The 57,671-nt window shown below is 38.6% G+C and carries 46 protein-coding genes and 2 pseudogenes (1 of these 48 cut by a window edge); 28 read left to right on the top strand and 20 right to left on the bottom strand.

Annotated features, from left to right (window positions below; translation table 11 throughout):
- A pseudogene (locus F935_RS18800) lies at positions 1–862 on the top strand (DNA polymerase III subunit gamma/tau); the annotation flags it as partial.
- A 324-nt stretch (positions 863–1,186) separates the two neighbouring features.
- Positions 1,187–3,415, top strand: coding sequence for a phosphocholine-specific phospholipase C (locus F935_RS04540; protein WP_016137824.1), 2,229 nt, complete (start codon positions 1,187–1,189; stop codon positions 3,413–3,415).
- 49 nt (positions 3,416–3,464) lie between these two features.
- Here the strand turns inward: F935_RS04540 and F935_RS04545 are convergent, their stop codons facing one another.
- Both F935_RS04545 and F935_RS04550 read right to left on the bottom strand, forming a co-directional pair.
- Positions 3,465–3,899, bottom strand: a complete 435-nt coding sequence (locus tag F935_RS04545; protein ID WP_016137825.1) for an acyl-CoA thioesterase — start codon at positions 3,897–3,899, stop codon at positions 3,465–3,467.
- A complete protein-coding gene (locus F935_RS04550; RefSeq protein ID WP_016137826.1) occupies positions 3,899–5,056 on the bottom strand; it encodes an iron-containing alcohol dehydrogenase in 1,158 nt (385 codons plus the stop codon). The genes F935_RS04545 and F935_RS04550 overlap by 1 nt, the downstream gene beginning before the upstream one ends.
- Before the next feature lie 349 nt (positions 5,057–5,405).
- On the opposite strand from F935_RS04550, the gene F935_RS04555 reads away from it, so the two are divergent.
- Positions 5,406–5,717: a YcgJ family protein gene (locus F935_RS04555; RefSeq protein WP_035366048.1), complete on the top strand. Its 312-nt coding sequence runs from the start codon at positions 5,406–5,408 to the stop codon at positions 5,715–5,717.
- 63 nt (positions 5,718–5,780) lie between these two features.
- Here the strand turns inward: F935_RS04555 and F935_RS04560 are convergent, their stop codons facing one another.
- Positions 5,781–6,251 carry a winged helix-turn-helix transcriptional regulator gene (locus tag F935_RS04560; RefSeq protein WP_016137828.1) on the bottom strand — a complete coding sequence of 157 codons (471 nt, stop codon included), beginning with the start codon at positions 6,249–6,251 and terminating at the stop codon, positions 5,781–5,783.
- Positions 6,252–6,313: 62 nt separating this feature from the next.
- Here F935_RS04560 and F935_RS04565 point away from each other — a divergent pair, with 62 nt between their 5' ends.
- The 5 genes from F935_RS04565 to F935_RS04585 all read left to right on the top strand — a co-directional run bounded on the left by F935_RS04565 (position 6,314) and on the right by F935_RS04585 (position 10,623).
- Positions 6,314–6,541: a tautomerase family protein gene (locus F935_RS04565; protein ID WP_016137829.1), complete on the top strand. Its 228-nt coding sequence runs from the start codon at positions 6,314–6,316 to the stop codon at positions 6,539–6,541.
- Positions 6,542–6,911: 370 nt separating this feature from the next.
- Positions 6,912–7,415, top strand: a complete 504-nt coding sequence (locus F935_RS04570; RefSeq protein ID WP_035366051.1) for a low molecular weight protein-tyrosine-phosphatase — start codon at positions 6,912–6,914, stop codon at positions 7,413–7,415.
- 19 nt (positions 7,416–7,434) lie between these two features.
- Positions 7,435–8,469 carry a UDP-N-acetylmuramate dehydrogenase gene (murB, locus tag F935_RS04575; protein WP_016137832.1) on the top strand — a complete coding sequence of 345 codons (1,035 nt, stop codon included), beginning with the start codon at positions 7,435–7,437 and terminating at the stop codon, positions 8,467–8,469.
- Positions 8,470–8,473: 4 nt separating this feature from the next.
- On the top strand, positions 8,474–9,595 hold the full coding sequence (locus F935_RS04580) for a YdcF family protein (protein WP_016137833.1): 1,122 nt from the start codon (positions 8,474–8,476) through the stop codon (positions 9,593–9,595).
- Positions 9,595–10,623, top strand: a complete 1,029-nt coding sequence (locus F935_RS04585; RefSeq protein WP_004791742.1) for an alpha/beta hydrolase — start codon at positions 9,595–9,597, stop codon at positions 10,621–10,623. The genes F935_RS04580 and F935_RS04585 overlap by 1 nt, the downstream gene beginning before the upstream one ends.
- A gap of 55 nt (positions 10,624–10,678) precedes the next feature.
- Here the strand turns inward: F935_RS04585 and F935_RS04590 are convergent, their stop codons facing one another.
- The 3 genes and pseudogenes from F935_RS04590 to F935_RS04600 form a co-directional block, all read right to left on the bottom strand.
- Complete coding sequence (locus F935_RS04590; RefSeq protein WP_016137834.1) at positions 10,679–11,173, bottom strand: hypothetical protein; 495 nt, start codon at positions 11,171–11,173, stop codon at positions 10,679–10,681.
- Positions 11,174–11,235: 62 nt separating this feature from the next.
- Positions 11,236–12,291: pseudogene (locus F935_RS04595) on the bottom strand (linear amide C-N hydrolase).
- Between the two features lie 209 nt (positions 12,292–12,500).
- Positions 12,501–14,174, bottom strand: coding sequence for an FMN-binding glutamate synthase family protein (locus F935_RS04600; RefSeq protein ID WP_004791750.1), 1,674 nt, complete (start codon positions 14,172–14,174; stop codon positions 12,501–12,503).
- 482 nt (positions 14,175–14,656) lie between these two features.
- On the opposite strand from F935_RS04600, the gene F935_RS04605 reads away from it, so the two are divergent.
- The 7 genes from F935_RS04605 (at position 14,657) to F935_RS04635 (ending at position 22,696) form a co-directional block, all read left to right on the top strand.
- Positions 14,657–15,088 (top strand): hypothetical protein, encoded by a 432-nt coding sequence (locus F935_RS04605; RefSeq protein ID WP_016137836.1) that lies wholly within the window; start codon positions 14,657–14,659, stop codon positions 15,086–15,088.
- Positions 15,089–15,621: 533 nt separating this feature from the next.
- Positions 15,622–16,149, top strand: a complete 528-nt coding sequence (locus F935_RS04610) for a Csu type fimbrial protein (protein ID WP_016137837.1) — start codon at positions 15,622–15,624, stop codon at positions 16,147–16,149.
- Between the two features lie 83 nt (positions 16,150–16,232).
- Positions 16,233–16,940, top strand: a complete 708-nt coding sequence (locus F935_RS04615) for a fimbrial biogenesis chaperone (RefSeq protein WP_016137838.1) — start codon at positions 16,233–16,235, stop codon at positions 16,938–16,940.
- A gap of 40 nt (positions 16,941–16,980) precedes the next feature.
- Complete coding sequence (locus F935_RS04620; protein WP_155237762.1) at positions 16,981–19,389, top strand: fimbria/pilus outer membrane usher protein; 2,409 nt, start codon at positions 16,981–16,983, stop codon at positions 19,387–19,389.
- Complete coding sequence (locus tag F935_RS04625; RefSeq protein ID WP_016137840.1) at positions 19,380–20,408, top strand: Csu type fimbrial protein; 1,029 nt, start codon at positions 19,380–19,382, stop codon at positions 20,406–20,408. Before F935_RS04620 ends, F935_RS04625 begins: the two co-directional genes overlap by 10 nt.
- Positions 20,409–20,869: 461 nt before the next feature.
- Complete coding sequence (locus F935_RS04630; RefSeq protein WP_212749576.1) at positions 20,870–22,036, top strand: MFS transporter; 1,167 nt, start codon at positions 20,870–20,872, stop codon at positions 22,034–22,036.
- 156 nt (positions 22,037–22,192) lie between these two features.
- Positions 22,193–22,696 carry a hypothetical protein gene (locus F935_RS04635; protein ID WP_016137842.1) on the top strand — a complete coding sequence of 168 codons (504 nt, stop codon included), beginning with the start codon at positions 22,193–22,195 and terminating at the stop codon, positions 22,694–22,696.
- 47 nt (positions 22,697–22,743) lie between these two features.
- Here F935_RS04635 and accC read toward each other — a convergent pair whose 3' ends face one another.
- The 11 genes from accC to sbnA form a co-directional block, all read right to left on the bottom strand.
- Positions 22,744–24,114, bottom strand: coding sequence for an acetyl-CoA carboxylase biotin carboxylase subunit (accC, locus tag F935_RS04640; protein WP_016137843.1), 1,371 nt, complete (start codon positions 24,112–24,114; stop codon positions 22,744–22,746).
- Between the two features lie 17 nt (positions 24,115–24,131).
- The gene (locus F935_RS04645; RefSeq protein WP_016137844.1) at positions 24,132–24,548 is read right to left on the bottom strand and encodes an acetyl-CoA carboxylase biotin carboxyl carrier protein; all 417 of its coding nucleotides are present in this window, start codon (positions 24,546–24,548) and stop codon (positions 24,132–24,134) included.
- 17 nt (positions 24,549–24,565) lie between these two features.
- Entirely contained in the window at positions 24,566–25,021 is a 456-nt protein-coding gene (aroQ, locus tag F935_RS04650) for a type II 3-dehydroquinate dehydratase (protein ID WP_004791768.1), read from the bottom strand.
- Positions 25,022–25,256: 235 nt separating this feature from the next.
- The gene (locus F935_RS04655) at positions 25,257–26,582 is read right to left on the bottom strand and encodes a Y-family DNA polymerase (protein ID WP_016137845.1); all 1,326 of its coding nucleotides are present in this window, start codon (positions 26,580–26,582) and stop codon (positions 25,257–25,259) included.
- A 267-nt stretch (positions 26,583–26,849) separates the two neighbouring features.
- Positions 26,850–29,120: a TonB-dependent receptor gene (locus tag F935_RS04660; RefSeq protein WP_016137846.1), complete on the bottom strand. Its 2,271-nt coding sequence runs from the start codon at positions 29,118–29,120 to the stop codon at positions 26,850–26,852.
- Positions 29,121–29,274: 154 nt separating this feature from the next.
- Positions 29,275–30,045 carry an HpcH/HpaI aldolase family protein gene (locus tag F935_RS04665; RefSeq protein ID WP_016137847.1) on the bottom strand — a complete coding sequence of 257 codons (771 nt, stop codon included), beginning with the start codon at positions 30,043–30,045 and terminating at the stop codon, positions 29,275–29,277.
- Entirely contained in the window at positions 30,038–33,565 is a 3,528-nt protein-coding gene (locus F935_RS04670) for an IucA/IucC family protein (RefSeq protein ID WP_016137848.1), read from the bottom strand. Before F935_RS04670 ends, F935_RS04665 begins: the two co-directional genes overlap by 8 nt.
- Entirely contained in the window at positions 33,562–34,767 is a 1,206-nt protein-coding gene (locus tag F935_RS04675) for an MFS transporter (protein WP_016137849.1), read from the bottom strand. The genes F935_RS04670 and F935_RS04675 overlap by 4 nt, the downstream gene beginning before the upstream one ends.
- Positions 34,768–34,770: 3 nt before the next feature.
- Entirely contained in the window at positions 34,771–36,411 is a 1,641-nt protein-coding gene (locus F935_RS04680) for an IucA/IucC family protein (protein WP_080645689.1), read from the bottom strand.
- 71 nt (positions 36,412–36,482) lie between these two features.
- Entirely contained in the window at positions 36,483–37,496 is a 1,014-nt protein-coding gene (gene sbnB, locus F935_RS04685; protein ID WP_003652251.1) for a 2,3-diaminopropionate biosynthesis protein SbnB, read from the bottom strand.
- Between the two features lie 21 nt (positions 37,497–37,517).
- Entirely contained in the window at positions 37,518–38,522 is a 1,005-nt protein-coding gene (gene sbnA / locus F935_RS04690) for a 2,3-diaminopropionate biosynthesis protein SbnA (protein ID WP_016137851.1), read from the bottom strand.
- Between the two features lie 524 nt (positions 38,523–39,046).
- On the opposite strand from sbnA, the gene F935_RS18980 reads away from it, so the two are divergent.
- The gene (locus tag F935_RS18980) at positions 39,047–39,151 is read left to right on the top strand and encodes a hypothetical protein (protein ID WP_080645532.1); all 105 of its coding nucleotides are present in this window, start codon (positions 39,047–39,049) and stop codon (positions 39,149–39,151) included.
- Positions 39,152–39,168: 17 nt separating this feature from the next.
- Here the strand turns inward: F935_RS18980 and F935_RS04695 are convergent, their stop codons facing one another.
- Positions 39,169–40,191: an ABC transporter substrate-binding protein gene (locus tag F935_RS04695; RefSeq protein WP_016137852.1), complete on the bottom strand. Its 1,023-nt coding sequence runs from the start codon at positions 40,189–40,191 to the stop codon at positions 39,169–39,171.
- Complete coding sequence (locus tag F935_RS04700; protein ID WP_016137853.1) at positions 40,192–40,782, bottom strand: ANTAR domain-containing response regulator; 591 nt, start codon at positions 40,780–40,782, stop codon at positions 40,192–40,194. It abuts the gene before it with no gap.
- A 383-nt stretch (positions 40,783–41,165) separates the two neighbouring features.
- On the opposite strand from F935_RS04700, the gene F935_RS04705 reads away from it, so the two are divergent.
- From F935_RS04705 to F935_RS04760, 12 genes are all read left to right on the top strand, one after another.
- Positions 41,166–41,507: a hypothetical protein gene (locus tag F935_RS04705; RefSeq protein ID WP_035366055.1), complete on the top strand. Its 342-nt coding sequence runs from the start codon at positions 41,166–41,168 to the stop codon at positions 41,505–41,507.
- An 11-nt stretch (positions 41,508–41,518) separates the two neighbouring features.
- Positions 41,519–44,065, top strand: a complete 2,547-nt coding sequence (gene nirB / locus F935_RS04710) for a nitrite reductase large subunit NirB (RefSeq protein WP_016137855.1) — start codon at positions 41,519–41,521, stop codon at positions 44,063–44,065.
- 14 nt (positions 44,066–44,079) lie between these two features.
- Entirely contained in the window at positions 44,080–45,702 is a 1,623-nt protein-coding gene (nirD, locus tag F935_RS04715; protein ID WP_016137856.1) for a nitrite reductase small subunit NirD, read from the top strand.
- A gap of 18 nt (positions 45,703–45,720) precedes the next feature.
- Positions 45,721–48,501 carry a nitrate reductase gene (locus F935_RS04720; RefSeq protein ID WP_016137857.1) on the top strand — a complete coding sequence of 927 codons (2,781 nt, stop codon included), beginning with the start codon at positions 45,721–45,723 and terminating at the stop codon, positions 48,499–48,501.
- Positions 48,498–49,127, top strand: coding sequence for a molybdenum cofactor guanylyltransferase (mobA, locus tag F935_RS04725; RefSeq protein ID WP_016137858.1), 630 nt, complete (start codon positions 48,498–48,500; stop codon positions 49,125–49,127). The genes F935_RS04720 and mobA overlap by 4 nt, the downstream gene beginning before the upstream one ends.
- A 149-nt stretch (positions 49,128–49,276) precedes the next feature.
- Complete coding sequence (locus F935_RS04730) at positions 49,277–51,550, top strand: molybdopterin-dependent oxidoreductase (protein ID WP_016137859.1); 2,274 nt, start codon at positions 49,277–49,279, stop codon at positions 51,548–51,550.
- 229 nt (positions 51,551–51,779) lie between these two features.
- Positions 51,780–52,820 carry a GTP 3',8-cyclase MoaA gene (moaA, locus tag F935_RS04735; RefSeq protein WP_080645533.1) on the top strand — a complete coding sequence of 347 codons (1,041 nt, stop codon included), beginning with the start codon at positions 51,780–51,782 and terminating at the stop codon, positions 52,818–52,820.
- Entirely contained in the window at positions 52,821–53,075 is a 255-nt protein-coding gene (locus F935_RS04740; RefSeq protein ID WP_003652232.1) for a MoaD/ThiS family protein, read from the top strand.
- A gap of 3 nt (positions 53,076–53,078) precedes the next feature.
- Positions 53,079–53,567: a molybdenum cofactor biosynthesis protein MoaE gene (locus F935_RS04745; RefSeq protein ID WP_004643135.1), complete on the top strand. Its 489-nt coding sequence runs from the start codon at positions 53,079–53,081 to the stop codon at positions 53,565–53,567.
- A 23-nt stretch (positions 53,568–53,590) separates the two neighbouring features.
- Positions 53,591–54,514: a bifunctional molybdenum cofactor biosynthesis protein MoaC/MoaB gene (moaCB, locus tag F935_RS04750; protein WP_003652229.1), complete on the top strand. Its 924-nt coding sequence runs from the start codon at positions 53,591–53,593 to the stop codon at positions 54,512–54,514.
- Positions 54,514–55,749, top strand: coding sequence for a molybdopterin molybdotransferase MoeA (locus tag F935_RS04755; protein ID WP_016137861.1), 1,236 nt, complete (start codon positions 54,514–54,516; stop codon positions 55,747–55,749). Before moaCB ends, F935_RS04755 begins: the two co-directional genes overlap by 1 nt.
- 218 nt (positions 55,750–55,967) lie before the next feature.
- A complete protein-coding gene (locus tag F935_RS04760) occupies positions 55,968–56,450 on the top strand; it encodes a winged helix-turn-helix transcriptional regulator (RefSeq protein WP_016137862.1) in 483 nt (160 codons plus the stop codon).
- A gap of 16 nt (positions 56,451–56,466) precedes the next feature.
- On the opposite strand, the gene F935_RS04765 is transcribed toward F935_RS04760, so the two are convergent.
- On the bottom strand, positions 56,467–57,671 hold the 3' portion of the coding sequence (locus F935_RS04765; protein ID WP_016137863.1) for an aminotransferase-like domain-containing protein. The gene runs 187 nt beyond the window's last position; the window shows 1,205 of its 1,392 coding nt (coding positions 188–1,392); its start codon lies beyond the right edge, outside the window — the gene reads right to left on this strand; it ends in the stop codon at positions 56,467–56,469.

Below are 57,671 nucleotides of genomic sequence, written 5' to 3' on the forward strand. Positions count from 1 at the left end.
TGAACCTGAACCTGAACCTGAACCTGAACCTGAACCTGAACCTGAACCTGAACCTGAACCTGAACCTCGGTCTAATCAGGATTTAATGGTATTTGACCCAAATCATAATGAGTTGATTGGGTTTGAGTCAGCACCTGTTCAAGAGGCCGTTAGTGTTTTGGATGAAGATTTCATTCCAGTGCCAGAACAAAAGTCAGTACACGTTCAGATGGAAACTCAGGCCAGAAATATTGAACCTGAACCAGCTTTCACTGCTGAGCCGATGGGTTTATTTGAAACGCCTAGTGCTGATTTTTCACTTGCCCAAGATACATTTACACCTGTTACTGATAATTTAGTTTTAGAACCAGTTATTGAACAACAGCCATTTGTCCAAGCCGAAGTAATAGCTGAAACAGTTGCAGTTGTAAAAGAGGCTAGCCAAACTGATAACGGGCAGCTGATGCCTCAAGATATCTTGAAGCTATCTCCTCAAGTTTTGGAAGGCGAGTGGACACTTGAAAAATGGGAATATTGGTTTAGAAATAGTCAACTTTCACCAGCTGTTCAAGAACTTGCGCAGCATGGTGTGATGACTGGTGAAATTGGTGGCAATACTATTTTCCATATTCCTCAAGAATATGAAAATATGCTGACTCAATTACAGCAAGGCCTTATTGATGCCTTAAATGAACAATGGCCAGATACTCAATTTACAGTTGAATACGGTGTTTTAAATACAACTACACCCTATACCATTCAAAGTGCGCGTAAAGAAAAAGCCTTTCATAGAGCAGCTGAGCTATTACAACAGCAGCCAGTCATTAAAAGCCTTATAGAAACTTTTGATGCTGAGCTTCAAAACATTCAATTAAAACCTTAAATTCATCTAAGTTTTGATCTGGTGCAGAATATGAAAATAATTGAATTCTCATATTTTTCACTGGATTGAAATATTCAGGTCATGTCACTGTCATTATACTTTTCTATGTTAGCCATTTTAGATTTTAAATGGATTGTATACAGCAATGAAAAGGCAATGCACTGGAATAACTTCTTTTAAATACTCATATTTCTTATTAATCGGCGCGATTCTGCTGAGTGGTTGTAATGACTCATCAAATGATAACTCGAATGCACCAGAAACAAGTAAAAAGCCTGTAATGCGCTGTGCTCCATAAACTTAAATAATAAAAAGAACCTGATCATGATTACACGTCGTAAATTTTTAAATTATTCTTTAAATATGGGTTTTGGTGCTGCGGCATTGGCAGCATTCCCATCTAGTATTCAAAAAGCTTTAGCAATTTCTGCAAACAATAAAACTGGCACCATTCAGGATGTCGAACACGTTATTATTTTAATGCAGGAAAACCGATCTTTTGATCATTACTTTGGAACGTTAAAAGGCGTTAGAGGCTTTGCTGACCGTTTTACAATTCCTCTGCCAAGTGGTCGCCGTGTTTGGGAGCAGCTTAGAAGTAATGGGCAAGTTTTAACGCCTTTTCATTTAGATGGTACAGCTAATAATGCGCAGCGTGCAGATGGTACGCCGCATACGTGGAATGACAGTCAGCTGGCATGGGACAATGGGCGTATGGCGAATTGGCCAGCCCATAAAACTGATATATCCATGGGTTATTTTAAAGAAAAAGAAATTCCTTATCAGTTTGCACTTGCGAATGCCTTTACGATTTGTGATGCCTACCATTGCTCTATGCATACTGGAACAGATGCGAACCGCTCTTTTCATTTAACTGGTACAAATGGGGCGACACCGACCAAGCGTTCATTTGTAAATAATGAATGGGACTGGATTGATGGTAACCCCGCTACGGCAGATCGCGGTTATACATGGAAGACTTATGCTGAGCGTTTGGAAGAAGCAGGGGTAAACTGGATTTGTTATCAAAATATGCCCGATGAATGGGGCGATAACATGCTTGGGGCATTTCGTACGTTCAGAAAAGCCAATATTGCATCTGGTTATCCTGTTGCAAGCGGTGGTGAACCAAACAAACCGTATGCAGATACGGGTCAAAAACTACCGTACAAAGCCTATGATACTGCGACCGATAATGCCAAAAATCCACTCTATAAAGGCATTGCAAATACATTGCCGGGCAATAAACCTGAAGAATATCTCGATGCTTTTAAACGAGACATTCGTGAAGGTAAGTTACCTCAAGTGTCTTGGATTAATGCGCCATCCATTTACTGCGAACATCCAGATCCTTCTAGTCCTGTCCAAGGGGCATGGTTTATTCAAGAAATTATTGATGCTTTAACTGCTGTGCCAGAGGTTTGGAGTAAAACAGCACTCATTATCAACTTCGATGAAAATGATGGTTACTTTGACCACGTACCGTCACCATCAGCGCCATCTCGACTCAAAAATGGCCAGTACGCGGGTAAATCGACATTAAGCAGTGCTGATATGCAGGATGAATATTTTGACCATGCTGCACCTGAGGGAAGTCATTCTCAACCTACACATGATGGACGAGTCTATGGTCCGGGTCCTCGTGTTCCGTTATATGTGATTTCCCCATGGAGCCGTGGTGGCTGGGTGAACTCGCAAGTTTTTGACCATACTTCCGTCCTCATGTTTTTAGAAAAACGTTTCGGTGTAAAAGAGCCGAATATCAGTCCATACCGCCGTGCAGTGTGTGGTGATTTAACCAGTGCATTTAACTTTAAGACACCAAATGCAGATGTTTTACCTCAGCTCAATGGTAAACAGACACGTTTGCAGGCAGATGAGTTAAGAGAAAATCAAGAAGCTTTGCCAGCTGTACCTGTACCAACGGATATTAAGTTACCGATTCAGCAAAGTGGTATACGTCTGTCACGTGCGCTGCCTTACGAGTTGCATACCAGTGCGCGCGCTAAAGCAGATGGTAAGGTGCAATTGATTTTCTCTAATACAGGTCAGCAAGCAGCGGTTTTTCATGTTTATGACAAACTTAACCTAGACCTTATTCCAAAGCGTTATATTGTCGAGTCAAATAAAACTTTAGATGATGAATGGGATGCTTTAAAAGATAATCTAGGTCGTTATGACCTATGGGTACTTGGTCCCAATGGCTACCATCGTCACTTTAAAGGCGATACTCAACGTATTGTTGATAGTGGCGTTAAACCTGAAATTCGAGTGTGCTATGACATTGCCAACGGTGATGTTTACGTAGAACTCATAAATGAAGGAACCAAAGATGCACTTTTGACGGTAAAACCTTGTGCATATCGACAAGATGCGCCATTACAACTTACCGTAAAAGCGGGTCAAGTCGTTAAGCAATATTGGGCTTTGGCTGACGTAGGGCATTGGTATGATTTTGAAATCACCAGTCAGAGTGATCCATATTATTACCGACGTTTTGCGGGCCGAGTTGAAACGGGTGAAGACTCTTTTAGTGATCCTGCAATGATGTAAGTTTGAATGAGGCAAAAAGAACAGATCATTTTCTTTTTGCCTCATTTTTTTATAATAAAAAATTCTCTAATACTTCACGAACTGACTCAGAAATTGGCACAGTCTTACGCGTTTCGCGATCTACAAACACATGTACAAAATGTCCTTGAGCTGAGGCTTGCTCTTGACCTTGTTTAAAGATTGCCAATTCATAACGTAGTGAAGTCGTACCGATTTTACCAATCGCAACACCTACCTGAATAATTTCTGGAAATGATAACTCTTGTAAAAAGCTACAAGCTGAATCAACCACTAAGCCAATTGATTTTGCTTCATGAATATCAAAACCTGTTTTTTGAATGAGCAATGCATTGGCTGCTGTATCGAAGTAGCTATAGTAAGTCACATTATTCACATGACCGTAAATATCGTTATCTGCCCAACGCGTTTGAATATCTAAAAAGAACTTAAATTGATTGCGAGTTTTTAAAACTGGTTTAGTCATTAATGAATCGCCTGATAAATTGCCAAAGCAGCGGCCTCTGTCATGTCTCGTGGATTATTTTGTAGCAAGCGAGTTTGTAACATGGCATCTTGTGCAAGCCGAGGTAAGCTCGACTCATCAATACCCAAATCTCTAAGTTTTAAGGTCAAGCCACTACGGTCTAAGTGGTTCTGCATGTGGTCAATAAACAGATCACACAGACCATCGGTGCTGCCATTGCTGTATGGATCGAGCCATTGCATAAGCTCTGCATAGTATTTTTTTGCATTGGGCGCATTAAATTTTAATACTTCGACCAACACTAAGGCATTGGTATGCCCATGCGATAAATGAAAATGACCGCCCAATGGGTAAGCTAAAGCATGTACAGCAGCAACAGGTGAATTAGCAAACGCTTGACCCGCGAGCATTGAACCAAAAAGCATGTTTTGACGTGCTTCTAAATCATTACCATCTTTAAGAACTTTCGGTAAGTTATGGTTTAGTAGCTTCAAAGCATTCTTAGCTAAAATATCGGTATATATATTCTTCTTGTGTTTAGAAGTATATGCCTCAATAGCGTGTACCATCGCATCAATACCTGTTGCAGCAGTAATATGTGCTGGAAGGTTTTGAGTAAAAGTAGCATCAAGAATCGCAGTGTCGGCGTACAGTACTGGCGAGACAATCCCCATTTTTGTTGTCTCGCCAGTGGTCACAATTGAAATAGGCGTTACTTCCGAACCCGTACCGGCTGTCGTTGGAATTAAAATAAGCGGGAGACGAGCAGTGGTTACTTGGTTTACGCCGTACATCTCTTGCAAACTTTGAGTTTGGTTGGGGTGGGCGAGTAAACCGATTACTTTTGCAACATCTAAAGAACTACCGCCACCAAAACCAATAATGGCATCTACATTTTGCTGTTTTGCATAATTGGCTGCATCTAAGACCACTTGTTCTGCTGGGTCAGCCTGAACATCTGCATAAATGACATATTCAATACTGAGCGTATCTAAAATTTGAAGAATAGAAAGGTGTAATTGATTTTTGACCATACCTGCATCTGTGACTAGCAATAACTTACGGTAAGCTTTTGAAGACAAAACATTCTGTAATTCTTGTATAGAGCCTAAGCCTGAGATGATATTTGGAACGGTTTGAAATTGAAAATGGCTCATATACATTATTTCCTTATTTTTGAAAATTATTGTCGAATGGTTCTATAAGATTCAATCTTCAAATAACTTAGCATAAGACACCTTAAAATAAAGTAGTTCTGAGGCGATTATGTTGAGTGTTATATGAAATAGTCACTACTTTCATGTGGTCAGATTTAGATAATACAGGGAGATCATGAAAGTAATTTAGACGATCATCGAACGGTGGGCTTTTTGTTATTTATACTGTTCAGTAGATTTTCCTGAAGGCTGCTAATTCATATAATGTCTTAACAATTTATAGTTTTATTTGGTTCAAAAAGTGAAAATTTCTAAAACTTTACTTAGTGTTATTGGATGCACTTGCTTCATGCTGAGCTCCGCAGTAATGGCTAAAACTAGCTCTAGCGTCTATTCACCTAAAAAGGGTGTAATTTGTGACAAATATATTTGCGCTGACAAGAAGGGCGTATCTAAAAAACTTACAGTCAAATACTTAGGAACTCACAAAGCCAACAGAGCATTCTCTCAAGGTGATTTTGATACTTCAGCATTTACACTCTCAAATGGTGTGTTCTGTGATACCAAAACAAAACTATGTCATGTCGATCGATATTTTGAGAATGGGCACCGTAGCAAGATTGATAGAGCTATGACTGATAAACTTTTTAAAAATAAATGATTTTTATCTTCTTTCTAAGAAAAAGCCCATAATATTTGGGCTTTTTTATATCTAAATAAAAAGTTATTCCTTATTTCTGCGAGAAATGAGTTTTAGTTCCAGATTATTAAGATCTATGATTTGATTAGATGAATCAATAAGCTTTAATTTGAGTTGATCATCTGAATTCTTCTTAAAAACTTTCACGACATCTTTATCTGCTTCAATAAAATTACTACCAGATTCAAGCATGGCAAGCAAAACAATATTTAAGCTTTTACCTTTTTTGGTGAGTAAGTATTCTTTGCGCTCTCGTACACCAACTTCTTTATAAATTGATAGTTCAAATATTTCTAATTGGATGAGGTGTTTTAGACGATTAGATAAAATTTGCTTCGATATACCTGTATTTTCTAGAAAATCATTAAATTTCGTTACGCCGTAAAAAGCTTCTCTCAATAATAGGATCGTCCAACTATCGTTTAATATCTCAGCAATTTTGAAAATTCCACACACATCTACTGAAAATCTATGATCTGGAATAATATTTGACATTCTAGGAAGCTCCAATTAACATGAGTCTATAATTTAGACCTAGACTTAATTCAGGTAGCATTATGCCATTTATAAATATACAAACTATAGAGGGTTTACTAGATAAAGATAGTAAAGCTGAGCTTTTCAAACGAATAACAGATTTATTTGTAGAGATAGAAGGAAAGGGAAATCCAGCTTTTCAAGAGCATGTCTGGATACGAATTGATGAATATCGACCTGAACAGTGGCAATTAGGTAGCTTAAGGCCAACGAAGGAAATGATTGAGTTAATGACTACAGTTAAATGATTGTCTTGTGCCTTTTACTAAAGCTGTATTGGTAAATCATAAGTTGCAAGTTAAGCATTTGCTAACCTGTTTTAAGATGTAAAGCTCATGTGTTTATTAATAATATGAGTATCTACTTTGTTGTAAAAGCTCTCTTGGGAGGGCTTTTTTATTTTATTCAAAATTAGTAGGTCAGCTACTTTGTCGACTGATTTATCAACTTTTAATCTATTGATAAACATTATTTTCCTTTTCAAGCCATGTTAGTTTTGACAAAATGCAACACGTCACAATGGTCAATTCGATTCTGACAATGATTGATAGTTTTGTCAGGGTTTTACATGCTCCATATTAATTTCTATTTAATTCAAATGCTTGGAAGTAGTTTCTAATGGAAACACAATATATGGTGTTATGCGTCTGTTTAGGAAACATTTGCCGTTCTCCCACGGCTGAAGTGGTTTTCAGACATTATTGTGATGCACATCAACTTAATGTCATTGTCGATTCAGCTGGAACGAGTAATTATCATCCAAATAAAGCACCTGATCAGCGTAGTCAGCTGCACGCTAAAAAAAGAGGTTATGACTTATCGTCTTTACGTGCAAGGCAGCTTTCAACACAAGACTTTTTAGAGTTTGATTTGATTTTGGCAATGGATCATCAAAATTTTGATGATATTCATGACATGCTACAAAGCGCGGTTTCTCAGTTTGGTGGTCATCAAATTCGTGCAAAAGTAGCTTTAATGAGTGAGCATGACCCTCAATATCTACAACAAGCCTTACCTGATCCTTATTATGGCGGTGCTGATGGCTTCGAGCGTGTACTTGACCAATGCGAGTCTAGTAGTTTGGCGTGGATTAATATTTTAAAAAAACAATTGAATGTTTAAGAATAGGTTTTTCAAGACAATGCAAATTCAGAATCAGGTACAGCTTAAGCCATTCAATACATTAAGTTTAGATGCAACAGCTTCACATTACACAAAAGTCGGTAATATTCAGGATATTGAAGAAGCTTTGGATTTTGCTAAGCAGCATCATTTAAATGTACTTGTGTTATCGGGCGGTAGTAACATGTTGTTGCCGCAGCAGATCAATGCCTTAGTGATTCATCTTGATATTCAAGGAATTGAAGTTTTATCAAACGATCATGATTTCGTTCGAGTTAAAGTAGGTGCAGGTCAAGTCTGGCATGATTTCGTTTTATATAGCACTCAGCAAAATTGGTTTGGTTTGCAGAATCTAGCGCTTATTCCAGGGTTAGTGGGTGCTTCACCCGTACAAAACATTGGCGCTTATGGGGTAGAGGCAGGCGAGTTTATTGAGTCGGTACAAGTGTATGACCGTCAATTAAAAGAAACTCAGACAATTTTAGCTGTTGACTGCCATTTCGCGTATCGTCATAGCATTTTTAAAGATGACCCAAACCGTTACATCATCACGCATGTTACTTTTAAATTACTTAAACAGCTAAATTTAAAACTTAACTATGGTGATTTGAAGCAAGCAGTTGGAGATAATCAGACTGCTGAGAACTTACAAAATCAAGTGATTCATATTCGTCAAAGTAAACTCCCTGATCCAAAAGAGTATCCAAATGTAGGTAGTTTCTTTAAAAATCCGGTTGTTAACCCTCAAGAATTTGAGCGTTTAATCACACAATTCTCAACAATTCCACATTATCCTCAAGCCAGTGGAAACGTTAAAATTGCAGCAGGATGGTTAATTGATCAGGCGGGTTGGAAAGGGAAGCAACTCGATATGGTAGGGATGTTTCATAAACAGGCATTAGTTTTGGTGAATTATGCCAATGCATCTCTTACTGATGTAAAGAAAACTTATCAGGCTGTACAACATGATGTTGATCAGCGTTTCCATATTATGTTAGAACCAGAGCCTGTGCTTTATAACAGTTTAGGTTTAATTGAAAATCATACGGAATAGTTTTATGTCAAAAGTACACTTAATGGTACGTTTAGTACAAGTAGTCACCGTGCTATTTGTACTATTAGGCTGTTTCGTGGTTTTTTTATATTCACCCTTTTATTCAAAACTTATTGTAGCTGGGCTTAATTATTTTGTACCAGTTGATGTGAATCAAGTTGCCGCTGAAAGTCAGAGACAGGCTGCATTAAGTGAACATGATAATTTAGAGCCAGGTTCAAATCTATGGATTGCTCGTCAAGCGTATTTAAAGCTGACTGAAAAAGCTTTACGTGAAAAAAAGACAACAGATCTGACCTATCTTCAAGAAAACTATAAGGCTTTGCAGCAAATTATTCTTTTAGAAGAAAAAGAACAAGATTCAGAGGCAGCCGCTTCTGTAACGGTTCCTTTAGTCGTGAAAAACTCAGAAATTGATGCTGCTGATGAAGCAAGTAGCCCTATTGATGAAGCACTCTTTATTAATAGTTCAGAAAATAAGGCCCTTACAGAGCAATATACCGAGTTTTTAGCAAGAAAACCTGTGGTGCCAGAACATCAAAAAGCTGTGAGCGAACCTGAACAGAAAATCGAGTATGTTCGTAAAAATCCTTTACCAGCGCCAGCTAAAAAGTTATCACAACCTTATGCAATTGTTGTATTAGGGGGTGGTTTGACTCTTGATAAAAATGGAAAAGATATTGTAGTTAATGGTTATACACGCTTGAGACTAGAAAAAACCTTAGAAGTTGAAAAACAAAATCAGCTTCCTATTGTACTGAGTGGTGTTGAAGCACCTTACATGCAAACTTGGTTAAAAGAGCGTGGCGTTGATGCAAAGCTACTAGAAAAACGTAGTATGAATACTTGTGAAAATACAAGATTTAGTTCTCTATTGCTTCAGAAAAAAGGTGGAGCACCGACGGTCATGTTGGTCACAGATGAATATCATATGCCGCGTACACGCCGATTATTTGCTTTAAATGGTATAGAAACCATTCCTGTTGTGGCTCCAATGCCAACACCACTGACACGCTGGCAACCAAGTGTGCAAAATTACGATCATAGCCGTCGTGCAAATTATGAATTACTTGCGACAATTCGCGACATGTTGTTTGGCTCAAGTGATTGTCGAGAGGTACCTTAATGTCAGATATCCCATTTCTCAATCCTGCCGTATTAAAACAATTAGATTTACCGGTTCCTAACCGCGATCTTACGCCACAGGTTCTAAGTCCACTTAATTTAAATACATTAGAAGAACCATCTCGAGATTTACTGGCTTACCGTAAGTTATATGGTTTGCATTTACTTGAATGTGATCATTGGCAGGGCTATGTTCAAATGCCTTTGTTTCGATTACATGTGCAAGTTTTCAAGCCTAAAGTAGAAAAAATACAAGGTACTGTCTGCTTATTACATGGCTATCTTGAGCATAGTGGTATTTATCAGCCCATTATTCGTGAAATTCTTGAACAAGGCTTTAGTGTCATTACCTATGACTTACCAGGGCATGGTTTAAGCAATGGCTCACCAGCAAGTATTCAAAATTTTGATCACTATCAACAAGTTTTGATGGCTGTTTATCAATATGTAAAACATGCAGATCAGTTACCAAAACCTTGGGTAGGAATTGGTCAAAGTACGGGTGGCGCAATCTGGATGCATCACTTATTGGAATATGCTGAAAAACGCCAAGATCCGATTGTAGATAGAGTCCTGTTACTTTCTCCTTTGATTCGCCCTGCAAAAACAGCATGGTGGCATAACCCAGTTGGATTGGGCATTATTCGCCGTATTAAGCGGCAAGTACCAAGACACTTTAGACGTAATAATCATAATCCTGAATTTTTACGATTTATTCGTTTAAAAGATCCTTTGCAACCTCGAATGATGGGCATGGATTGGATTTTGGCAATGTCTAAATGGATGCAAGAAATGGAAGAGCGGCCAGCTTGTCGTATTCCTGTCTGGCTTGCACAAGGTGCTCTTGATCAGACAGTTGATTGGCGTTACAACATTGAATTTATTCGTCGTAAATTTAGGCTACAAACGTTATTAATGCTAGAAGAAGGATCTCATCAATTGATTAATGAGCGTGCAGATATACGAGCAGCCTTAACGGGATTAATTCCAGCATTTTTACATGCGAAGCCAAAACATTTTTATTATTAAAAAATAATGCATCTATCCAAAAAATTGGATAGATGCATGACTTAATCTTTGTACTTTATTTTGAATTTTGATAAAGCTGCATAAAGTTTTTATAAACCGAAGACTGCTTTTGTGGACTATACATATTGCGTTCGATTGTTCCTTTATCCGTTTTTATCAAAACATTTACATTTTGAGCATTTTTAAATTCTTGCAAGAATTTACTTGGAATAATAAAGAACGTTGTAGAATGTTTAGGAACTAATCGGCTGACATTCGTTTTTTCAGTTGATTGAGCGGGTTGATAGTTAAATCGTTTCCCATCAATATCAAATATTAACTCGTTAATATCATAAAAGTTATAACTACTACTTAAATGAACATCTACACGAAGCTGATCTTTTTGATTCTCGTTCCATTTCACGAGCAAGCTCGGGCATAGTTCCGTTGGTGAGCAGTTTAGCTGACCCGCTGTCTTTACCTCTTTAGGAGCTATTGTACTAACCTGTGTAGTGCTACAAGCCGCTGTAAGTAAACATGAACCCAATAAGAGTAGAGATTTCTTCATCATATAAATTCCAAGATAGTCTGTTTAATATTATTTATGTTAAAGCCAATAAATTTTGACATAAATTAACGAGTAGTTGGGCTTAAAAATACAAATGGTTTGGCAACTTTAAAAGAAGAAGTGGCATCACCTGCATATATATGGCTTTGGTCAGGGCCTCAATCTAGTCTACGCGTTTTACCATCTTTAAAATTAATCTTTTTCAAATCAACCCAAAATACATTTGGTGATAGGGCTGACTCGAAAAAGTAGAGCATCTGTTTATGATCGGCCACAGTTCGCCAGCGAGTTGAAGAGATATTCGGTTCTTCTTGCGTATTGAGTCCATAGGGAACAGATGCATTTCGAATGACACTAAATACAGAGGCTTGAGCCTGTTTACTATCATCATTTTTAGGAATGGCATTAATGTAAAAAGATGCACGTGCAAAACGATCAGATGCACGGTTTGTACCAGGGAGCATGATCGTTCCACCAATTTGTTTCCAATATTCAGCAAGTGCAAGTTGCTTATCGAACGTAGGCGAGTTAGTCATGACTTGATAGCTGCGACTATGGTGAATCACTTGTTTCCCGTCAATATATTCAATAATTGCACTATCACCTGTTTTGTCAGAAATAGATAGATGCAGGGTAGTGAGGCGTGTTTCGCCTGGGACATTATCGGTCACAATCGTATAAGGTTCTTTTTCTAATGCTTTAACAGCTTCATCGACAGTTGCGAAATTATCGAGTACATATTGAGCCCAAGCTGCAATACTGAGTAAAGGCTTATCCGTTTTTTTCACATCTGGATATTGAGATTCTACTAACCATAAAATATTAGCAACCAAGCCAGCTTCATTCATTCCATCTGTTGTGGAAACTTCATAGCCTGTGGCAATTACACTTCCATATTTAGACGTCCATTTTATTGAGTTGGAGCCTGCACTACCGTCACGACTAACCCCGCTTGGCATAATCCACAAATTTGTACCCGTATCAACTTTCCAGTCCATTGAGCGAGCAGTAATAATATGTTGGTTATTGCCTAAATATACGGCACGTGTACAAGCAACAGTATAGCTACTTAAACCTACTGCTAGTGCGACAAAAGAAGAAATGAATGTTTTTTTCAACATGATGAAATACCTTCTTGTTATAAGCATTAAAAATTTTTATTAAATAAAATTAAATTATGTACGTTATTTATACTTTTATATTAGGTGAAAAATCTATTAAAGACAAATTAAAAGGGGAAGGAAATTTAAGCAAAAATCACAGATTAATTTCAAATATAGAAGAGCATCACACTATAAATGTAATGCTCAACATATCGAGTTAATATAAATTAAAAGTGATTGGCATCTGCCATATTCCACATCCGATAATAAAAATTATCATCGTCATTATTAAGTTCAGACTGTAAAAGTTCGCCTTCTTTTAAGAAAAAATGCAATTGAGCATAATTCTTAATTTCACGGTCGTTTACTCGCTGAGCTAAATGATGAGCTTTAATATCAGAAGGGTGACGTAAACCAGCCGCAGCAATCATTTCTGATAATGCATGCAATGTATTTTTATGAAAATTAAATACTCGTTCTGATTTAGTTGGTACATCAATTGCTTTTTGACGGTCTTTATCTTGGGTTGCAACACCTACAGGACACTGGTTAGTGTGACAGCTTTGTGCCTGAATACATCCAACAGCAAACATGAAACCACGTGCTGAATTAACCCAATCTGCACCTAGCGCAAAAGTACTAGCAATATCGAATGCACTAATGATTTTACCACTCGCACCAATCTTAACTTGATCTCTTAACCCTGCACCGACAAGGGTGTTATGGACAAAGCGCAGGCCTTCACGTAATGGAGTACCAATATTGTCGCTAAACTCAATTGGCGCTGCACCTGTACCACCTTCAGACCCATCAACGACAATAAAGTCAGGAACAATTTTTGTTTCCAGCATTGCTTTAACAATACTCATAAATTGCCAAGGTTGACCAATGCACAGTTTAAAACCAACAGGTTTACCGCCAGATAATGTGCGCAATTTCTGTAAAAAATGCATCATTTCAATAGGGGTAGAAAAACTAGAATGCTTTGCAGGAGAAATACAGTCATGATCACGAGAAACGCCACGGATTTGGGCAATTTCTGCGGTAATTTTATGTTTAGGTAAAATACCACCATGACCTGGTTTTGCACCTTGAGAAAGCTTCAGCTCAATCATCTTGATCTGTGGTAATTGAGATTGCTTGGCAAACTTTTGTTCGTCAAATTTCCCATCTAAGGTACGGCAGCCAAAATAACCGCTGGCAATTTGCCAAACAATATCACCGCCATTTTCCAGATGATAAGGGCTTAAACTACCTTCGCCAGTATCATGATAAAATCCACCTAACTGCGCGCCTTTATTTAACGCACGAATTGCATTGGCACTTAAACTACCAAAGCTCATGGCAGAGATGTTCATAATTGATGCACTATAGGGCTGAAGGCATTGTGCATTACCCACCTGAATACGAAAGCTCTTTGGATCTGCTGGTGGGCAAGGGCTAATTGAATGGACAATAAATCGATAATTTTCTTGATAAACGTCAATGATTGAACCAAAAGGTTTATCTGCATTTTCATTTTTAGCACGCTGATAAACTAGACTTCTTTGCATACGCGAAAAAGGTAGGGCATCTTGATCCGCTTCAATAAAGTATTGGCGAATTTCTGGGCGTATATCTTCAAACAAAAAACGGAAATGTCCCATAATTGGGTAATTTCTTAGAATTGAATGTTTATTCTGCAAAACATCATAAAGGCCTAATAAGCTTAGTGCACCTGTAAGCACCCATAAACCGTTAAGCAGAGTATCTGAAATAAAATAATAGATACTATGAGGGGTGTATACGGTGCGAAACCATGTAATGCTGAGTGCAGTAAAAATACATAAGAACCAGAGAGAATGGCGCGAAAAAAATGTATTGAGAAATTTATGTCGAATGATTTGTGCTGGACTCGCCATATTGGAACAAATTCCTAATGTTTTACTGGTACATACCTTGCCAAGAAGCAAGTGAAACTACAAGTATGGAATTGTTAGTTTTAAGAGAAAAGGAAGCATGCATTCAAATGTTCACTCGATTTAAAGATGTATTTTTAAAACGAAAATATTTTAACTTTAAATAATATTATATTTCGAAAATTTAGGATTCAGATAAATTATTCAATGCTTAATTTTGAAGGTAGTTGATTTTATAAATAATTGGTTTTAATAAAATTTATATTTCATTAAATTACTTGCTCACAGTTATATAGAGTAATTGAATTTAATTTTAGATTTAATTAATAATAAATTTTTTATTTGAATGCTATTTGTTTATTTTTGATTCAATTAATACTGTGCTGTTTAGTTGTTTTTTGCTAATATAAATAAATTGAATTAATATTTTTTAATAGAAATTACTACAACTATATAAGATTCTAAAAAATTGTTTAAGGACTGAAATGAATTGGAAATTATTAATCTGCTCTGTTCTTTTGACAGGAGTCTTTTTCTTAACTTTAATGTTTTATCTAGGTTTTGATTTAGATACTTTTAAAAAAGTCGCTCTAATACAAAGTTTATTAGTTGCTGCGGCTATCATATTTGACTCTATGGAACGAAAGAATAATCCTATTTTTCCGGGATGTATCGTGTATCCCTTAATTGGGATTGTATTTGTTTTAGGATTTACACCTATTTTAGACTTTTTTGCTGAAAGACCTAAAGGATTTCATAGTTGGGATATTCGGAATATGTTTGAGATCAACTCTAGCCGTGCAGACTATCAATTTAGGAAACTGGCTTGGTATGGCAAAGCCTATATACAGTTAGGTTTTGCTATGGTAGGTGGATTTTTGGGCTTATTTTTTCATTTAATTTTTAGAAATAGTTGAATTAGCGCTATCTTCTTCTGGTAGGGGAAAAGTCATTTTAATTATTGAAAACTTTAAAAAAAACCTGGAATTTTTATAAATCACTTAGATTTCTTATTCATAAAATACTATTTTCTTATTCATTTAAAATATATAGAATAATCAATAGCTTATTTTTTGTTCTTGTTTTTTTGACCAAAGATTAAAAAAATATAAAATACTAAAAGTGATGGTAAACTTTAACTAATGAAAATCTATAGTTTTTTTAGTAGAGCTAATAAAAGTTGAATAGAATTATCGAAAATTGATGTAAAAAGTGTGATAAACCATAAAATTTTTTATAATTGAGAAATTCATCAGAACTTGAATTGTTGATTGATATTTAGAATGAAAGTTATATTAGTGTTTTTGTTGTTTTTTTGTATTATGTGCGATAAGTAGAGTAAAAAAATAACGCTTTGAAAAAACAATCAGAAAAGCTAGTGATTGTGATGGGGAAGGCTAGTTTTTACATCTATTAATTTTATTGGCGTAATGTAAAAAGGTTTTTAACCATGAAAAAGTCTCTCATTTTATCAGTAATTACTGTGGGTTTAATGTCTATCAATGCCGCAAATGCTGCAACTGCAACAGGCACTTTGACCGTTAAAGCAACAATTACAAATAGTTGTGTATTGAATACTTCAGCTACAGGTACAACAGCTAACGCAGTTTTAGATTTTGGTACTTTAAGCTCTCTTGCTAGCAATGTAGACGCAGACACCACAACAACTGGTGGTACTGCAATTAAAGTTTTATGTAACAACACTGTGCCATGGACTTTGGCTTTTGATGCCGGCAAAAATGCTCAAACGACTCAACGTCGTATGATTGGTGGCGCAACAAGCAACGAATTTATTCCTTACAACCTTTTCTCTGACACTAACCGTGCAACAGCGATTGGTATTGCAACAACTGCATATAGCGGTACTGGTACTGGCGCGCCACAAACAGTTAACGTTTATGGCCGTATTCCTGCTGGCTCAACTTTGCCAAGCGCGGGTAGCTATGTTGACACTGTGACTGTAACAGTGACTTATTAATTTTTAATAAGTTTTATTGCGTCATTGCTAGCTCTTGATTCTAAGAGCTAGCTTAATTTGAAAAAAGTAGTTCTGGGCAAATCATGAGAAAAAATATCTTTGTTACTACAAGTTTATTATTATTTTTGCCTAGTATGCTGAACGCTGCATCAATTCGTCTTTCGCCTGTAAATATTGAAATATTAAGCGATCAAGCGGCATCCTCAATTAGCTTATATAACCAGTCAAATGAAAGCAGTGATTTGCAGGTACGTGTATTTGAATGGCGCCAAAATGCTGGGCAAGATCAATTAATACCTACAGATGAGATCGCTGTTAGCCCGCCGTTTTTAAAATTACAACCTAATGATTCTTATAGTTTACGTGTCGTTAGAATTAATCCAGCACCAGTTTCTGGTGAGCAAACATACCGTATTATTATTGATGAACTCCCAAAACCGATTGATAACCGTAAAGCGGATCAAGGGGTTAACGTACTACTACGTTCGTCATTGCCTTTATTCGTAGTAAATAAGGACGCAATTACTAAACTTACGTGGTCAATACAACAAGAACAAAATAATTCGTCTCTTACGATTAGTAATGTTGGCAATCGACATGCACTTTTAAGTAATTTAACGCTTGTTGATGTAACAGCGAATAAAAGTTATGCCATTAAAGTAAATACAGTGAATGGTTATATTCTTGCTGGCAAAGCAAGAAATTTTAATATTAGCCCTGATTTTAAATTTCAATCGGATCATAAATATAATATTTCATTGAATATTAACGGTAAGCAAACATCTCTTTAAAGAGGCACATATGAAATATCTCGTAAGTGCCTTATGTGTTATGTACTTGCCGATTCATGCTTTTGCTGAATCATTGCAAGATAATACCAATATTGCTTTACCAAGTATTCCGGAAGTTACAAACTTTTCTCATCAGATGTTCAGTTCTGATAAGGCGTACACGCAGCTTTTTTTGAAGATTTCTATTAATTCGAGTATTTCAACAGATTTGATCTCGGTGCGCCAAGATCAAGATAGAAAGCTGTATATTCGTTCTCGTGACTTAAAAGTTTTAAGAGTAAAAATGGATGAGCATATTCCAGATAACCAATGGGTATGTATTAACGAACTAAAAGGAATTCAGTTTAAATATCTAGAGAATGAACAGGCTCTAAACTTACAAGTTCCATCGAACATGTTGACGGATTATTCAGTTGACTTAAATGGTCAGCAGGTCACCAGTCCTCATTTGCTGAAAATGAAGCCCTTAAACGCGGCTATTCTGAACTACAGTCTGTATAACACCATAACCAATGACGAAAATGTTTTCTCAGGTTCGGCAGAAGGGATCTTTAACAGCGCAATCGGTAACTTTTCATCAGGTGTTTTATACAACGGAAGTAATGAAACTAGTTATAGCCATGAAAAATGGGTGCGCTTAGAGAGTAAGTGGCAGTATGTAGACCCTGAAAAGATCAGGATATATACCTTAGGGGATTTCATTTCCAATAGTTCTGACTGGGGGAATAGTGTACGTCTGGCAGGTTTCCAGTGGTCGAGTGCTTACACCCAGCGAGGTGATATAGTTACCTCTGCACTGCCGCAATTTTCCGGCTCGGCTGCATTGCCTTCAACACTAGATTTATACGTTAACCAGCAAAAGATTTATTCAGGACTCGTGCCATCAGGCCCGTTTGACATTAAGCAGCTCCCGTTTATTTCAGGCAATGAAGTTACCCTTGTAACCACGGATGCAACGGGCCAGCAGAGCATTACCAAACAGGCTTACTATTTTTCATCTAAAATTCTGGCAAAAGGCATTAATGAGTTTTCTGTAGATGTCGGGGTTCCACGCTATAACTATGGACTGTATTCAAACGATTATGATGATGCTACTTTTGCATCGGGTGCGATTCGCTATGGTTATAGCAACTCACTGACCTTAAGCGGTGGTGCAGAGGCTTCAACAGATGGCTTATCAAATCTGGGCGGTGGTTTTGCCAAGAATCTGTTTGGCTTTGGAGTAATCAATGCTGACATTGCAGCGAGCCAGTATAAAGATGAAAACGGCTATTCTGCCTTGATCGGTTTAGAAGGGCGTATCAGCAAGAATATTTCGTTTAACACCAGTTACCGTAAGGTATTTGATAATTATTTTGACCTTGCCCGTGTGTCTCAAATTCGATATTTAAAAGATAACCAGATAACTTCTGAGCCGCAGAACTATCTGAGCTACAGTGCGCTGGCAGATGAGATTTTTAGGGCAGGGATGAGCTATAACTTCTACGAAGGGTATAGCGCCTATCTGGGTTATAACCAGATCAAATTTAGTGACAACTCCTATAAGTTATTATCTGCCAATTTAAGTGGAAGTTTGAACAAGAACTGGGGCTTTTATACCTCAGCATATAAAGATTATGAAAATCAAAAAGACTATGGCATTTACTTTGCGCTGCGTTACACACCGTCTACTCGAGTCAATGCGATTACAAGTATTTCTAATGAAAGTGGTAAAACAACATATAGACAAGAAATAAATGGATTTAGCGATCCACAAATTGGTGCATTTGGATGGGGTGGCTATGTTGAGCGTGATCAGGATGCGAATCAAAACAATGCATCGGTCTATGCCTCTTACCGCGCTCGTGCAGCCTACCTGACAGGTCGATATAACCGAATTGGAGATAACGATCAAGTTGCACTTTCAGCGACAGGATCATTGGTTGCGGCAGCAGGACGAGTCTTTGCAGCCAATGAAATTGGAGATGGTTACGCGGTTGTGACCAATGCAGGGCCACAAAGCCAAATTTTAAATGGCGGGGTAAATTTAGGAGCAACTGATGGAACGGGTCGATTCTTAATTGCAAATTTAAGACCCTATCAGCTTCATCATATCTATTTAGATCCATCATATTTACCTTTAGAGTGGGATGTTAAATCCACTAACCAAACAGCATTTGTAGGTTATCGCCAAGGAACCTTGATTGACTTTGGTGCTCATCAGGTCGTTTCAGGATTAGTGAAACTTGTTGATTCGAATAACTCGGCATTATTACCGGGTTATACGGTTCGAATTAATGGCCAACAAGATGCTGTAGTGGGTTACGACGGTGAAGTATTTATTCCAAACCTGTTAAAGCAAAACAAACTTGAAGTCGATCTTCTGGATCATGGCTCATGCCAAGTTAGTTTTGCGTATGAAAATAAGCAATACAGTGCTAAAAAATTGGGGCCTTATGTATGTCGATAACTACTGCGAGTCATAGTTTTTGGATGAAGAGTGAAAAGTTTTCATTGGCCATAAAGTATATTTTAGCACCTGTTCTGTTTTTTATATTATATGCATTTTTTAGCACTGCACATGCGGCTTGTACGGTAACGGGAACAACTAATAGTACGTATACTTATACGGCTGCCACTATTAATAGTGATGCAAACATCAGCTTTTCCGGCACGATTAGCTGTCTAGGGGGGCGTACTACTCCTGAAATTTCACCTTATATGTGTATGAAAACCGTATTTACGGGAATTACAAACACCAATAGCAGTGTTTCATTACCTTATACAGTCACTGCAACTGTAGGTGGTGCTGGCTCTTCTACTACGAATCACACCTCTAACGTTTGGTATGGACCAGTAAAAACGGTTGCTTCAAATAATATCGTGAGTTACTCGGTCAATGTAAAAGTCCCAGCCCGAACAGGATCTCTTCTTGCATATCCTAAAGGCACATATACGGGTACTGTTCAGCTTTTTTGGGACATGCAAGCGAGCTCTAGCACTGTATGTGAAGGAAACAGTGGTGGAGGCTGGGATTCTGGAAATGCCACCATAACTGCTAATTATGTTGTACCAAGTTTGTGCCAATTGGATTCAACATCAAATGTAGATTTTGGCAATATTAATGATATTGGTATGACTAGTCGTGATTACACAGCGCAAGGTGCAGTGAACACGACGTGTAACAATGGAACCTCATATAGCATTTACTTGGGTGATGGAATTAACCGTATTGCTGGTGGCTTTAGACGTATGACAAATGGTAGTAGTCAATACATTCCTTATCAGCTATATCAGGACTCGACTTATAGTACGGTATGGGACACTACTGGTGGTGTAGCCGCAGTTGGAGGTTCTGGGGGTGTTTCCAAAACAGGCTCGGGCAACGCTCAAAGTACAAACGTGTATGGAAAAATTCCGCAGGGTACAACTATTTCAACGACTCCTGGTAACTACTCCGATACGATAGTTGTTACAGTCACTTATTAATGATCTGTTGGAGTTTGATATTTAAGCTAAGCTTGATTTGAACATTCAGCTCTAAAGAGTGATATCTAGAAATTTGATTTTCAATTGTTTAATTTGAAGATGGTATAAAAGCTTTTAAAAAACAGACAGATGTAAAAGGTTGATCAACGGTAATGTTGTTTTAAAATAAGCAAAAACAGAAAAAGACAAATTAAAAAAATAAGAAAAAACATCTGATGAATAAATACCTTATGAATATTAAATGTATTTTTACACAAGTTAACATATTGTACAAATTAAATTACAGTTCTCTTAGCTTTATTTAATCTTTCTTATCAATAAAAAAGCTTTTAGAGGAAAGTTGGTTATTAATAAATTAGTTATTTGTATGGGGGAGCAAAGTGTTAAAATTGTGGGGTTGGGATGTTTTGATATATAGCTATCTCGAATTTTAACCTATTGAAAATACTAAGGTTTACCACTTGTTCCAACCACTTACAATCCAAACTAGACTCGGCGGATTCTACTTTTTCTATTATTCCATTGTGGGCACGTTCATGCCTTATTGGAATTTATACCTTCAAGATCAAGGGTTTAATTATCAGGAAATTGGTGTTTTATCGTCAATTGCTATTATAACGCGTTTTTTTGCACCCTTAGTTTGGGGATGGATCGCTGACAAATCTGGTAAGCGAATGCTACTAGTAAGATTGGCAACTTGGATGGAATCATGTATCTGGTTGGCTATTTTTATAGTTCCAAATACGTTTCAATCTATAGCTTTACTCATGCTTATTTTTAGCTTCTTTCAAAATGCTATTTTAGCTCAATTTGAAGGGGTTACTTTATTTTGGTTGGGTGATCAAAAAGCTAAACTTTACGGCAAAATTCGTAAGTGGGGATCTGTTGGATTCATTGTCGGTGTCTTCGTTATTGGTGCACTTCTAGAAATAGTACCTATTTCGATGCTTCCGATTTTATTATTAATTATTGCTTCATTGGCATTTATTTGGTCTTTCACCATTCGAGAACCGGATGGCGCACCAACCTCACAAAAACATTTAGAGCCTTTGCTTCCTGTACTCAAACGCCCGACAGTGGCTGCATTTTTTACAATTGAATTTATTTTACTTTTTTCGCATGCTCCTTTTTATAGTTTTTATAGCAACTTTCTGAAATCTTTGAATTTTAGTACGACTGAAATTGGATTCTTATGGGCTGTGGGAGTTTTTGCAGAAATTTTTATGTTTTCAATTGCTCCAAAGATCTTTCAACGTTTTTCATGGCGTAGTTTAGTTGTTGTGTGCTTGCTAGTGACGAGCATACGTTGGATGTTAGTTGGACTATTTTCGCATTACTTTGTTGGCCAACTTTTTGCGCAGTGTTTGCATGCTTTTAGTTTTGGCCTATTTCACTTAATTGCGATGCGAGTTATTTTTCAAAATTTCTCTGCTGGACAGCAAGGGCGTGGACAAGCTCTTTACAGTACCATGTGGGGGTTAGGTGTGGCTTCTGGTAGTGTTCTTGCTGGACATTTTTGGAAAACTCTTTCTGGTGAGCTCATTTTTATGTGTGCCAGTGTGGTTGTACTCTTAGGTTTATGCTTTGTAATGTGGCTTCCAAAACAAGTTGATTCTTCAACGGCATAAGCTTGAGATAATGTAAAACAAAAAAATTTATATTGAAAAATGCAAGTAAATATAAAATTGTTTGATGACTTGTTGTAGCACGTTACAGTTGAAAAATATTGTTTTTATATGGTTATGGAGCAGTGATTTTGTCAAAAAATATGCTAACTTAACTTCATGCGTTTAATGATTAATAAATCTATGAAAAATATTTATATTATTGGATTATTGTGGGCTTGTTCTGGTTTAGCTGTGGCAGAAACGGCTACTCAACAGCCAGCTGAACAACCCGTTCGGACTGCAAGTAATCCTAATGCTATACGTATTGTTACGCGTCCTGAAATTATGGGATTATGGGGAATGGAAATTCCAAATAATAAGAAATGTGTGGAATATTATAATTTCCGTAGTAGTAATGATGTTGTGATCAAAAGTGGTCAAGAATGGTCATATGGCTTATATGAATATCAACCGTCCGATGTTCCGAAAGAGCAGTTAGCTGCTTTAGTGATGCAAATTAAATTTGATAATAATAAAGTAGATTGTTCAGGTCAGAAACAAGATCAAACAGGTGATGTTTCTCAGTATTTTGTACAGTGGAAGAATGATCATACTATCAACTTCTGTTCAACCGCTAAGGGCGAGAAGTGTTTTGCGACTTTGCGTAGAGTCCTACCATAAAGTAATAGATATAAAAAAAGCCCCTTATTTATAAGGGGCTTTTTTTACTATGCAGTTTCAGCTTTCTTCTTTTCTTCCAATTGCTTTAACAAGTGCTTTTCAAGGTAATGGATGTCCATTGCTTGAGAACAGAAGCTCTTATCTTGCAAAATGAGATCTTTATGAAGAGGAATATTGGTTTTAATTCCTGTAAGGATCATTTCATCTAACGCTTGACGCATACGTGCAAGTGATGTTTCACGGTCTTTACCATGAGAAATCAGTTTAGCAATCATAGAGTCATAGTAAGGTGGAATGCTATATTCTGGATAGATATGAGAGTCTAAACGAATACCTGCACCGCCTGGCGCATAGAAACTTTCAATTTTACCTGGTGAAGGTAAGAAAGTTGTTGGATCTTCAGCATTGATACGACATTCGATTGCATGACCATTAACTTTGATATCTTCTTGTTGAAGTTCTAGTCCTAGGCCGCCTGCAATACGTAGCTGTTGTTCAATAATGTCAACACCAGTAACCATTTCAGTAACAGGGTGCTCTACCTGAACACGAGTGTTCATTTCGATAAAGAAGAATTCACCGTCTTCGAATAAAAATTCAAATGTACCAGCACCACGATATTGCATTAACTGACATGCTTTAACACATGCTTCTAGAATATCAGCTCGAGCTTGTTCTGGTAGGTTTGGTGCAGGTGCTTCTTCTAGCACTTTTTGGTGACGACGTTGTAATGAACAGTCGCGGTCATATAAATGAATCGCATGACCATTACCATCACCAAGAATTTGAACTTCGACATGGCGAGGTTTTTGTAAAAAACGCTCCATGTAAACCGTATCATCACCAAACCACATTTCTGCATCGCGCTGCGCTGCTTGAACTGATTCAAGTAGTGTATCTACACGCTCAACAATACGCATACCACGTCCACCGCCACCAGATGCCGCTTTAACAATAAGCGGGAAACCGATTTCTTTAGCTTCCGCCAAGGCATTGTGGATGGTTACAGCATGGTCGCAACCAGGTACAGTAGGTACACCAGCTTTTTTCATGGCAACAATCGCAGAAACTTTATTCCCCATAAGGCGAATATGTTCTGGACGAGGGCCAATAAAAGTAAAACCTGAACTTTCTACAATTTCAGCAAATTCAGCATTTTCTGAAAGAAAACCATAGCCGGGATGGATAGCATCGGCACCGGTAATTTCTGCAGCAGTAATAATTGCCGGGATATTTAAATAGCTATCACTACTTGCACCCGGGCCAATACATACTGCTTCATCAACAAAACGTAAATGCATCAAGTCCTTATCGGCATCTGAGTAGATACCAACAGTCTTGATTCCTAATGTTTTGCAAGCCCGGGTAATTCGTAAAGCGATTTCACCACGGTTTGCAATTAAAACTTTTTGCAACATAGACGTCCCCGAGGTAATTACGCGCGATAACGGAATAAAGGTTGACCGAATTGGATAACATCACCATTTTTCACTAAAATTTCTTCAACCACGCCGCTTTGAGTTGCCTCAATTGGGTTCATGATTTTCATTGCTTCAATAATACCCAAAGTTTCACCAGCAGATACAGTTTGACCTACTTTAACAAATGGTGCTTCGCCTGGGCTTGGAGCAGCGTAGAACACACCAACCATTGGAGAAGTTTCAACTGCTCCACGTGGTGTTTTTGCTACTGGTGCTGCAACAGGAGCTGCCGGAAGTGCTACACCAGCCGCAGCAACGACTGGACTACGGCGAGTTAAAGCGATTGATTGATCACCTTCTTTAACTTCAATCGCTTGCAAGTCAGACTCAATCATTAAATCGATGAGTTTCTTAATTTTGCGGATATCCATGGGCGACTATTCCTAAACTAGTTTGGGTTAGATGGTTGAATTTTTTCAATAGCGTAATCGAGTGCAAAGCTATAGCCTTTTGCACCGAGACCACAAATCACGCCAATTGCTTTATCGGATAAATATGAGTGATGTCTGAATGCCTCTCTTGCATGGACATTCGACAAATGTACTTCAATAAATGGAATGGCAACGCCAAGTAGGGCATCGCGTAGAGCAACGGAAGTATGGGTGAGGGCCGCAGGATTAATAATAATAAGTTTTACACCTTCGGTTTGTGCCTGATGAATACGGTCAACAATGGCACCTTCCCAATTGCTTTGAAAAGTATCTAATGTAATTGATGCGTTTTGAGCTTGGATAACGAGTTGTTGGTTAATATCACCTAAGGTAAGATGACCATATACTTCTGGTTCGCGTTTTCCCAGCAAATTCAAATTCGGTCCATGAATCACCAAAATGGTCGAACTCATTCAGATTGCTCCAGCTCTAAAGTTGCAAATACTCTTTGCAAGATGTCTGCAAAGTTTGCTTATTATGGCATATGTTTCTACAATTTTTTTATAATTTGTTTTAATTGTCGCAGAAATGGTACGCCAAATTCGGCTTATATATTGTGAATTTTGCGATGATTTAGCAATGTTAAAAAATGACAAAATTTCAAGTAATTTAATGAAGCTTATTTTAAACTGAATTGACAAAAATAGTTCATGTATTTTGTGTAACGGCTATAGAATTCTCTCCAATTACAAGTAGCTCATTCCATCTGGTTAGATAGTTTTTTGAACGATGACATTGCTTCATATGCCAAGACGAGCTACTCGAATGATAGCCCACTTGTAAATAGTGACTACCGAATCGATTACGAACTGTACTTAGTGTTTTCATGAGTTGTTGTCTTTGCTGAATCAACTCAAGAGGTTGCCATAAATCATCAATGTGATGTTGACGGGCGTGCAAACCACAAAATAAAACTCCAATCTTAATGTATCTTTTATTTTCTTTATATAAAACATCAATTTGTTGCATTGCTGCTTTGGTTATTATGCATAGATCATCTGTTGCGTATGTTAAGCCAATTGCTTGAGATGACGCTTTTTTATAAGGTGGTTTATCTGTTTTTTCATAAAGCATGACTTGAATACAGGCACACAGCTGTTCTTGTTTCATTAAACGCCGATGAGCACGATTAAGATGAAAAATAAGCGCTTGTTTAATAATCTCAATGCTGGATAAAGCTTGAGCGAAACTTCGTGAGGCTAAAATTCGTTTTGTTAAGATGGCAGGATCATCAAGTTGGATACAGGATTGGCCTTTTAGCTCACGAACAGTGCGTGCCATAACCACAGAGAAAGCTTTTGCGAGATGATGTTCATTGGCAAAAGTTAAGTCTAGGCATGAATAAATTTCATAGCTTCGTAATTGTTTGACCAATTGGTAGCCAATTCCCCATACTTCTTTGACGGAAGTTTGTTGCATGAGGTCTTCAAGTAGTAGGGGATCTAAAGTGGTGAAATTACAAATTCCATTAAAGCTTTTAATTTTTTTAGCATAGTGGTTGGCTAACTTGGCCTGAGTTTTTGAATATCCGATGCCAATACAGCAAGGTAAGCTTAACCATTTTTCTATAGTTTTTACCACTTGGGCGCAATACGAATGGATATCTAAAGATTGAAGGTAAGGGGTCAGACGAATGAAGCATTCATCAATAGAATAAGCCTCTAAATCATCGGGTGAGAAAAATTCACCTAAAACTGAAAAAAATCGACGAGACATTTCGGCATATAAAGTGTAATTACTTGAATAGACGTGTACGCCAGCTTGTAGGGCTTTTTCTTCAATTTGATACCATGGGATTGCCATCTTTATACCCATGTTTTTTGCTTCTTCACTGCGTGATACAACACATCCATCGTTGTTAGAAAGTACGACAACTGGCACGCCAATAAGTTTGGGGTTAAATAGTCGCTCACAACTGACATAACAGTTATTAATGTCTACAAGCGCGTAAATTTCGCGGTGTGAGATTTCCATTATGATTTGCCCCATTAAAAATATTGGTAAAACTACATATTTGTATGGGTTTTCATAAACACAGTGAGGTGATGTGTTCGCTGAAAAGTTGCATTTTGAATATGTAACAAAATCAAGTTAACAAAATTTTTAAAGAAAAGCTAGGGGAGTTCCGACAGCCTGCTTTTGAGTAGATAAAGAAAAAGAAGATAAAGCTTTAATATTTTTTAATAAAAAAGGAGATCGCGTTGATCTCCTTTTTTGTGAATCATTCTATGTCAGTTTTGATTACCACTTATGACTATAAGTCACTTTAAGCGTTGCACCATTTGCCACTAAATGGCTAGTGTTATCACTTGTTCTTAATAATTGGCTGTAAAGAGGATAGTACTTGCGGTTAAACATGTTCTCTAAACCAATCGTCACAGTGTCTTTTTTGTTAAGTGCAAAACTACTGATTAAATCTGCTGTTGTATATGATTTTACATCGTAACGGCCAAAACTATTTACGCCATTCAAGCGGTAATCTTCTGAACCGAAGTAAGTCGCTTGTAAGCGGTTTGTCCAGGTTTCAGTTGGGCTATAAGAAACGTAAGCTGTGAGTTTTAAAGGCGGTATACGGAAGCCTGTCATGTCTTGTTCAGAACCATTTTGAGGTTTTTCACGACCTTTCATCCACGTAACGCTACCACCAGTTCCCCAAACATTTGCATCATCAAGATAATCAAGCGTTGCTTCAACACCAGTAACTTTTTCTTTGGTTCTAGTAAGTGCCAGACCATTGCTGAAAGACTGCACAGCGCCTAGATCAGAAGTAGAGTGGAAGACTGCTAAGCTTGATGAAAAGTTATTGAAGTTCCCTTTCCAACCCAACTCATAGTTATCAACTTTTACAGGTTCTAAAAATGAAGATGATAATTCATAATTTTTTTCCTTATCTGTGTTATTTGCATTACGAATAATTACACCAACATCAGGTAATTGAAAACCTTGGTTAAATGATGCATAGATTGAGTGTTGGTCATTTGGTGAGAAAGTCACATTAGCATTGTACAACCATGCATCAGCTTTTACTTTTCCACCTTGATATACATAAGGGTTAGGCTTATATGATTGTGTTTTAGGATCAAATTGTGATAATGGAACAAAGCTATCAATTTGTGCATAGCTGTCTTCGTAACGCGTACCAGCTTCTGCTGACCATTGGTCATTAAAGCGGTGTTTTAACTGTATAAAACCACCAACACTTTGCGTGGTAAGTTCAGGTAAATAAATGAGCTTGCCAGTTTTTACAAACTCTAGGCCACCAGATTGGTCATAAATATCAGGATCGAAAGTATCTAAAGGCATTTTGCTTTTTTCACGGCTAAAATCACCACCCCAAACCAGTGAGGTGTCACCTAAAAACTCAAGTGGTGTGGTCACAGTTAAGCGGCTACCGAGTACGTTATTTTCTTGATAGATCTGGTCTACGTTTCCACCCCGATTCGGATTTTTTCGTGCATCAAACGGTGAAAAACGGGTAAAGAAGTCGCGGTAATAAATTTGAGCATCAACCTTATTACCTAATAAGTCTTTATTGGTATAGGTTAAATTGTAGATCTGGTTTTCATTTTTATTTTGGTCTTTAAGCTTTAAGCCTTTAATTGCTTTGGCTGGCACTGTACCAGCTGGAGCTTTTTTAACACTTGGGTCAGATGCATAATCTGAGTCTTGCTCGGCATTATAGTAGTTTGCAGCAAATTGTAGATATTGATTGTCATCAATATGGTAACCCAGCTTACCGCCTACGCTGTAGCCATCGGAATCATAAAGGTCGCCCTGACTAGGTTCAGGCGCAACACGATCACCACTTGCATCGTACGGACTACCAATACGTTGATAACCAAAGTCGAATGCATAATCAAAGGCGTTAAAGCTGCCTGTGAAATATTGGTGAATATCTCCGCCCAAAGCATCAGAACGGAAATTCGTTAAAGGTGTTTGTAGCCCAATGACGGTTTTTGCGGTAGGTTCACCACCCGCAGCTTTCGTGGTAATTGAAATAATACCACCCGCAGCACCACCGCCATAAATAGCATTACTGCCGCGAATAACTTCAATGTTCGCAATGCTTTCAGGGTCAATTGCTGAAAGTCCTCGAGATGTGTCACGTGTGAGGTTCATCGGCACGCCATCCACCAAGATGAGGGCATTACGACCACGTAAGGTTTGACCATAATCGGTAATGGTTCTGCTTGAGTCCGAAAGGCCCGGTACGGCTTTTGCTAAAACAGTTGCAATACTTCCAGATGAACCATTCCTTAAAAGTTCAATTTGTTTTTCATCTAACTTGGTGACTTGTTTGGCAGAGGTTGAGAGTTCATCTGCACGTGAAGCAGTGATTGTAATTGTAGGGAGTGCTTCAGGTTTCTTTTCTGTTTCTGTGGTTTCAGCAGGTGAAGCTGCAAATGCTGAGTTTGAAAGGAAAATGGCTCCACCAAGTGAAAGAAGTGGAATGATATTTTTAACTTCAGACTTTCTTTTAAAAAGTTTATTACTTTTTATCTTATTTCCCATTATCTCGCCCTGAGAGTGATTTTAAATTGAGCGAATTATAAATGAGAATCATTGTAATTAACAATATTATTAATTGCTTAAAAATAATATATTTGAAATTTATTCAATGAATTAGGGGAGTAGGTGTCTATTCCCCCTAAAAATTGAACAGTATTCAGATTTCTTTAAAAGCATTTAGGTGATTTTGATGGGCACGGCGAATAATGCTTCGGTCATCACCGAGCACAAAAAGCTGAACAGATTGTTGTTTCCAAGTCACGATATCTTCAGGTTGTCGGGGAATAGCACAGAAATGCTTTTGACTATTTTTAGTCTTTGTATACATCTCTTGAACTTTTTCTTTGACCAGCGGATGACTAGATTGCCACGACATTCCCATCGATTGAGAAAGGTCGGCAGCACCTTCAAGAATAATATCGATGCCTTCGACTTTTAATATTTCATCAAGTTGTTCTAATCCTTCTAAGCTTTCGATCATAGCAATGACAACTGTCTCGTTTGCAGCCTGTTGAACAAAACTTGCTAAATTATCTATGCCGTATCGATTTAACCTTGTTGAATTCAATCCTCTTTGCCCAAGTGGCATATAGTGACAATAGTTCACGGCCTCTTGTGCCTGCTTAGCATTTTCAATACGCGGAAAAACAATACCCGTTACCCCTGCATCGAGCAGAGGTAGAACTAAATGGTTAGCGTTTAAAGGTACTCTTACAAACACATCAAGGCTCATAGCTCTAGCGGCTAAAATCATGGTCTCGACTTGAGACGTACTAAATAAAGTATGCTCCAAGTCGATAATAATAAAGTCGTAGCCCGCAAGTGCCATTTGCTCAACATTAATGGGAGAAGCTACGGAACAAAATATTCCGTAGAGCGTCTCGCCATTTGCTATTCGTTTCTTAAAAGAAATCGAATGCTTATTCATATTCAATTTCCTTAATAAGGCTGAGCGGGTTCGGTGTGGTTTGTACTCTTAAGCGAATTTCCGGAAGAAAACGGCGGCTTGCGAGCTGTTCAATGTCGATGGTGTCATCTGTAAAGTTAAACAGTTCATATCGTTCGGCAAACTCTGGGTGAGCTTCTTTATGCTGATTAATGATGGTTCTTAACATGGTCCAGAATTTGATTTCATCGAAGTCATAATGTTCATTTAAGAAAATTGCTAACTCGGCCAAATTTACAAACCAAAGTGCATCTTGAGTAAAGTCTCTTAACTCATTTGGAGAGTGGGTTTCCAAGAACGAGTTCGGGTTAATTTTGGCATGTTCCTTTGGTGCATCTTGCAAGTTAGGTAAAAGCTCCGGCTCACGTAAAAGATGACGGCTAAAACGAATTCCATCATGGAAATCTTTCAAGGCCGCTTTAACGGGTAAACCATTTTTATGAATCAGTACCATGTTTTGTGCATGTGACTCTAAAGCGAGGCCGTGGCACCACAAAATATGCATGATTGGTAGATAAGCATTGCTGAGTAATTTTTCTAACCAGAACTCGATACCGTACTCTTGAATCCACTCATCGATTAGCGGTTTTTGATCCGTATCAACTTGCATTAGACCCGTTACAGGAGTTGCTGATTCGCCTTCTTTTAAGTAACTGTAAATACTTTCGCGCCAAATGCAGGCAAGTGCGCCGTATTGAACAGGTAAAGCAATCGGCTGGTTCACTGAAAGGCCGCCAATCTCTCTTAAAATAACAGGCTTGCGCTGTTTTTCTAAAATATGATCTTGCTCAACAATGTTATAAAGCCAGTCACTCATTTTCGCCGCATTTTGAACAGTATGTGGTGCCAATACACGAGATGTAGAGGTATTGACCAAGTTCATAGCCAATTTGAGAGAAAGTGCAGAGATATCACTGATATTCGATAAGGTTCGAATCGACTGCTGTGGTAAATAAGTCGGACCTTCAATATCTAACGGAATGATCAGTTGGTTACTAATCGCATCTTGATAATATAATTCAATAATTTTATCCCACTGCCACGGGTGAATTGGGGTAAGGATATAATCTTTAAAATCTATATTTTGCTCTTTCAATTGATCATTAATGGCTTGTAGATCTTTCTCTGAAAAATGCTGTTTATAAAGCTGTTCTAAGTTAATGGTTTCACTTAAAACCAGTTTACATAAACTGTTATGAGTCGCGACCCATTGAACCGTAAATCCTTCCGAAAGCTCAGGTGCATATTTCCGGTTTTCTTTTAAATCGAAGCCGATACGAGACTTAAAACTTGGGTGATATAAATGCGCATTGGTAATTCGTGCTTCTTGTTCTAGGTAAGGCAAAGTTCTTAAAGGTTGAGCAGGCTCTTGGCTTAAAGTTTGCGCATGTTTAACGTAAGTTAAATTGAGTTCATCATTAAAGTTTTGCCATTTAACAGGGTCAGCTTCAATAATATTTTTTAAATCGGCAAGTAGCGTTTTTAAGTTAGGGCGAGTTTCAGTTTCTAAAGTAATATCAGAACGAACTAAGCTTGAAGGATCTAACTTAATTCGTTTAAAACTAAAATGTCGCTTGGCCGTGCAGGTATAAAAAATGGTATCGGAAATATAGAACTTGATTTGACCTTTAGAAAACTCGTATTTAAAAGTATTTTCAAAAATGAGCGCTTCTAATAATTGGCCCATCACGCGATTTTCCGCGTGGGTTTTATAATTGGTTTGTTGGGTTGGTTGAAGAGGGCAAAGCACCTCTGCGCCGCGATATTTATAAATAGGGTTTTCAACTTCAATCCAGATTGGATTGCCACCACTGTGGTAGAGCGTATTTAACATATTTGCCTTGATTGGTAATGTGAGTGAATTAATTAATAAGTCACGGTACTGCTGACCTTTGGCGCTAAAGTTTTCTTGTGTGAGCGTAAGACGGGTGGCTTGCCAAAGTTCAGATTCTTCAATGGCCGTAACTCGTGCAATTGCACTAATGAGGTGAGAAATGTGATTGATCACGAGGTAATATTTTAAAAAGGTCCATGCATCTTTTTGAGAGAACCAAACAGTACTATCTTCAGAAATAGATGAGTCGTCTTCTATCATTTCTGGAACAATGCTAATGCCTTCCATATCTCGAAGAATAAGACGATGTGGATAGCCGTTTTTGAACTCCATTAAACTGTTTTGCATGTGTGCTTCTACGCTAATGCCTTTGTTTGCAAACAATTCAATTAATGGAATGAGTGAAACTTTAACGTACTGTTTCCACCAAAAAGTAATGAAGTGTTTAGCATCGTTCGATTGTAAGTTTTGGTTGGGTGCTGCTTGCTGAATAAAGCTTAAAAGTGGGATTTCATAGTTTTCGTTTTCTTCAACCAAGCCACCGAGCATTCGGGTATTTTCTAATACATCAGGAGTTAGCCCAGCTCTATAAATAATGCCAAATGAACTTTCTAACTCTGGAATTTTGACTGTTTTTGCCTCTAACTCTGGCAGAATCACAAGGTCAGGATATTGTTCATTAATCTTGTGATTGATAATGATTTTGCTCGCATCAATAGCACGCTCCATTTCATCCATTGGGTTATTACGAATGAAACTGGTAATTCGCACATCAATAGAAAGCTTTAAGAAAAGGTTCGATTGAGGTAACCATACCGTGCGAACGGATGAGGTTGGCCATACTGTTTGACCTAAAGCTCCCAGATAGATCACATCTTGGCTGTCTAAATGTTTCTTTAACGATGGATGTTGAAGTAAGAAATTAGCTTGCCAAGGGTGGGTTGGCATGAGCTCATAGTTTGTGAAGTTTTCTTGCAAATGTTCTTTTGCAGCTTCTAAAACTTCATTTTCAATATGGTGAGATGGTTGATCTTCACTTACTAGCTTTTGGATTAAAGACGAATGAACCGCGAAGTAGTGAAGTTGGAAACTAGCGCCTAACTCAGGACTATATTTTTTCATGTCTTCTTTAGAAAAACCTAAGTTGGCTTTAGAGGTTACATGAAAAGGATGCCCATATAACATCCCTTGTTCGGTAGCCTGAAAACCGCTTAATGCTTTAGTTGCTGTTTGGGAAGGCTTATTTTCTAAAAAGAATTTTGTGTTCTCGATACTATTGGCAATATCTGAGTACAGGTTCTTATTTTGGTTTTTATCTTTAAATAGACTATTCAACTCATCTGTAATGAGCTTCACTAACTGTTTAGGGTCGGTGAGCGAGTCAAATGTATGGTCGCTTAAGTTTTGCAGAACAAAACCACGTTGATATCTGTGATAACCCGTAGTTGAAAGATGCTGAACTGCGCCATAAACAGTTGTGTTAGATGCATTAAACTTATAAGCAAAATAGAGGGTATCTGGTTGCTCTGCATATAGGGTGAATAAAGGAGAGTCTTGAGCTGGGATAATGCGTTCTTCAAGATTCACTTTAAGTTCACGAAAGAAAGTATTCAGGTACTGTTCGAAAAGTTTATAAGACCATACATCTGTTGTAATAATTGAGTTCATTCTTGTGCCTCTTCTAAAATTGTATCCATTAAGAATCTGTTCAAAATCACCACTAATCCCGCACCGATAAAAAATAGTGAGGTGCAGATTAATGCAGCGGTAATATTGAAAAATGAGTAGGTGAGCGTGATGGTGATTGGGCCAATAAGTTGTCCTAAGACAAAGGCACTGTTAGAAATGCCAATCACTTTTCCTTGGCTTTGAGTGCCAGCTTTTAGAGAAATTGTGTGTAAGATCGAAGGAATAAGGGCTGCAAAACAAAAGCCTTGTATGAGTCGTAATACAAGAATCAGCCAGAGATTAGACACCCAGATCAATGCGAAAATCGTGATGCCGCAAATTAAAGATGCGTAAATGAAGTTATTAAAAGAATCTCCTTTATCATCATTTCTTTTTCCCCAATAGGTTGCAGCAATAAAAGCGGCTCCCCATGAAAGTGCATGAATGGTTCCTGTTAAGCTTGCAGTAGATAATGATGAGTGAATGCTTTGGCTTATTTCACTAATGTATAAAACGAAACAAGACACTAAACCAAAGCCGCCGGCTTGAACCAAAATGCCAGCGCTTAACCATGAAAAAATCGTTCTATCAAAGAAAGTTGGAAGCTTGGATTTCTCTTTGGTGTTTGTGGTTTCGGTTTTAACGGGATTGGTTAATACAAATGACGCAATCACAATGAGTGTCATCACAACAAATGCTGTTGCGTTGAGTAATACTTCAACCCGCCATTGATCCATAAATATCCCGCCGAGCACGGGACCACATAGGCAAGCTAAGGCAACGCTACTTTGCAGTTGCCCAAAAGCGGCGCCTCGTTGTTGCTCATTGGAAAGATATGAAACATAAGCATTTAAAATGACTGAAAGACCGCAAAAACCGAGTAAAATTCGCGCAAAAATAAATAGGTATAAATGCTGGGCACTGGCCATAAGCAGTATTGAAATACAGAACCCAGCCAGTGAAAGTAACAAGGCTTTTTTATGGCCGAATGTGTCGGATAGATGACCCACAATTGGTGCAGTAAATAAACTGCCAATGGCGGGAGCTGCGAGTGCCAAACCTGCCCAGATAGTAGGAGCACTCATATGCGCCGTCAGTTTTTCCATATAAAGCGGCATGATTGGAATAAGCACCATGAGCCCGAAAGTGGAAAAAAACTGACAGAGCAAAATAATGAAATGATCTAGGCGAGATGAGCGCATGATTTAGATATCCATGGTCTCATAGCTAGAAACAGATAAGCTGTGATAAGGGTTTTGCGTGGTTCCGATTTTACTTGGCATGCCTGTTGAGTCGCTTTCTTGCGCAAGTAAAGGCGTAAGTAGCTGTTTGAATGGCCAAGTCTTATTGTCAAAAAGATAGGTTTGAATTTGCGATTTTGTTTGTTCTGAAATAGGTTGGGTTTCTACAAAATCTTGAATAATGTCTTGAACCATTTCCCAAAAATCGCTTTCTGTACGATCCGTATATTTCAGAGTAGCTAGAGCAATTGGGTAGAGGTTAATTTGAATCCCTAAGGTAATGAAGTAATTAAATAAGTCTTCGTTTTTAGTAAAGATAAGATTGTTTGGCGTGCTGGTATCAATGGTATAAACCGGAGGTATAAAACCATTTTCTTCAATGGCTGTGGTGCATATTCTTAAGGTATCGTGGTCACGCAAAATAAAGCATTTAAACTTATTATTTTCATAACACACCATGGTGTTTTGCCCGTGGCATTCAGGCATGATTCCTTTTGCCCAAAGTGTTAAGAATGTTTGAATAAAATGAACACTTAAGTCTTTTAATAATGTCCATTTGTCACCTTCAACGCTTAACGTTTCCCAAGGGTCAACATACGTACAGCTTAAAGCTGACATGGTGATTGGCGTGACGTTTTTATCTTGGCAGAAAACAGGTAAATGTCTGACTTGGCAACCAATTACCCCTAAATTTTTTACAATCGGCTCTTGCTTACCCAGCACCCACCAGTGCGTTTCATTACTCAAAAAGAGGCGATTTTTTAATAAAGCAGTTTCATTAATGACTTCATTTAAAAAATCATAAGCCGTATGCCCATTCATTAAATAACGACCAGGCATAGAGCGGATTGCACCTAATGTTTTGGCATTGGTCGAGAGTTTTAAATGCAGAGTAGGGTTTGTGTTGTGAATAAGGGTTCTTAAAGAAGAAGTCGGTAAACCAATTGTGGTGACATGGTTTAGGTCAATACCGCCGTACTTATTTTCTTCAAGCTTTAAATAGCGATGTTGAGTCTCTAGCAAAGGCAGGGCTAAGTAGTCATCTGAAAGCTCAGCGATTTTTTCAACAATAAGACTGTCCTCAACTTCTGATAACAGAAGCTCTTTATGAGGAATCGATTCCATATTGTTGATTACGTCATCTTTTTTAAAAGCCCACCAATACACCTCAATTTCTTTTTGAGTTGTGAGTGGTGTAAGTTCACCTTTTGAGTGCGCGAATGGATGAAATGGACGATCAGCTACCAGTGATAGCAATTCACTAGTAATCAAAGGCGAAGAAAATGAAAGGGCTGACTGTAAAATTTGAGGAATTTTTTCAGCCGTTACTAAGTTATCTAGCCAATAATCAATCGCTTTTTGATGGTGTGGTGAAGGCCACCAAGTTGCTTGGGTTAAATAGTTAAAAACTTCAGAAATAGAAATTTTAGACGTCGTATTGTTTAAGACGTTATGAAGCAAAACTTCGGGTTGAGTAATATAGAAAGGATTTACACCATCTACTTTTAAACAGTTGAAATAGAGCTCTAACTCATCATTGAGAGTAATTGCCAGATAAGGCTTTTTATAGGAAATATGATCTTTAAAATCTCCATAATTCTCCATGTAGAGAGCATCTATCGTTTTTTGTAGTTGTGCTGTGTAAATCCGATCTAACATTTTAGTTATTCCTATTCTTATAAAAGCGGTAGAACCGTGCCAACGTTTTGTTCTTGTGCGGCATTGAAGAACCATTTAGCGCAGACAATGTCATCAATCGCCATGCCCATTGGGTTGAGCAAAATGATTTCATCTTCGTGTTCGCGACCATTTTTATGGCCAATAATGATGTCGCCAAGTTCAGCATGTAGTTTTTCACGGCTGAATAGACCATCTTCAACCAGCACGTTGATGACTTTCTTTTCTCGGTTTGATTGGTCCCAGTCATCCACAATGACTTTGTCCACTTTTAAGAAGACTTCAGGCTCAATATCCATAATTGAAATGTTTGAAACAAAGCAGCCTTTTTTAAGCCACTCAAACGGAATGTAAGGCTTATCAGAAACTGTGCAGGTAATGAGGACATCAGCTTGTTGAATTGCAGACTTAGCGCTGTCATGAATTTCAATTTCTAGATGTGGATATTCCGATAAGAACAATGCTTTGAGTTTTTCAGCCGCTTCAGGGTTTACATCAAATAAATGTATTTTTTTCACTTGAGCATATTGTTCAAGTACAGTCTTAATCTGCATTTGAGCAATTGGTCCGCAGCCAATCACAGTAATATCTGAAAAGTCTTTTTTCGCTAAATATTTAATCGAAACACCCGTAATTGCAGCAGTTCGCATTGCACTGATTAAGCTACCTTCCATTACTGCGACTGGATAATTTGTTTCAGAATCATTTAAAACAATCAGTGCGCTAGCACGCGGAATATTGAATTTTTTAGGGTTATGTTGTCTTGAACCAATCCATTTGATTCCAGCAATAGGATCATTGCCGCCTAAATAACAAGGCATAGCAATAATACGGTCAGCAATATGGTCTGCACCTTGCCAGCGGAGATAAGGTTTTAAGGGTTGTACAAACTGTTTATTTGCATGCAGGGTTAAACCTTCAGTAATCGCTTCAATAAATGAATTACTATGATTTGCGCCAAGATTTAATAAATCTGATTGACTTAAATAGCGAAGGGTAGCCAAATTGCTCATGAATATGTCCTAAGGAGAAAGTTAAACAACATTTTGTAAAGTAAGGTTTTCTTGGCGTCGTACGTTTCGATTGAAGTGACGCTTCTTGATCATTTCGAACCATTCATCTTCATAAACCAGATCGAGATAACGGTCACCGCGATCGGGTAATAGTGTTAAGACACACGATCCATCAGGAATGGTTGGAATCAGTTTTTTGATGGCTGAAATAGATGAGCCGCTCGAACCGCCAGCAAAGATTCCTTCATGTTCAAGAAGTTCTCTGCAACCAAGTGCCGATTCATAGTCATCTACATAAATGACATCATCAATTTCATCGGGGGAGAGTAGAGCTGGAACGGTACTTGCCCCAATACCGGGAATTTCACGTGGACCAGATGTACCACCGAACAGCACAGAGCCGACAATATCAACTGCAATCACTTTTAATTCGGGGAACTTTTCTTTAAGGCGACGAGACACGCCCATAATCGTGCCGGAGGTACTTGCTCCAATCACGAGGTAATCAATCTTGCGATCAATTTGATTTAGGATTTCTTCTGCTTCACCAAAATAGTGGCTTTTCCAGTTGTTTGGATTTGCATACTGGTTAATCCAGACTGCATTTGGCAGTTGTTGGCAGAGCCGTTTTACAGTATCAATTCTGGTTTTTAAGTAACCGCCGTTTTGGTCTTTTTCAGAGACCATTTCGATATTGGCTTTGTAGAGCTTCAACATTTGTAAGTTTGCTGAGGCAATTTTCGGGTCAATAACGGCAGTAAATTTTAATCCATATATTTTGCATGCCATTGCAAGTGCAATTGCTAAGTTTCCTGAAGAACTTTCAACAATATGACTATCTTTATTAATTACTCCAGATTTTAGACCTTCCTGTAGCATGAATAATGCTGGACGGTCTTTAATACTTCCTCCTGGGTTTAACAATTCCATTTTCGCAATCACAGAGATCGATTGATGCGTGAACAGCCTTGATAATTGTAATAGTGGCGTTTTACCTATGCATTCGAGAATATTTTCATGGATCATGGTAGATCTTCTCAGGTTTTTATGTAACGTGAATGATAATGATTATTAATTTAATTATTATTACCAATTGTGACATGATTGTTGCGCTTTGTAACGAAAAATAGGGGGGACTTATAGGAATTTTCACTAAATTTTTTTGTGTAATTATTTGAATCGTAATATTTATATTTTATAGAGTGATAAATTAATAAATGTTTTAAATATAACTAGATAGGCAATAAATTACTTTTGACCTATAAAAAATAATTTAATAAGCATACATTTTTGCAAATCAAAACTTGCGGCTGAAATTACTTTAAAACTAAATTGGAATATATGTTCTGACTAACCTATTTTATGCAGCCTACATTTTGTAGAGTTTATGACCATATTTGCCGCCTACAAAAACAGCAATATTAAAAGCCTTGCTTAAAATGTTAAGGATGATTAATTGAAATTGATGATGTGTCAGTTATTGATATGAAAATGTCTGAAAATGATATGTTTAGATAGATATGATCATTTCCATAAGCGCTATATTTTCAATGGATCAGTTGAGTCCAGAAAATATAGTAATGCGTGTTTCGCATTTTGTCTTATGGGTCTTTCAAGCTGTCTTTTTTTATAAAAGACAGCTTTTTTTATGCTGATTTGACTCTTAGATAGCTTATGAAGAATATCGCTGTTTGGCTTGTTCATAAGCCTCAAGATTAATGCATTGAGTTCCCAAGCTTGTGATTTGTGCTTGGTCGATTTGAAGTTCATCCCACTTTTGCATTTGTTCGAGCAGCCAATAAAAGTCTTCTACTTTTGGAAGCGCACTTTCTTTTACTAGATGTCGAACAATATCCTGAATCTTAAAATATTTGTCGACATGCACTTCTTCTGAGCAATGAAAACGAACAATTTCAAACTCAACTAATAACTTTAAAATTGGAGCAAAGTCTTGGAACTCACTCAATTCTTGTTGGGCTTTCATAATTGCCGCAGTGAGAGCAATTAGTGTTTGTGGATGTTTCTCTGCCCATTCCTGTGTTACTGCTAAAACCTTGTCAGCCACAGGAGGAATAATGTTTTGGCTTGAGCAGATCATTTTACTTAAACCAAGAAGCTCACCTTGGGTATTCCAAGGTTCACCCACACAAAAACCATCAATCACATGTTTATCGAGTGCTTCGACCATATAAGGTGGCGGTAATGTTTTGAGCTGAATAGACTGCGCGATTTTTGGATTTGCTAAAGCCAACCATTCTCTTAAACAATAATGATGAATGGAATGCTTAAACACATGCGCTAACGAAATGGAGTGACCTTGTTCAAGATGGCTCACCACTTTTTGCGCCGTTATTTGAGCTGTATCATTTTCTTGAATTACAAGTTGATGAGTAAGCTTTTGACTTAAGCTAATGAAAGCACGGTTTTCACTTAAAACCAGTGATGTTTGCAGTGGCGTGCCAATTTGATCTGTGCCTACAGCCGCTGCAGGTAACATCGCAGATAAGCAGTGCGCTGCATCTAATAACCCAAAAGCAAGGCGGTCGCGCAGACTTGCCCAAGAGGCTTCTTTAACTAAAGTGACGTCTAAACCGACTTCTTCAAAGAAGCCTCTTTGTTTTGCCCAAAGTAATGCAAGACAATCAAGCAAAGGAATATAGCCGAGTTGTAATTGAGTCTTTTCTAGTTTGCTCATTTATTCATCCTTTAGTTCGTTGCCAAGTAATTTTTGAGCGTCAAGTAAACGCCGTGCCATTTCTCCAATTGTAATCCGGTGACTCATCGCATTTTTTCTAAGAAGCTGAAATGCAGTTTCTTCAGGTAGTCCATGCAATTGCATCAGTAAAACTTTGGCTTTTTCAACATCCTTACGGTCGGCAAGTTTGGTTTGAGCTTCTTTTAAATCACCTTCGAGTTTTTTGTGCTTTTTATATTGCTCAATTGAGATTTCTAAAATGGTATGTAAGCGGGCAGGGTCTATGCCATCGACGATATAAGCGGTCACTCCTGCATCTATGGCTTGTTTGATGGTGTCTTTATCTGAATTTTTGGTGAACAGGACAGTCGGTAGATCATAGCTACTGACACAGCTTTCAATAATGTCGCGGTGAGGATGATCCATATCGAGCAAGATTACATCGGCTTGTAAATCTTCAAGACGAAAGATATTCAAGTGATCCAAAGTAAGGCAAGCGACCACTTCAAAGTCATTTTCAAGCAGACTTTTTCTTATATAGTCGGCTCGCGCATGATCATCATCAATAAGGGCTATTTTGAGTTTTGGCATAAGTTCAGAAAATCAGGCTAAGAAAATGCGCCAATTCGACGCGTTTTTGTTATCAATTTTAAAGCAAGATTAGTGCCATCGAAAAATAAAGAAAAAATCGAGCTTTAACGCTAAATTAGCATGCTTAATGGCGCTACTGATCAATCTTGGTGCAAAAATACGGTTCATTTTGTGGCAAAGCTTATTTTTATTTAAACCAAATGAGTGTGCAGTGATAGAGCAAGTAAAATAAGGTTTGATTCTTTATTTACCTATTAAAAATTTCTATCTATATGAAATTAAATATAAAAATATTATTAATCCAAGTTTTTTAAATATTGGCATATAAAGTGCTTACTTAATTACAGGTCGAAGACGACCATGAGTTTTAAAGACGGCCAACGATGTCCGTTCTGATCGAGTTTGTGAGTGCAACCGTACACACAAAGAAGTTACGTTCAGTCGGAGTGAAGGTCATGTCTTTATTTTTATTGCATAAAAAAGTTACATCTGAATTATTTAAATTTTCAGTTCCAGCGATGCGAGCCTTCTCTAAGAGGGGGCTCGCTTTTTTTATTTCTTTTTTTGATTTTGCTGTGCATTGGGTGCCGTCAACGAGTGAAAAAAATTGGTTTCAAGCAACTAGATGCCTTGTGAGCTTGATTCGTTTCTCGATAGAGCACAAAGCAAAAGAACAATGTCTATTTGAGAATGGAATAACGCAGCTTAAAAGCAACGTGATTTGAGGAGAAACACTATGAAATTGGTAATGATTGGTCATGGTATGGTGGGCCACAAATTCATCGAAGCCATTTTAGAAAAAGCAGATGATGAACTAGAAATCACGATTCTCGCGGAAGAACCTCGTATCGCGTATGACCGCGTGCATTTGACAGAATATTTCTCTGGGAAATCGGCAAAAGATTTATCTTTAGCACGTTTTGACTTTGCCGATGCACATGGTATTGATTTACGTCTTAATACAAAAGCAACTGCAATTGATACAGCGGCACAAACAGTCACAACCAACCATGGTGATGTGATTAGCTATGACAAATTGGTGTTGGCAACAGGTTCGTATGCATTCGTTCCCCCAATTTCGGGTAATGACCGTGAAAACTGCTTTGTTTATCGTACTATTGAAGACTTAGATGCCATTCGTGCAGCGAGTCTCAATGCAAAAACAGGTGTGGTTATTGGTGGTGGTTTGCTCGGCCTTGAGGCAGCGAAAGCGTTGTGTGACTTAGAGTTAGAAACACACGTTGTTGAATTTGCACCGCGTTTAATGGCCGTTCAAATTGATGACTTGGGTGGTAAGGTTTTACGTCGCAAAATTGAAGATCTTGGCGTAAAAGTTCATACACAAAAAGCGACTCAATGTATCGAAAGTGGTGACAGCACAACGCATGTGATGAAGTTTGCTGATGGTAGTGAACTTGAAGCAGATATCATTTTATTCTCGGCAGGCATTCGCCCACGTGATGAGCTTGCACGTAACAGTGGACTCGCAATTGGTGAGCGTGGCGGTATTGTGATTAATGATTACTGCCAAACTTCAGATCAAAACATTTATGCCATTGGTGAATGTGCGCTTTGGCAAAACAAGATTTATGGTTTGGTTGCACCGGGCTATGACATGGCGCGTATTGCAGCAAAACACATTTCAGATGAAGAGTGTAACTGCTTTGCTGGCGCGGACATGAGCACCAAGTTGAAATTAATGGGTGTGGATGTTGCTTCTGTTGGTGATGCACATGCCATGACTCCGGGTGCATTAAGCTACTTCTATGCAGATGAGCATGCGCTGGTTTATAAAAAGATTGTGGTAAATGCGGACAAAACCAAATTGCTTGGCGCGGTTTTGGTGGGTGATGCCAAAGAATATAACGACCTTTTACAAATGATGTTGAATGGTTTGGCTTTACCAGAAGTGCCTGAAAGCTTGATCATGCCGGGATTTGAGCAGTCGGCAGGAAAATCTGGTGGTAGCGGTGTCGATTTACTGCCTGACAGTGCAACAATCTGTTCTTGTAACAACGTATCGAAAGCTGATATCTGCCAAGCAATTAGTGATGGTTCGACCTCTTTAGGTGCATTAAAGAAATGCACCAAAGCAGCAACCGCATGTGGTGGTTGTGCACCATTAGTGACTCAAGTTTTAAAGTCAGAGTTACAACGTCAAGGTGTGACTGTAAATAACCACATTTGTGAACATTTTCCGTACTCGCGTCAAGAGTTGCATCACTTGGTTCGTGTCAATGAAATCAAAACTTTTGATGACTTGATTCATCAACACGGCCATGGTTTGGGTTGTGACATCTGTAAGCCGACTGCGGCAAACATCTTGGCTTCTTGCTGGAACGATTTCGTACTTGAGCCAAGTCATGCAGGTCTACAAGACAGTAATGACTACTACTTAGGTAATATCCAAAAAGATGGTTCTTACTCAGTTGTCCCACGTATGGCTGGCGGTGAAGTGACTCCAGATGGTTTGATTGCTATTGGTCAAATCGCGAAGAAATATAACCTATACACCAAAATTACTGGTGGTCAACGTGTTGATATGTTTGGTGCGCAAGTTCATGAGCTTCCATTTATTTGGGAAGAATTGAATGCTGCTGGTTTTGAGTCTGGTCATGCTTACGGTAAATCATTGCGTACCGTGAAATCTTGTGTGGGTAGCACATGGTGTCGTTACGGTGTTGATAACTCGGTTGGTTTAGCGATCGAGCTTGAAAATCGCTACAAGGGTTTGCGGTCACCACATAAATTAAAAATGGCTGTGTCTGGTTGTACCCGTGAGTGTGCGGAAGCACAAAGTAAAGATGTAGGTATTATTGCGACCGAAAAAGGTTGGAATCTTTATGTTTGTGGTAACGGTGGTATGAAACCACGCCATGCTGAGTTACTTGCCTCTGACCTCGATAAAGCAACGCTTATCCGTTATATCGACCGTTTCTATATGTTCTACATTCAAACCGCAGACCGTTTACAACGTACGAGCGTATGGCGCGACAACATGGAAGGTGGACTAGATTACCTGAAATCTGTAGTTGTTGATGATTCTCTTGGTTTGGCTGCCGAGCTTGAACGCCGTATGGAACACATCATTGGAACATACCAAGACGAATGGCGTACTGCGGTAGAAAATCCTGAAGTTCGTAAGCGCTTCCAGACTTATATCAATGCTGGTGCGAGTGAACAGGCCGATCCACACATTCAATTTACAACTGAACGCGGTCAAATCCGCCCATTATCAGACGTTGAACGTTCAGAAGACCGTATTCCAATGGTTGAAGCATAAGCAGGAGAATTTCTATGAATATTGTACAAGACAAAAATATGCTTCCTGATGGTCAATGGATTGATGTGTGTGCACTTGATGACTTAACTCCAAATACTGGCGCAGGTGCGCTAGTGGATGGTCAAGCGGTTGCAATCTTCCGCGTGGGACATGAAAAACGTGTTTATGTGCTCAGCAATAAAGATCCGTTTAGCCAAGCCAATGTCATGAGCCGTGGAATTATTGGCGATTTACAAGGCGAGCGTGTTATTGCATCACCAATCTATAAACAACATTTCAGCTTAGCAACGGGGCGCTGTTTAGAAGATAAAGATCAAAAACTTTCAGTTTATCCAAGCAAAATTGTTGATGGCCGTGTTTGGGTCAATGCAATACCGCAAAAAACTTATATTACCAATACAGGTGTATCTCAAGACAAACTTAAACTGGTACTGATTGGTAATGGTTTAGCAGGAATGCGTTGCCTAGAAGATTTACTTGATATGGCCCCAGACCGTTATGAAGTCACGGTAATTGGTGAAGAACCTTGGGGTAACTATAACCGCATTATGTTATCTCCAGTTTTATCGGGTGAAAAAACCATTGAAGATATTATGTTGCACCCGCCAAAGTGGTATAGCGATAAAGGCATTAAATTTATTGCAGGCGATAAAGCGGTAAAAATTGATCGTCCTCGTAAAGTGGTTTACACCGAAAAAGAGCAAACAGTTGATTATGATCGTTTGATTTTGGCAACAGGTTCGGCTCCGTTTATTCCACCAGTTAAAGGTGTTGACTTAAAAGGCGTTTTAACTTTCCGTGATATTTATGATGTTAACACCATGATTGAGTACTGCGGTTCAAAAACCAATGCAGTCGTGATTGGTGGTGGTTTACTCGGTTTAGAAGCGGCCTACGGTTTAAAACAACGCGGTATGAATGTGACCGTGCTGCATTTGATGGACCGGATTATGGAGCGTCAACTTGACAGCCGTGCGAGCCAGTTACTGCGTCATAGCATTGATCAAAAAGGTATTAACATTATTACCGAAGCTAATACAGAAGCGTTAATTGGTGATGGAAACGGTCATGTGAAGCAAATACGCTTGAAAGATGGCACCGTTTTAGAAGCTGACCTTGTGGTATTTGCAGTGGGTATTCGTCCAAATATTAGCTTGGCACAAAGTGCAGGATTACGTTGTAACCGTGGTGTATTGGTGAATGACACCATGCAAACGTTTGATCCAAGTATTTATGCTGTAGGTGAGTGTATCGAACATCGTGGTCAAACTTTCGGTTTGGTTGAACCACTGTGGGGGCAAGCTTTTATTTGCGCGACCCATTTAGCAGAGCACGGCAGCTTAACCTTTAAAGCACCAACTGTACCGACTCAGTTGAAAGTCAGTGGTGTCGATGTATTCTCGGCGGGCAATTTTGAACCGAAAGATGATTATGAAGACATTATTTTAAACGATGAAAAACGCCAGATTTATAAACGCATTATCATTCAAAGCGATCGAGTAATTGGCGCAGTACTGTTCGGTGATACAGAAGATGGCATGTGGTATGCAGAGTTAATTGCAGACCAAACACCTGTTTCTTCATTCAGAAATAAACTGCTATTTGGTCGAGATTTTGCATTAAAAAATGCAGGCTAAATAGGGAAAGGAGCAGTTATGAACAGTATTCCAAGCGTTGAAGTCGATAGCTCCGATCATGTTGCAAAAACAATCAAAACAACATGTCCATATTGTGGGGTGGGTTGCGGTGTTAGCGTAAACGTCCAACAAAAACCTCAAGGGCCTGTGGTGCAAGTTGAGGGGGATGCTGAGCATCCTTCCAACTTTGGACGCTTATGTATCAAAGGTAGCCGTCTTGCGGATACATTGGGATTAGAAACACGTGTTTTACAACCAATGATGGGGCGCAAAGCTGATCGGGTGGTAACGACATGGGATGCGGCAATCAATAAAATTGCCGATAAATTCCAATCTTGTATCGATCAATATGGTCGTGACAGCATTGCATTTTATGTTTCAGGTCAGCTTTTGACCGAAGACTATTATGTGGTGAACAAGTTTGTAAAAGGTTATTTGGGTACTGCAAATATCGACACCAACTCACGCCTTTGCATGTCATCTGCGGTGGCAGGTCATAAACGTAGTTTCGGTGAAGATATTGTCCCAGCGAGTTATGAAGATTTTGAACATGCAGACATGGTGGTATTGGTTGGTTCTAATACCGCATGGTGCCATCCTGTACTTTATCAGCGGATCATGCAGGCTAAAAGCCAAAATCCGGATATGCTCGTGGTGGTAATTGACCCACGTTTTACCAGTACTTGTGAACAAGCGGATTTACATTTGCCGATTTTACCGGGCCAAGATGTCGCATTGTTCAACGGTCTATTCCAATATTTATATCAAAATGGTCATGCCGATCAGGCCTTTGTGGATGCCTATACTGAAGGTTTGCAAGAGGTTTTGGAAAGCAGCGAGCCAGAAGCTAATGTGGAATATGTGGCAAAGCGTACAGGAATTGCACTCGATAAATTGCAACAGTTCTTTGAGAAATTTGCGCAGACTGAAAAGGTAATCACCTTATTTTCAATGGGTGTGAATCAATCAAGTCAGGGTGTGAATAAGGCCAATAGCATTATTAACTGCCATTTACTAACAGGCAAAATTGGTAAGCTCGGTGCCGCTCCATTTTCAATGACAGGACAACCTAATGCGATGGGTGGACGAGAAGTCGGTGGCTTAGCCAATATGCTGGCTGCGCACATGGACTTAGATAATCAACTACATCAAAAAGTAGTGCAAACCTTTTGGGATAGTCCATTTATTGCGACTCAAGCTGGCTTAAAAGCTGTTGATTTGTTCCGTGCTGTTGAAGCTGGAAAAATTAAAGCCATCTGGATTATGGCAACCAATCCAGTCGTGAGTTTACCCGATGCCGATCAAGTTAAACGTGCATTAGAAAAGTGCGAATTGGTCGTCGTGTCAGATATCTGCGCAGATACGGATACTACAGCTTATGCTGATGTTTTGCTTCCAGCTTTAGGTTGGGGCGAAAAAGATGGGACCGTCACTAACTCTGAGCGTCGTATTTCACGTCAGCGCGCATTTTTACCTGCGCCGGGTGAAGCAAAAGCAGACTGGTGGTCGGTGAGTCAAGTCGCGAAAAAATTAGGCTTCAATGGTTTTGACTTCACTAGTGCTGTTGATATTTTCAATGAGCATGCAGCTTTATCTGCACAAGATAATGCAGACATAGATGCTCGTGCAGAAAGTAATAATTTCCGTTATTTCAATCTAAAAGGTTTAATGAACCTAAGTAATGCTGAGTACGATGCTCTGCAACCAATTCAATGGCCAGTGTGGAATAAAAACCAAGACGCTAAAGCTGTTCAACAACTGTTTGGCAACGGACAGTTTAGTCATAAAAATGCCAAGGCAAAACTGATTCCAACTGTTGCAATTGATCCTGTTCATGCGGTTTCGGAAGACTATCCACTCATTTTGAACACTGGACGTATTCGTGACCAATGGCACACCATGACGCGTACTGGTTTGTCACCAAATTTGACCAGTCACCGCGCTGAACCATTCTGCGAGATTCATCCGAGTGATGCCTTGAAGTTTGGTGTACGTGATCAAGGCTTGTTAGAAGTTCGTTCGAAATGGGGCAGTTGTGTACTACGCGTGACATTCTCCTCGGGTGTACGTCGTGGTCAAATTTTTGCACCCATTCACTGGACTGAACAGGTCGCATCCGACGCCCGTATTGGTAAAGTCGTTAACCCTGAAGTCGATGCGATTTCAGGTGAACCCGAGTTCAAACATACGCCTGTCACCATTCAACCGTTCTATACCACTTGGCAGGGGGTGCTTTATGTACGTGAAGGATACGATTCGTATATTCAAGAATCGCTACATCACTGTGCATGGTGGAGCAAGGTCAAAATGTTGAAAACCAACCGTTACGAACTTGCAGACCGTCAAACTTTTCACGATACTCAAAAGAATCTGAAAAGCTTCTTGCCGTTTGCAGATGAAACTTTTGAATGGCTGAGTATTGAAGATATTTCATCACAATTAAGTCATAGCGTTGTTTTGAAAGATGGCATCGTAATTGCAAGTCTATATATTGCACCGCCAGATTTATTGCCAGATCGTGATTGGGTGGCCAGCCTGTTTAAACGCGAACGTTTAAGTGCCTTGCACCGAAAAGCATTACTGGCTGGCATGCCAATGTCTGCTACAAATAATGACGGACCTTTAGTCTGTAGTTGTTTTAAAGTGGGTAAGAATAAAATTATTGAAACCATTAAAACGCAAAACATTACTCATGAAAAACAGGTCACTGCTTGTTTAAAAGCAGGTGGTAACTGTGGTTCATGTTTACCTGAAATCCGTGGCCTGATTAAAGCTTGCCAACAGGAGGTAGAAGTGTGAATAAGGGATATCCCGTAACTGATCTGGTCATTCTAGCGGGTGGACAAGCCCGCCGTATGAACGGTTTAAATAAGTTGTTGCAGCAATTTGATGGTGAACCCCAACTTCTTAAAATTCATCAGAAATTAAGATCATCTGTGTCTAAAATTTGGGTCAATAGTCATCGTGATTATTCAATTTATCAAAGTATTGTGCCAGATATTAAATGTTTTCAAGATGATGAATCTGGCTTTTTCGGGCCGCTTATGGGAATGAAAAGTGCATGGTCTCATGTAGAAGCAGATTATGTTTTGTTTATTCCCTGTGACGTGACGTATGTCCCAACACAAGTCGTTGCCAAATTACACAGTACACTTCGGAAAAATAAACAGGCTCAGGCAGCTTATGTTTCAATTAATGGAGATTCTTTGTATCCATTTTGCTTATTAAAACGAGAAAGCCTCATTACCATTACAGAGCAAATTGAAAAACAACGATTAAGTTTGAAAGAATGCTTTAAGCTTTTGCATGCACAAGTCGCCATATTTCAAAAACAAAATTTATTTTTTCATAGCATCAATTCTCTAGATGAGCTTCAGCAATACAAACAAATCACAGCATTTAAAGAAATTTTTACAGCAAATTAACTTCGGATATTAGCGGTTTAAAATTTACATTGGTCAAGTGAACCACATTTTTAACCTTTATGCGGTTGACTATTTATTGTTTAAGTTCTATTTTGGAACTCGATATTTCTTTCCATTGAAATGTATAAAAATAAAGGGAGTCAATCAGAATGGTAGAAGCGCTAAAGGAAAACAAAACGGATGTTACCGCATGTATTTTGTGTTCAAGAAACTGCGGATTAAGTGTTGAAGTTAAAGATAATCAATTTGTCAAAATTAAAGGTAATCCAGAGCATCCATTTTCACAAGGCTACATTTGTCAAAAAGCCGCAAGATTACAGCACTATCAGCAGCATGCGGACCGATTAACTACACCTTTGAAGCGTCAACCAGATGGTTCATTTCAAGAAGTTAGTTGGGATGTTGCCATACAAGAAATTGCCGAGCGATTAGTCCAGATTAGAGATAATTTTGGTGGGACCGCTTTTGCTTCTGTTGGGGGCGGTGGTCAAGGTAATCATCTCGGTGCAGCCTATGGTAGACAACTTCTGCTGGCGATGAAAAGTTATTATGCTTACAACTCTCTTGCTCAAGAAAAAACGGGTGATTTCTGGCTTAATGGGCGTTTGTTCGGTAGTCAAGCCTGCCATACGACAGAAGATGTTGAATATGCAGATTATGTTCTTTTTATTGGCACAAATCCTTTTCAGGCACATGGCATTCCCAATGCACGAGACACCCTAAAGCATATTAAAAAAGATCCGAATCGAACTATGGTGGTGTTTGACCCACGTGTTACCGAAACAGCCAAACAAGCAGATATTCATGTGCAATTAAAACCCGGAACTGATGCTTTTTTAATGTCGGCGATGATTGCGATCATTATTAAAGAAAAGCTTTATGATGCAGCGTTTATTGAGCAGCATACACAAGGGTTTGAAGAGGTAAAAACAACTTTTAGCCGTGTCCCGATTGAAGAATATATTGCAAAAGCGGATGTACCAGTCGATTTGATTTACCAAGTGGTTCGAGATTTTGCCAAAGCTAAAAGAGGCTGTGTGCGGATTGATTTAGGTATTCAACATACTTTAAATACGACATTAAATGGATATTTAGAAAAACTACTGTACTTAGTGACTGGAAACTTTGGAAAGCAGGGCACCAATAATTTACATACCATGTTTATTCCAATTTTAAGCGACACAGATGAAAGAAAGCCGAAATATCGACGTAGTGTTTACCATAAAATGTTTCCCATCTCAGGTTTTTTCCCACCCAATATTTTACCTGACGAAATATTAAAAGCAGGCGAAAAACGAATTCGCGCAGTTTTTGTAGATAGCTGTAATCCTTTATTAACCTACCCTGATACACCTGCCTACGAAAAAGCATTTAAAGCATTAGATTTGTTGGTCGTAGTCGATGTTGCTATGACAGAAACCGCTCGGTTTGCAGATTATATTTTGCCTGCACATACGCAATTTGAAAAATGGGAATTTACAGGTTTTAATCTTGAGTTTCCTAAAAACGGTTTTCACCTGAGACATCCGGTATTCACTGCCCAAGGCAATACGTTACCCGAAGCAGAAATTTATACACGATTACTTGAAGCCATGAAGGTCATTCCTAAAAGCTTTCCAGTGTTAGAAAAAATAGCTGCGGTCGACTCGAAAAAAACAGCCTATTTACCTTATCTGTCAGCTTTGGGTTTAACTTTTGCTCGACATAAAAAATACATTCCTTTTGCAGCTTCAATTCTCTATCGCACTTTAGGTAAACATTTAGAAAACTCAGCTGCTTCAGTTGCTTTTTTATTACCTCTGTCTATTCAATATTCTGTTTTACATACTAAAGCTGTGCGCCGTGCAGGTTACAAAGGTAATCCGTTGACGTTAGGTGTTCGGTTGTTTGAGCAAATTTTAAATCAGCGTTCAGGTGTGGTGTTATCACAACATGAATATGATGAAATGTGGAAGCTTGTTGCATACAAAGACAAAAAAATACGTCTGGCTATTCCCGAAATGTTGAGTGAGTTGGCAAATTTAAAAAATCATCAATTTAGTATTGAAGAGTTTCCTTTCATACTTTTGTCAGGGGAGCGCCGTAGCTATAACGCTAATCAGATTTACCGTGACCCTGCATGGCGAAAAGTAGATGCAGAAGGGGCTTTGCGAATTCATCCTGAAGACGCAACAAACTTGAATGTAGCAGTAGGAGATCAACTCAAATGTATCTCACAACACGGAGAAATTCAGGTAACTGTAGATTTTGATGAGGGTATGCGAAAAGGTGTTGTGTCACTTCCACATGGCTATGGCATGCGCTTTCAAGGTGGAGAGCCAATAGGGCCACAATTAAATCTTTTGGTGTCTGGTGAACATTGTGATCCTTTATCGAAAACACCGTACCATAAATATGTACCCATCCGTCTAGAAAAATGCTAGAAATAATGTAGGGCATACAAGAGATTGACGTCGCACTAAATTTGTACAGCTTTAAAATTTAAGACGAAAATTGGACGACGTTAATCTTGCTGATACCCCAAAAAAACTATGGATGATAAATAGAATTGGAACAAATTTTGCTTAAACAGCAGAGCACTATTGAAGAGCAAATTTCTATTTTAATTGCTCAGAAAAAGTGTCAGCAATATTTGAACTGTTCTCGATATGAGTGCAAATGATGAAACAATATCACTCTGAAAATACGCCTTTGGTTCTTCAAGACCAATATGGCCGTATAAAGCGAAAGCTACGTATTTCCGTAACTGATCGCTGTAATTTTAAGTGTGTATATTGCATGCCTGAACATCCTGAATGGTTGAATAAGCAAGATCTGCTTGGTTTTGAGGCACTCTTTCAATTTTGTCATTTTATGGTGCAACATGGTGTTGAAAGTATCCGCATTACAGGTGGTGAACCATTAATGCGTCAAGGCATTGTGCATTTTGTTCGTGAGTTACAAGCTTTGAAAGCGTTAGGCCTAAAACGTATTTCAATGACTACAAATGGGCATTACCTTGCAAAATACGCTAGGCAGTTAAAAGATGCGGGATTAGATGACCTAAATATTAGTTTAGACAGTCTTGATGCTATTCAGTTTAAAGAGCTAACCAAGAAAAAATTAGAACCTGTTCTCGAGGGTATTCAAGCTGCTAAAGATGTCGGATTACCATTCAAAATTAACTGCGTATTGATGAAAAATAAAAACGATGATCAGATCTTACCGATGGTTAAATGGTCAATCGCCAATCATATTCCTTTACGCTTTATTGAGTTTATGCCACTTGATGGCGATGCGCTTTGGTCTAGCAAAGATGTGGTGAGTGAAGCTGAAATTTTACAGGCTTTGCAACCACATTATTCAGTAGAGGTTGTCGAACAACAGCATGAGCCAGCACGCCAATATCTAATCAATAATAGCTACTCTCTTGGAATTATTTCCACAATCACTCATTCATTTTGCCATCAATGCGACCGTATACGGTTAACTGCACAAGGCGAACTCTACAACTGTTTATTTGCACCGCAAGGTCTAAATATTAAACCGCAGCTTCAATCATTATTACGTGCACGTACGACAGCTGATCATGCAATGTATGTTCAACAGTTAACAGATATGGTTATGCCGTATATTTGGCACAAAGCTAAAGGCTTTCATGCCTTACAACATCAACAAACCCGTAAAATCAGTATGCATATGCTTGGGGGATAAATGCAGCAATCTATCCAAATTAAAATAGAAGCGTTTGGCGCAATTGAAAAATTGCTTCCTCAAAACCTTTCGTTGGTTTGTCCCAATCATATTTTGGTTAAAGATGTATTAGATGAAATTGTTTCATTACATCCAGAATCTACACAAGCCATGGAAAAATGTGCATGTGCGATTGGCGATAATGTCATAACGAGACAATCTGCTTTAAGTGAGCCATGTACTTTGGTTTTATTGTCACCAGTTGCAGGAGGGTGAGTCATGCGAGATTTTGCACGTATACAAGAGCAGGCTTTAAGTTTAGATACTTTTGATCCTATCCAATCATTTCCTGAATGTGGAGGAATCGATATTTTTATAGGTACGGTTCGTAATCACCATGAGGGTAAAGCTGTTAAAGCGTTGAAATATACGTCATATAAGCCACTTTCTGAAAAAATGATACGTGAAATTGAACTGGAAATTGAGAAAAAGTATCAGGTATCTTATGTGCGAGTGGTTCATCGAATCGGTCATCTGGATGTAGGTGAAACAGCCATTATTGCGATTGCTTATGCAGCCCATCGCCGTGAAGCTTTTCAAGCATGTGAGGAAGCGGTTGAGCGAGTGAAGCATGAAGTGCCAGTTTTTAAAGAAGAGTTCTTTACAGACGGTACGAGTCATTATGTAGAAGGTTGTTGTATTCGCAAAGATGCGCCACAAGAACACAAGCATCACCACCATCATGCCGGCCATGAACACTCACACTGAAATATGTACGTCTAGGATAAATAATGAAAAACGTAGGAATGAAGCCGGAAAGTTATCGTGTTGCTGAAGCACAAGCGATTTTATATGCGCCTCCACATTGTATTGAGTTATTAAGACAAGGGAACACCGAAAAAGGTGATGCATTAAAAACCGCACGTGTGGCAGGAATCTTGGCAGCCAAACGCACTGATGAGCTGATTCCTTTGTGTCATCCACTGCCGATTTATCGCGCAGATGTTGAATATGAATTAGAACATGATTTTGTAAAGATTATTACCGTGGTCGAAACCATTGGCCCTACTGGGGTAGAAATGGAAGCCCTCACAGCTGCAAGTCTTGCAGGTTTAACCATTTACGACATGTTAAAACCACATTGTGAGCCAGAAGAACTCTGGATGGATCAATGTAAACTGCTTAAGAAAAAGGGTGGGAAATCGCACTTTAAACGTGTTCTTCGTCAACCCGTTTCGGCTGCTGTCATTGTGTTGTCCGATACCGTTGCAGCCGGTAGAAAACCCGATACAGCCGGAAAATCTGTGGTTGAAACTTTAACTGAAGCAGGGTTTGATCCGATCCATTATCAAATTTTGCCTGATGAAGCAGATGTTCTAAAAGATTTAGTGCTTGAGCTGAGTAAGTCATATGCTTGCATTATGACGGTGGGTGGAACTGGAATTGGTAAGCGTGACATTACGGTCGATACATTAGAGCCACTTCTTGAGCGTAAGCTAGACGGCTTAATGGAAGCTGCACGATCTTTTGGACAAAAACGCACGCCATATGCTGCAATGTCTCGCGGAGTAGCTGGTTTTATTGATCGCTCATTGGTGGTGACTTTACCGGGAAGCCGCGGTGGAGCAAGTGAATCAATGGCTGCTATTTTACCAGCCCTCGTTCATATTTTTGATGTGTGCCGTGATTTACCGCATCCGGGAGGATATGAGTAATGTCAGGTTGTGGTACAGAACGTGGATTAATTAGTGTAGATGAAGCACTTGAGCTGATTATTAAGCAGCCAAAAAAGTTGGGTTCGATTAACCAAGTTCTTCAAAACAGTCTAAGTAGATATCTCGCTAAAGAAATTTATTCAGAAATTAATCTTCCAAGCTTTTCTCAAAGTGCTGTAGATGGTTACGCACTTTGTAGCCATGCGGAAGATTTAAATAATCAAGAATTTCAGGTTACTGGTGAGATTCGAGCGGGAAGTGAGAGTCATGACGTACTTAATGAAGGTCAGGCTATCCGCATATTCACAGGCGGTAAAACTCCTGAAGGTACAACACATGTTGCTCGGCAGGAAATCGTATCAGTTCTTTCGACCCAAGAAATTTGCTTAACTGAACATATACGTCCTCAAGCTGATATTCGTTTTACAGGAGAAGAAATCCAGAAAGGTCAATTGCTTGCACAAGCTGGACAGTTTCTAAATATTGGAAGCTTGGCTGCCTTAAGTATGGCAGGTGTGCAAATGGTTGAAGTTTATCGTGCACCGAAAGTTGCTGTTTTAGTGACTGGTGATGAAGTTGCAGAAACTGCAGAAGATCTTGTCGACGGCAAAATCTTTGATGCAAATGGGCCATTATTAAAAGCTTGGTTTGAAGATTATGGCTTGGATGTTGAACTGATTCATGTGGCAGATGAGGCAGAGCAAGTCACACATTACTTTAATCAGTTAAAAGACGGCCATGATGTCATTATAACGACAGGTGGAGTCTCTGTCGGTGATTATGACTTTGTACGACCATGTGCTTTTGAGGTTGGTTTTGAACAAATCTTTTGGAAAGTAAAACAGAAACCTGGCAAACCATTGTTCTTTGCTGAATATTCAAACCCAGAAACAGATCATTGTTGTTATTTGCTCGGTTTGCCGGGTAATCCCGCTGCGGTCTATGTGTCTATGCAGGTGTATGGTAAGGCATTGCTTGACACTTTGCAGGGAAATCAAGCAGGGCCGGAGTGGTTTAGTGCGATTTTAGATCATGATTTAAAAGAAGATGCACGTGAACGTTTTTTACGTATGTATGCTTATTTTGAAAATGGTCAGCTTAAAATAAAAAGTCTGGCAAAACAGCAATCACATATGCTGAGTAACTTAATGCAGGCCAATTGTTTGGTTCGAATTCCAGCGGGCGTAAAACTAGAAGCAGGCAATATATTGAAAGGCGTATTTATTTCAAATTAAGTATAAAGAAGGATAAATATGACTCATTATGAAAAATGAGTGGGTTATATTTATTTAGCAATTTTTAATAATAACTTTCTCTTTTTTCATAATGAAAATTTTTTTATAAAGTGGATAAGAAGTTATTTTTATAATGAATCTTGCATAAATCGTAGTAAGTGGTTTAGGGTATAAACAATAGGGCCGTTGGGCTAGGAAATATCGAGGAACGCATAAAGATGAAATGGGATGACATCGGTGATCAACCTTGTTCGGTTGCTCGTATGCTATCAGTGATTGGCGATCGATGGACGATGCTAATATTACGTAATGCTTTTATGGGAATACGACGTTTTGACGATTTTCAAAAATCATTAGGCGTAACTCGTCATGTCCTTTCAGATCGTTTAAAGCGTTTGGTTGAATATGAAATATTAGCCAAAGCTCCTTATTTTGATCGTCAAGAACGCTTTGAATACAAACTCACTGATAAGGGCTTTGAACTTTATCCAATTATTTTGTCTATGGCGAATTGGGCAGATAAATGGATGGACCAAGGCTTAGGCAAGCCACTAGAATATCGTCATAAAACTTGTGGACATAAGTTCGAACCAGTTATGGTATGTTCGGTTTGCCATGAAGCTTTACATGCAAAACAAGTGCAAGTTTCAGCTGGGCCAGGTTATTTTGCATATATTGAACAAAAACAGAAACAAGCTTAATTTACCCTGCTATAAATTATGAAGACTCTTGTTGAATAGCATCAGCTAGAGTCTTATAAATGTGGTCATGATTTGACTGTGTTACATTAAAACGTATGAATTGACCAGCATTAGGAGCTTGGCTAAAAGCATTGCCTGGCGCAAGAATAACATTATGATTAATACAATATTTCGCAATTTTTGAAGCTTCAATACCCTCTGGCAAATGGCACCAAACAAAAATTCCCGCTTGAGGCTTAATCCATGGCTTTATACCCAGAGGTTCAAGTTTTGTAATCGTATCGTGCATCGCTTTTGCTAAACGAACTTTTAGTAATTCTATATGTTTACGGTAAGAGCCATCTGTTAAAGCGGTAAGCAAAACTTCAGCAGAAACACCATTGTGAGAAAAACTTGTGGCAATTTTTAGGTCGGTGAGCTGATCCATCCATTCAGGTTTGGCAATAATATAGCCACAACGAATAGAAGCAGATAATGTTTTAGAAAAGCTTCCAATAAAGATGACGCGTGAAAGATTATCTAAAGCCGCGAGCCTAGGAGCTGGTGTATATTCAAAATCTGAGAAAATATCGTCTTCAACTACTATTAAGTTAGATTGCTCAATCAATTTTAAGAGTTGGTGCGCCGTAGAAAGAGAAAGCGTTGCTCCAGTTGGATTGTGAATTCCTGAGTTGGTGATATAAAGACGTGGGTTATAATTATCAATTGCTTCTTTAAATGCTTCTAAGTCGGGACCTGTTGGTGTGTAGGGAATACCAATAACCTTGACTTGATGAACTTTAAGCAATGCATGAAAGTTAAAATAACAAGGATCATCAATCAGAACGACGTCATCGGGCTTTAGTAAAAACCGGAAAACTAAATCGATCGATTGAGTACCAGAATCTGTTAAAAGTACTTGATTCAGATTTGCATCTATTCCTTTTGATTGGGCACGCCTTGCTAACAAATCCCGCAAAGCTGGTAATCCTAACGGGGTTGAATAACCCATTAGACAAGCGTCTGAACTCCTTGCAGCCATCCTTAAAGCTTTACGAATACTGTCTAGTGGCATCCAGTCATCTGGTAGCCAACCGCAGCCAGGCTTAAAAACATCTGCTTTCGCTTCCAAAGATTGACGTGAAATCCATAATGGATCAATTGAACGATCTAATTTAGGGCCTAATTCACTTAAAGCTAAGGGTGCGAGCGGACCAACAATATAAAAACCAGATCCAGTTC

This window comes from Acinetobacter calcoaceticus ANC 3811, assembly GCF_000399665.1.
GTDB lineage: Bacteria > Pseudomonadota > Gammaproteobacteria > Pseudomonadales > Moraxellaceae > Acinetobacter > Acinetobacter calcoaceticus_B.

Coding starts and splice junctions, on each gene's coding strand:
- F935_RS04540 (WP_016137824.1), top strand. CDS start 1,187: ATGATTACACGTCGTAAATTTTTAAATTATTCTTTAAATATGGGTTTT.
- F935_RS04545 (WP_016137825.1), bottom strand. CDS start 3,899: ATGACTAAACCAGTTTTAAAAACTCGCAATCAATTTAAGTTCTTTTTA.
- F935_RS04550 (WP_016137826.1), bottom strand. CDS start 5,056: ATGAGCCATTTTCAATTTCAAACCGTTCCAAATATCATCTCAGGCTTA.
- F935_RS04555 (WP_035366048.1), top strand. CDS start 5,406: ATGCTGAGCTCCGCAGTAATGGCTAAAACTAGCTCTAGCGTCTATTCA.
- F935_RS04560 (WP_016137828.1), bottom strand. CDS start 6,251: ATGTCAAATATTATTCCAGATCATAGATTTTCAGTAGATGTGTGTGGA.
- F935_RS04565 (WP_016137829.1), top strand. CDS start 6,314: ATGCCATTTATAAATATACAAACTATAGAGGGTTTACTAGATAAAGAT.
- F935_RS04570 (WP_035366051.1), top strand. CDS start 6,912: ATGGAAACACAATATATGGTGTTATGCGTCTGTTTAGGAAACATTTGC.
- murB (WP_016137832.1), top strand. CDS start 7,435: ATGCAAATTCAGAATCAGGTACAGCTTAAGCCATTCAATACATTAAGT.
- F935_RS04580 (WP_016137833.1), top strand. CDS start 8,474: ATGTCAAAAGTACACTTAATGGTACGTTTAGTACAAGTAGTCACCGTG.
- F935_RS04585 (WP_004791742.1), top strand. CDS start 9,595: ATGTCAGATATCCCATTTCTCAATCCTGCCGTATTAAAACAATTAGAT.
- F935_RS04590 (WP_016137834.1), bottom strand. CDS start 11,173: ATGATGAAGAAATCTCTACTCTTATTGGGTTCATGTTTACTTACAGCG.
- F935_RS04600 (WP_004791750.1), bottom strand. CDS start 14,174: ATGGCGAGTCCAGCACAAATCATTCGACATAAATTTCTCAATACATTT.
- F935_RS04605 (WP_016137836.1), top strand. CDS start 14,657: ATGAATTGGAAATTATTAATCTGCTCTGTTCTTTTGACAGGAGTCTTT.
- F935_RS04610 (WP_016137837.1), top strand. CDS start 15,622: ATGAAAAAGTCTCTCATTTTATCAGTAATTACTGTGGGTTTAATGTCT.
- F935_RS04615 (WP_016137838.1), top strand. CDS start 16,233: ATGAGAAAAAATATCTTTGTTACTACAAGTTTATTATTATTTTTGCCT.
- F935_RS04620 (WP_155237762.1), top strand. CDS start 16,981: ATGTACTTGCCGATTCATGCTTTTGCTGAATCATTGCAAGATAATACC.
- F935_RS04625 (WP_016137840.1), top strand. CDS start 19,380: ATGTCGATAACTACTGCGAGTCATAGTTTTTGGATGAAGAGTGAAAAG.
- F935_RS04635 (WP_016137842.1), top strand. CDS start 22,193: ATGCGTTTAATGATTAATAAATCTATGAAAAATATTTATATTATTGGA.
- accC (WP_016137843.1), bottom strand. CDS start 24,114: ATGTTGCAAAAAGTTTTAATTGCAAACCGTGGTGAAATCGCTTTACGA.
- F935_RS04645 (WP_016137844.1), bottom strand. CDS start 24,548: ATGGATATCCGCAAAATTAAGAAACTCATCGATTTAATGATTGAGTCT.
- aroQ (WP_004791768.1), bottom strand. CDS start 25,021: ATGAGTTCGACCATTTTGGTGATTCATGGACCGAATTTGAATTTGCTG.
- F935_RS04655 (WP_016137845.1), bottom strand. CDS start 26,582: ATGGAAATCTCACACCGCGAAATTTACGCGCTTGTAGACATTAATAAC.
- F935_RS04660 (WP_016137846.1), bottom strand. CDS start 29,120: ATGGGAAATAAGATAAAAAGTAATAAACTTTTTAAAAGAAAGTCTGAA.
- F935_RS04665 (WP_016137847.1), bottom strand. CDS start 30,045: ATGAATAAGCATTCGATTTCTTTTAAGAAACGAATAGCAAATGGCGAG.
- F935_RS04670 (WP_016137848.1), bottom strand. CDS start 33,565: ATGAACTCAATTATTACAACAGATGTATGGTCTTATAAACTTTTCGAA.
- F935_RS04675 (WP_016137849.1), bottom strand. CDS start 34,767: ATGCGCTCATCTCGCCTAGATCATTTCATTATTTTGCTCTGTCAGTTT.
- F935_RS04680 (WP_080645689.1), bottom strand. CDS start 36,411: ATGGAGAATTATGGAGATTTTAAAGATCATATTTCCTATAAAAAGCCT.
- sbnB (WP_003652251.1), bottom strand. CDS start 37,496: ATGAGCAATTTGGCTACCCTTCGCTATTTAAGTCAATCAGATTTATTA.
- sbnA (WP_016137851.1), bottom strand. CDS start 38,522: ATGATCCATGAAAATATTCTCGAATGCATAGGTAAAACGCCACTATTA.
- F935_RS18980 (WP_080645532.1), top strand. CDS start 39,047: ATGGATCAGTTGAGTCCAGAAAATATAGTAATGCGTGTTTCGCATTTT.
- F935_RS04695 (WP_016137852.1), bottom strand. CDS start 40,191: ATGAGCAAACTAGAAAAGACTCAATTACAACTCGGCTATATTCCTTTG.
- F935_RS04700 (WP_016137853.1), bottom strand. CDS start 40,782: ATGCCAAAACTCAAAATAGCCCTTATTGATGATGATCATGCGCGAGCC.
- F935_RS04705 (WP_035366055.1), top strand. CDS start 41,166: ATGTCCGTTCTGATCGAGTTTGTGAGTGCAACCGTACACACAAAGAAG.
- nirB (WP_016137855.1), top strand. CDS start 41,519: ATGAAATTGGTAATGATTGGTCATGGTATGGTGGGCCACAAATTCATC.
- nirD (WP_016137856.1), top strand. CDS start 44,080: ATGAATATTGTACAAGACAAAAATATGCTTCCTGATGGTCAATGGATT.
- F935_RS04720 (WP_016137857.1), top strand. CDS start 45,721: ATGAACAGTATTCCAAGCGTTGAAGTCGATAGCTCCGATCATGTTGCA.
- F935_RS04730 (WP_016137859.1), top strand. CDS start 49,277: ATGGTAGAAGCGCTAAAGGAAAACAAAACGGATGTTACCGCATGTATT.
- F935_RS04740 (WP_003652232.1), top strand. CDS start 52,821: ATGCAGCAATCTATCCAAATTAAAATAGAAGCGTTTGGCGCAATTGAA.
- F935_RS04745 (WP_004643135.1), top strand. CDS start 53,079: ATGCGAGATTTTGCACGTATACAAGAGCAGGCTTTAAGTTTAGATACT.
- moaCB (WP_003652229.1), top strand. CDS start 53,591: ATGAAAAACGTAGGAATGAAGCCGGAAAGTTATCGTGTTGCTGAAGCA.
- F935_RS04755 (WP_016137861.1), top strand. CDS start 54,514: ATGTCAGGTTGTGGTACAGAACGTGGATTAATTAGTGTAGATGAAGCA.
- F935_RS04760 (WP_016137862.1), top strand. CDS start 55,968: ATGAAATGGGATGACATCGGTGATCAACCTTGTTCGGTTGCTCGTATG.